The following is a 57,366-nucleotide window of genomic DNA, read 5'->3' on the forward strand; positions in this document are numbered from 1 at the left end:
TCCGCTGGATTCGGCTCAGGACATGCGCGGCGAAATGCTTGCGGCCATGAAGGCCATGGGCGTGACGGTCGAGAAGCACCACCACGAGGTGGCTTCCGCCCAGCACGAACTCGGCACGAAGTTCAATACGCTGGTGAAGACCGCCGACGAGATGCAGATCTACAAGTACTGCATCCACAACGTGGCTCAGTCCTACGGCAAGACGGCTACCTTCATGCCGAAGCCGGTCTATGGCGACAACGGCTCGGGCATGCACGTGCACCAGTCGCTCTGGAAGGGCGGCAAGCCCCTCTTCGCCGGCAACAAGTATGCAGATCTCAGCCAGGAATGCCTGTGGTATATCGGTGGCATCATCAAGCACGCCAAGGCGCTCAACGCCTTCACCAACCCGTCGACGAACTCCTACAAGCGTCTCGTCCCGGGCTACGAGGCTCCGGTTCTGCTGGCCTATTCGGCCCGTAACCGCTCCGCCTCCTGCCGTATTCCGTGGACGACCTCGCCGAAGGCCAAGCGCGTCGAGATCCGCTTCCCCGATCCGACCGCCAATCCTTATCTGGCTTTCACGGCGATCATGATGGCGGGCCTCGACGGCATCTTGAACAAGATCGATCCCGGCCAGGCCATGGACAAGGACCTCTACGATCTGCCTCCGCGCGAGCTGAAGAAGATCCCGACGGTCTGCGGCTCGCTTCGTGAAGCTCTCGCCAGCCTCGACAAGGACCGCGCGTTCCTCAAGGCCGGCGGCGTCTTCAGCGATGACTTCATCGACAGCTATATCGAGCTGAAGATGACCGAGGTCGCCCGCTTCGAGATGACCCCGCATCCGGTCGAGTTCCAGATGTACTATTCCTGCTAAGCGGGAAGAGGTTTTTCCTCCCGGCTGCTTTTCGCAGCCTGCCTGCCGGAGCCCTCGTGGCTCCGGCATTTTTATTGATACGCCCTTGGGATTAGGGGCTACCCATTTCGGGGCATACTCCTCCGCAAATCAGGAACGCTTTCTTGTTTTTCTGAGTTAGCCAGCCTGTTCGGCCGATCAAAAATGGCCGCGGGCTCGGGCCTTAAGCTCGAGCTAAGGAATGTTTCTCAGAGGAGTGAAATGATGAAAGTTCTCATGATCGCGACTGCGACCGCTATCGGCCTGCTGGCTGCTGCTCCGGCCGGCGCCCAGACCTCGGTGACCACCACGACGGAAACCACGGGTTCGATCACCATCGCTCCGGAACAGCGCACCGTCATCCATCAGCGCCTGGGCACGGCAAAGCCCGTGACCGTGAAGGAGAAGGTGACCGTTGGTATGGCAGTGCCGAGCACGGTCGAACTGCAGACGGTTCCCGACACCATCGTCACCGACATCCCGTCGGTGAAGGGCTACAGCTACTTCGTCTATAATGACGATGTGGTTCTGGTCGACCCGAAGACCCGCAAGGTCGTGACCATCGTCGAGTAAAGTAGGCGCTCACTCTCGACATGCCGCTCCCTAACGGGGGCGGCATTTTCTTTTGAGCATACTAGAAAACGAAAAAAGGCCCGGGGAAACCCGGGCCTTTCCTATCGCCGAAGCGACAGATCTTAGTAGGTGCTGAACTTGTAGTTCAGGCCAGCGCGGACGACACCGAAATCGGTCTCGCCGGTGCTGAAGGTCGTGCCACCGAAGGTGAAGTCTTCGTCTTCGAGGTTCACGTAGAGACCTTCAACCTTCATGGTCAGGTTGTTGGTGAAGGCGTACTCGAGACCGCCACCGAGGGTCCAGCCGTTGCGGTCGTCAGCGAAAGCGAAGCCGCCGGTTGCGTAGATGAGGGCGCGATCGAAGGCCACACCAGCGCGAGCGCGGACGGTGCCGAACCAATCGTCGGAGTCAACCGTGACGGTGCCAGCCGGGAAGACGTAGGTGGTGCTGCCGAAGTCAGCCCACTGCAGGTCGCCTTCAACACCAACCACGAACGAGCCGATCTGGTAGTTGTAGCCGATCTGAGCGCCGCCGACGAAGCCAGCGTCATCATCGCTGTCGCCGGTGATGGTGGCGCCGCCGAACACGATGTCGTTGTCGCCGCCGTTGTTGAAGCCGATGCCGGCGTTCACACCAGCGTAGAAGCCGGTCCAGGTGAAGACCGGAACAGCAACGACCGGAGCCGGAGCGCGGCGCGACGGGAGGTCAGCAGCGGAAGCAGCAGCGGAGAGGCTGAGCAGGGCGACCGAAGCGAGGAGAATCTTTTTCATTTGCTTATCCATTTAGCTTGAAGGCTATGGTTTAGCTTCTAACCCAAGGTTGCCGTATCGTCTGTCACTTTTGCGCAACACAGAACAAATGACGCCGCATTCCGGCCCAACTTGTGGAAATTTTCGCCCCCGGCCCATGACGCAATGGCAGGCCTTCGCTGAAGCCCCCAGCGCCTCAGGATCAGCAAGCTACTGATAATAGTTGGCTTTTCTCCGATCATCGACCTTGAAGGGCGGCCAATCACTAGATCGCCTTCCAGTAAGAAAGCGTTGACCATGCCCTATAGGAAAATGTGAGTGGAAGTCATTTCATCCCCTCTTCCAGCCACATTTGGAGCGCCCGATTGACCCTTTCGGGCTGCTCCAGCGTCGATGAATGCCCCGAATCGGGAATCACGACGAGGGATGCCCACTCGATCATGTCGGCCATTTCGCGCGCGATCTCGGGCGGCGTGATCAGATCGCCGTCTCCGACGAGAATCAGGGTCGGGATTTCAATGCTGGGGAGAAGCGGTCGGGAATCGGCACGACCGATGATGGCACGCTGCTGCCTGACATAAGCTCCCGGGCCCGTCTCCCGCATCATGCCGAAAACCGTTTCCTGAAGCGCCGTATCCCCTTGGCGTTCCGGATGCACCAGCTTGGGCCAGATCTGAGGAAAGATCTGCTCGTATCGACCGGCCTCGGCCAGTGCGATAAGCCTTTCACGGTCCCGGGTGGCCTCGGGCGTATCGGGACGCGGGCTCGTATCGAGAAGAGCAAGGCGCTGGACGCGTTCCGGGGCTTGGCGCATCACCTCCATGGCGATGTAGCCCCCCATCGAGAGCCCGGCGAGGGAGAACCGCTCCGGCGCGCTCTTGAGAAGCCGCGCCGCGATGGCAGGGATCGAATCGTCCTGCGTGTGATCGGCGACGATGATGTCCCGCCCTTCCGACAAGGCGGAAATCTGCGGCTCGAACAGGCGCGCCGTGCAGGCCAACCCCGGAACCAGAACGACCGTCTCGGCCATGGTGTCTTTCCCTCAAAAGTTCGCTTGTATTGACAAGCCGATAGCTTGTCCTATGGTCCCGCCACACCTTAACTTGAGCAAGAGCCTCAGGTGAAACCAGTCTCGCGCCCGTTAGTTGCCGTAGAGCGCGGCCGGCACTCAAGCGCACCCCGCCCTCAACGGTATAGATAGAGATTCATGTCGTTCGCCGAACTCGGACTTAGCGATAAAGTTCAACAGGCTGTTGCCTCTGCCGGTTACACGGAGCCGACACCGATCCAGGCCCAGGCCATCCCCCATGTCCTTGCGCGCAAGGACGTGCTCGGCATCGCCCAGACGGGCACGGGCAAGACGGCGGCCTTCACCCTGCCGATGCTGACCCTGCTGGAGCACGGGCGCGCCCGTGCCCGCATGCCGCGCACGCTCATCCTCGAGCCCACCCGCGAGCTGGCGGCCCAGGTCGAGGACAATTTCGACAAGTACGGCATCAACCATAAGCTTTCGGTGGCCCTGCTGATCGGCGGCGTGTCCTTCGGCGACCAGGACGCCAAGATCACCCGCGGTGTGGACGTGCTGATCGCGACCCCTGGCCGCCTGCTCGACCATTTTGAGCGCGGCAAGCTGCTGCTCACCGGCGTCGAGCTTCTCGTGATCGACGAAGCCGACCGCATGCTCGACATGGGCTTCATCCCCGATATCGAGCGCATCGTGAAGCTCGTTCCCTTCACACGCCAGACGCTCTTCTTCTCCGCGACCATGCCGCCGGAGATCCAGCGTCTCGCCGATGCCTTCCTGCACAACCCGGTGAAGGTCGAGGTCGCCCGCGCCGCTTCGACCGCAGCCACGATCACCCAGCGCCTCGTCGCAACGGGTCGTCAGGATTTCGAGAAGCGCGAGACGCTGCGCGGCCTGATCCGCAACGCGACGGACCTGCAGAACGCCGTGGTTTTCTGCAACCGCAAGCGCGATGTTGCGGTGCTGCATCGCTCGCTGCAGAAGCATGGTTTTGGCGCCGTCGCCCTTCACGGCGACATGGACCAGCATGCCCGCATGGCGGCCCTCGACAGCTTCCGCAGCGGCGAGATGCCGATTCTCGTGGCCAGCGACGTCGCCGCCCGAGGCCTCGACATTCCGACCGTGAGCCACGTTTTCAATTACGACATTCCGCACCACGCGGAAGACTATGTCCACCGCATCGGCCGCACAGGCCGCGCGGGCCGCGCGGGTCAGGCGTTCACGCTTGTCGGCCCAGGTGATGAGAAGTCGCTCAGCGCTATCGAGAAGCTGATCACCACCCCCATCGAGTGGGAAGGACCGACACTCGCGGAGCTGCCGCCCTCCGAAGGCTCTTCGCGCCGTGGTGGCCGTGGCGAGGAGCGTTCCTCGCGCAGCCGCAAGGTGAAGGTTCGCTCCGGTGGAGATCGCCAGCGCTCCAAGTCCGATGATGCAGCCGAGGAAGCCGCTCCCAGACGCGAGGCCGCGCCTGCACCTCAGCAGGAGGAGACCCGCAGGCCGCGTCCGGAGCGTGAGCGTGAGCGCGATCGCCAATCCTCACGCGGCAATCAGAACCGCTCGCGCCGCGATGACGACGACGCGCCGGTGAAGGGCATGGGCGATCATATGCCTGCCTTCCTGATGCGTCCGGTGACGATCAAGAAGTCCTAAGCCGTTTCCGCAGTGGATTTTCGTGCCTTTCGAAGGGGCGCCGACTTCTTTGTCTTGGCGCCCTTCGAGGCTTTGGCGCGCAACGCGGCCCTGAGAGCCATGCGCGCCAGCTCGGCAGCTTCATCCGGGTCGTCGAGGGCCGATTCCGGCATCAGCCAGAAGCTCGTGATCGTCATCCGGCCGTCCTTCGTCTGAAAGCTGAAGGGGCGCGAGCCAAGCTGCCTGAAGTGGCCGACACTGTCATCGTCCACCTTAAGAAAAAGCTCGCCCTCGTCAGCCAGGGCGAACATCACCCCTTCCCGATAGATCCCCTGCCCGCCGAACATCCTGCGGATCTGAACCGGACCGAAGGTCTGGAAGATATCGCTGATGGCTTCGGCATCCATGGGATCAGTCCAGGGTCAGCCGGCGGTATGAAGTGCGGGAGGTGTAGCGGGTGTGATGGCGACGGATTCGCCACAGCCGCAGGCCGAGGTCTGGTTGGGATTGTTGAACACGAACTGAGACGACATCTTCGTGGTCTGGAAGTCCATTTCCGTGCCCAGCAGGAACAGCACCGCCTTGGGGTCGATGAGCACTGTCACGCCCTTGTCCTCGACCACTTCGTCGAGGGGGTTGATGCTCTCTGCGTATTCCATGGTGTAGGACATGCCAGCGCAGCCGCCGTTCTTCACGCCCACGCGGACGCCGACGATGGGCTTGTCCGCCTTACCGATGATGTCCTTGACGCGGTTTGCCGCCGCGTCGGTCAAGGTCACGACCTTGAAGCCTGGTAGAGCCATTAGCCTTCTCTCCTGACGGCCGGGTTCAAGGCCCGGGCAGAACGAGTACGATTATTTCATAGATAAGAGATGAAAGCGCAAACGTCGAGGCCATCCGGGGTTGTGCCTACGGCCTAGGTAGCCCATATCGAAAAAATCACCCTCAAGGACAGCTCACCCCTAAAGGAGAACAGATGCCGCATCACATGCCGCTGATCTCAACCATCGTCGTCGGCCTTGTTCTGGCATTTGTTTTTGGCGCTCTCGCGCAACGTCTCCGTGTTTCTCCCCTTGTCGGCTATCTCCTCGCCGGTGTCTTCGTCGGCCCCTTCACTCCGGGCTATGTGGCCGATCAGGGCCTCGCCAATCAGCTCGCCGAGATCGGCGTGATCCTGCTGATGTTCGGTGTGGGTCTTCACTTTTCCTTGAAGGACCTTCTCTCGGTCAAAGCCATCGCCATCCCTGGCGCCATCGTGCAGATCGCCAGCGCCACGCTGCTCGGCATGGGCCTTGCCTGGATCATGGGCTGGAACGTGGTCGCGGGCCTCGTCTTCGGTCTCGCGCTCTCGGTCGCCAGTACCGTCGTGCTGCTGCGTGCCCTGCAGGAGCGCCGCCTCGTGGAAACAGAGCGCGGCCATATCGCCGTCGGATGGTTGATCGTCGAAGACCTCGCCATGGTGCTGACCCTGGTGCTCCTGCCGGCCTTCGCCAATGCGACCGCCAGTGCGTCGGCGGATGTGGAGAGCATCGTGCTCTCGCTGGGGCTTACCCTCGGCAAAGTGGTCGCCTTCATGGCGATCATGCTGATCGTCGGTCGTCGGGTCATCCCCTGGATCCTGCATTATGTCGCCCATACGGGTTCGCGCGAGCTGTTCCGGCTCTCGGTCCTCGCGATTGCGCTGGGCACTGCCTTCGCGGCTGCGGAGCTGTTCGGGGTTTCCTTCGCCCTCGGTGCCTTCTTCGCAGGCATGGTGCTTAGCGAGTCCGAGCTGAGCCATCAGGCCGCCTCCGAAACGCTGCCTCTTCGCGACGCCTTCGCGGTTCTGTTCTTCGTCTCGGTCGGCATGCTGTTCGACCCGATGATCCTGATCAATTCGTTCTGGCCGGTGCTGGCGACCTTCCTGATCATCGTGTTCGGCAAGTCCGTGGCCGCTTACGCCATCGTGCGCCTCTTTCGCCATCCGGACTCCACCGCGCTGACCATCGCGGCGAGCCTTGCGCAGATCGGCGAGTTCTCGTTCATCCTCGCGGGCCTCGGCGTCGATCTTCAGCTCCTGCCCGAACAGGGGCGCGATCTGATTCTGGCTGGCGCCATTCTCTCGATCCTCGTGAACCCGTTCCTGTTCACGCTGCTCGACCGCTGGTTCTCCAAGCGCGAAACCATTCGCGCGCAGGCGAAAGCCGAGGCCGTGGCGGCGGAAGAGAAGGCCATCGCCGACGAGAAAGCAGCCGCCGCGGCCGCGCGGGAGCCGCTGCCGGTCACGTCTCTTACCGATCACGTCGTTCTCGTGGGGCATGGCCGGGTCGGCAAGTTCATCAGCCGGAAGCTCGCCTCCTCCGGCACACCCTTCCTGGTGGTCGAGACCAACAAGAGCCAGGTGGCCGATCTGCAGGGGGACGGAAGCGAACTTCTCGTCGGCAATGCCGCCGATCCGGAGATTGCGGCCGCCGCCAATCTGAAGGAAGCACGCTGCCTGCTCGTGGCAATCCCCGACGCTTTCGAGAGCGGGCAGATCGTCGAGCAGGCGCGCCGGCAGAATGCAGATCTGCCGATCATCGTGCGAGTCCATTCCGCCGCCCAGGAAGAGCATGTCGAGAAATACGGCGCGACCCGGGTCGTCATGGCCGAACAGGAAATCGCCCGCGCCATGGTCTCCGCGGTTCCCGATGCGCCCCGCGCGCCGATCCTCTCCTCCGTCGAGGAGGCTGACGACATCGTTAAGCACGATCATGAGGAGCGAGCGCCAGAAGAACGGGTGCCTGAGAAACCATCCTACACGACGCCATAAGCGAATGGCCGGGCTAGCCCGGCCATTTTTCTATTCAGCGATGAGCCGTGAGGCTTACCACATATCGAGCCCAACGCGGGCCTCGTCGGACATGCGGCTCTGATCCCACGGCGGATCGAAGACGATGGTGGCTTTTACGCTTTGGACACCGGGAACGGCCGCAACAGCGTTTTCCACCCAACCCGGCATCTCACCGGCCACCGGGCAGCCCGGAGCGGTCAGTGTCATGTCGATGGCCACGTTCCGGTCATCGTCGATATCGACGCGGTAGATCAGGCCGAGCTCGTAGATATCGACCGGGATTTCCGGGTCATAAACGGTCTTGAGGGCCGCGATGATGTCGTCCGTCATGCGGTCCAGCTCTTCCGGCGGAATGCTTGAGCCGGGGGACACCTGCGGCGCATTGGGTGCGTCTTGGATGGGGGTCTGGTCGTTCACAGGTCTATCCTTCAGGCAAACAGGGTTTCCGCCTTCTGCAAGGCGTCCACCAGCTTATCGACTTCTTCCATGGTGTTGTAGAGGCCGAATGATGCACGGCAGGTGGAGGTTGCCCCGAAGCGGTTCAAGAGGGGCATGGCGCAGTGGGTGCCTGCCCGAACAGCCACGCCCTGCCGGTCGATGATGGTGGCCACGTCATGGGCGTGGGCGTTCTTCATCTCGAAGGCGATGATCGCCCCTTTGCCCCTGGCCTGGCCGATGATGCGGATGGAGTTCATGGCCCGCAGGCGCTCATGGGCATAGGCCGAGAGGGCCTCCTCATGGGCGCGGATATTCTCGCGGCCAAGCTCCATCATGAAGCGAAGCGCCGCATCGAGGCCGATGGCCTCCAGGATCGCGGGCGTGCCAGCCTCGAAACGGTGCGGCGGATCGTTGTAGGTGATCGCGTCCTCGCGCACCTCGCGGATCATCTCGCCGCCGCCCTGATAAGGCGGCATCTTCTCGAGGAATTCGCGCTTGCCATAGAGAACGCCGATGCCGGTCGGCCCGTAGACCTTATGGCCCGTGAACACATAGAAATCCGCATCGAGATCGCGCACATCCACGTCGAGATGCACCGCGCCCTGCGCGCCGTCCACCAGCACCGGCACGCCATGCGCGTGAGCAATGCGGATGATCTCCTTCATCGGCGTCACGGTGCCGAGCACGTTCGACATATGCGTCATGGCGACGATCTTCGTGCGGGGAGAGAAGAGTTTCTCGAACTCCTCGACGAGGAAGTTGCCGTCGTCGTCCACCGGCGCCCACTTGATCACCGCGCCCTTGCGCTCGCGCAGGAAGTGCCAGGGCACGATGTTGGAATGGTGCTCCATGATGGAGAGGATGATCTCGTCCCCCTCCCCGATATTCATGCGACCGAAGGAATCCGCTACGAGGTTGTAGGCTTCGGTCGCCGACTTGGTGAAGATGATCTCTTCGATCGAGCCCGCATTGATGAACGCGCGCGCCGTCTCGCGTGCCCGCTCGAAGCCCTCGGTCGCCACATTGGCCATGTAGTGCAGGCCGCGATGCACGTTCGCGTAGCCCGTCTCCATGGCGTTCACCATGGCGTCGATCACGGCCTTCGGCTTCTGCGCCGAGGCGGCGTTGTCGAGATAGACGAGCGGCTTGCCATAGACCTGTTGTTGCAGGATCGGGAACTGCGTCCGAACCGCTTCGATATCATATGGCTTCACAGGAGCGTTCATTGCCTTACCTGTCTCTGTCCTCATCCTGAGGAGCAGACGTCGTCTGCGTCTCGAAGGATGATCCAGCGCCCTCTGGAAGCTCCTTCGAGACGCCTGCTACGCAGGCTCCTCAGGATGAGGGCAGTGAACTTGAAATGTCATGGCCGGGACGAGCCCGGCCATGACGCCATGTTTTACGAACGGGCCTTCAACCAGCCCTCGACGGTGCCGACCAGGGCCTCGCGAACGTCCTCGTTCTCCACGAACTCGATGGACTCGCCGAGGAAGGCCTGAACCAGCAGGCTCTCGGCTTCCTTCTGCGGCAGGCCGCGAGCTTTGAGGTAGAACAGGAGGTCTTCATCGAGCTGGCCGCAGGTGGCGCCGTGAGCGCACTGCACGTCATCCGCGAAGATTTCGAGCTCCGGCTTGTTGTTCATCGAGCCGCCCTCCGCCAGGAGGAGCGCTGCCGACATCATGCGGCCGTCGGTCTTCTGGGCGTGATGCGGAACGATGATCTTGCCCTGGAAGACGCCCGTGGCTTCATCGTCGATGACCGTCTTGAACAGCTCGCGGCTCTCGCAGTGAAGAGCATTGTGCTCGACGACAAGCGTGGAATCCCCGTGCTGCGTGCCTTTCAGCATCGTTGCGCCATTGACGCGCAGGTTCGTGTTCTCGCCATTGAGAATGGCATAGACCTGATGGCGCGAGGTGGCGGAGCCCGCCACGACGTTGATGCTGTTGAAGTTGGCCTCGGCACCGACCTTCAGGGCAAGTGTCGACAAGGCGAGAGCCTTATCACCCTCGGCGTTCAGGCGAACATGCTGCACGTTGGTGCGGTCGCCCGCGATCATCTCGATCACGTCGTTCGGCTGATGGTTCGCGCCGCTCGTGCTCTCGTGGGATTCGAGAAGCGTGAAGGAGGCATCATCCTCCACTACCACGAGCACGCGGGTAGCGGTAGCAATCGCAGAGCCAGTAGCGGTGACGAAGCGCAGGTGAACCGGCGTCTCGACGGAGCCTGCAACGCGGATCATCACGCCGTCGGCCATGAAGGACGTGTTGAGCTGATAGACCGGATTGCCGCTCGCCCACGGAACCGGGCTGAGCTTTGCCAGCCACTCATGGCCATTGGCCAGAGCCTCGCGCAGGGGCACGATCTCGACGCCTTCCGGCAGCTTGGCGAAATCGACAGCCTCGCGCACGAAATGGCCGTTCACGAACGGCACCTGCAGCGCAGCCACATCGGCGAATGCCTTGGAGCCGCCAAGCGCAGCCTTCGCCTCGTCAGCGGTGGGAACGCCCGCGAAGGGCGCAACCTCACGCAGCAGCGCGCGAAGATCCGTGTACTTGAACTCTTCCACGCGGCGGTGCGGAAGACCGCGCGCGCTGAACTGCTCGAAAGCCTGGGCACGGGATTCCGTGCTTCCGGGAAGCGTCGTCTTGGCGCTTTCGAACGCCTGCACCAGCGCGGTTTCCGCCGGTGTTTTCATGAGGGTGACGTCGGCCATGATTAAGCGGCCTCGCTTTCCCGGTAATCGGCATAGCCGTTGGCCTCGAGTTCGAGCGCCAGTTCCTTGCCGCCCGAGCGCACGATGCGGCCGCCATGCATCACGTGCACGGTGTCGGGCACGATGTGGTTCAGGAGGCGCTGATAGTGCGTGATGACGAGGAAGGCGCGATCCGGAGAGCGGAGCGCGTTCACGCCCTCGGACACGATGCGCAGCGCGTCGATGTCGAGGCCGGAATCCGTCTCGTCAAGGATGCAGAAGGACGGTTGGAGCAGCGCCATCTGCAGGATCTCCATGCGCTTCTTCTCACCGCCGGAGAAGCCGACGTTCAGGGCGCGCTTGAGCATGTCCTTGTTCATCTCGAGCTTCGCCGCCGCCGCGTTCACCTGCTTGATGAAATCGGGGGTCGACAACTCGCCCTCGCCGCGCGACTTGCGCTGGGCGTTCATGGCGGCTTTCAGGAAGGTCATCGAACCGACGCCGGGGATTTCCAGCGGGTACTGGAAGGCCAGGAACACGCCCGCAGCCGCGCGCTGATCCGGCTCCATCTCCAGAAGGTTCTGGCCGTCGAGCAGGATCTCGCCGTCGAGAACTTCATAATCCTCCTTGCCGGCGATCACATACGACAGGGTCGACTTGCCCGAGCCGTTCGGGCCCATGATGGCGGCGACCTCGCCCTTGTTCACGGTGAGGTTGAGGCCGTTGAGAATGCGTTTGTCCTCGATCTGGACAACAAGGTTCTTGATTTCGAGCATTTTACATTTCCATCCGCGTCATCCCGGGCGAGCCTATCGAGACCCGGGATCGCTATCCGAATTGAACTGGGTTTGGACGATCCCGGCCCGCGTTTCGCGTGGCCGGGGACGCTTGTTCGTTAACCGACCGAGCCTTCCAGCGAGATCGAGATGAGCTTCTGGGCTTCCACCGCGAACTCCATGGGGAGCTGCTGCAGAACGTCCTTCACGAAGCCGTTCACGATGAGCGCCGTCGCCTCTTCTTCCGAGAGGCCGCGCTGCTGGCAGTAGAACATCTGATCTTCCGAGATCTTCGATGTCGTCGCCTCGTGCTCGAACACGGCGGTGGCGTTCTTCGACTCGATGTAGGGCACCGTATGCGCGCCGCACTGGTTGCCGATGAGCAGCGAGTCGCAGTTCGTGAAGTTACGCGCGCCGGTCGCCTTACGGTGAGCCGACACGAGGCCGCGATAGGTGTTCTCGGACTTGCCGGCCGCGATGCCCTTCGAGATGATCCGGCTCGTGGTGTTCTTGCCGAGATGGATCATCTTGGTGCCGGAATCGACCTGCTGCATGCCGTTCGACACGGCAATCGAATAGAACTCGCCGCGCGAGTTGTCGCCGCGCAGGATGCAGGACGGGTACTTCCACGTGATCGCAGAGCCTGTCTCCACCTGGGTCCAGGTGATGACCGAGTTCTTGCCACGGCAATCGCCGCGCTTCGTCACGAAGTTGTAGATGCCGCCCCGGCCCTCGGCGTCGCCCGGATACCAGTTCTGGACGGTCGAGTACTTGATCTCGGCATCGTCGAGCGCGATCAGCTCGACCACGGCAGCGTGGAGCTGGTTCTCGTCGCGCTTCGGGGCCGTGCAGCCTTCGAGATACGAGACGTAGGAGCCCTTGTCCGCGATGATCAGCGTGCGCTCGAACTGGCCGGTGTTCTTCTCGTTGATGCGGAAGTAAGTCGACAGCTCCATCGGGCAGCGGACGCCCGGCGGGATGTAGACGAACGAACCGTCGGTGAAGACAGCCGAGTTCAGCGTCGCGAAGAAGTTGTCCGTCACGGGCACGACGGTGCCGAGGTACTGCTTCACGAGGTCCGGGTATTCGCGGATAGCTTCCGAGATCGGCATGAAGATCACGCCGGCCTTCGCCAGTTCTTCCTTGAAGGTCGTGGCGACCGACACGCTGTCGAACACCGCGTCCACGGCCACACGACGCTCCGGCTCAACACCGGCCAGGATCTCCTGCTCGCGCAGCGGAATGCCGAGCTTCTCATAGGTCTTGAGAATCTCAGGGTCCACCTCGTCGAGGGACTTCGGCGCCGGGTTCTTCTTCGGAGCGGCGTAGTAATAAATGTCGTTGTAATCGATCTTGTCGTACGACACGCGCGCCCAGCTCGGCTCCGTCATGGTGAGCCAACGCTTGTAGGCGTCGAGGCGCCACTGGAGCATCCATTCCGGCTCGCCCTTCTTGGCCGAGATGAAGCGGATCACATCCTCGGAGAGGCCCTTGGGCGACTTCTCCATTTCGACTTCGGTCTCGAAGCCGTACTTGTACTGATCGACGTCAATCGACCGAACCTGATCGATCGTCTCCTGCACTGCAGGCATCTGTCTCTCCCACCGCTCACGGCTTCAAGGGCCGCGGGTTGATATGACATGGAAAACTGGCGGGGCTTTCTAAGCCGCGCTCGCCTTCCGCTTATATAAGGGGCCCACCACCTTTTCGCACGCCTCCGCAAAGCGAATGACGCATTCTTTTGTGGTCGACCACCCCAAACTCACACGCAAAACGCCCTCCGCGAGGGCGGGCTCGACGCCCATGGCATCGAGCACATGCGAACGCTTGACCTTTCCGGACGAGCAGGCCGAACCGGAGGACAGGGCAATGCCCGCAAGATCGAACGCGATCAATGCCGTCTCGGCCTTGAGGCCGGGTATGGCAAAGGCCAGCGTATTAGGCAACCGCTCGGCACCAGCGCCCACAACAAGAGCGTCCGGCGCCACACGCAGGACATGGGCCTCCGCTTCGTCACGAAGGCTCTTCAGCCGCTCGGCCTCCTGCTCCAGCCCCTCAAGGGCGAGTTCGGCCGCAGCACCGAAGCCGGCAATGCCAGCGACATTCTCAGTGCCGGCGCGGTAGTTCTTCTCCTGCCCGCCACCGCGAACCAGCTTGTCGCCGATCTCGTACTGGTCGGAGGCGAGCACCAGAGCCCCCGCCCCCTTCGGGCCGCCGAGCTTGTGGGCGGACAGCGTGAGTGCATCGACGCCAAGCGCAACGATATCGACCGGAACCCGCCCCGCCGCCTGCACAGCATCCGTATGAACGAGCCCGCCATGCTCATGAACGAGCCGGGCAATCTCAGCGATGGGCTGGATCACGCCGGTCTCGTTGTTGGCGAGTTGCACGGAAACCAGAACCCGCTCGTCACCCGCCTTCTCCAGGTGGGCTTTGAGCCAAGCGAGATCAATGATTCCGCGCCCATCCACCGGGATGATGCCGACCTGCTCGGCCGGAAAGCGATGGCCGTTGAGGATACAGGGATGCTCGGTCGCACCGATGAGAAGCCTGACAGGCCCCGGCTGCCCGAGACGGCGGAAAGTCGGCGTGAGCACGAGATTCGCGGCTTCCGTGCCGCCGCTCGTGAAGACCAAGTTCTTGGCCTTGGAGCCGACCAGGCGGGCAATGGAGGCCCTGGCGGTTTCCATCTCAGAGCGCGCGGCGCGGCCTTCCGTATGAATGGAGGATGCATTACCCGGCAGCTGCAGCACGCGCAGAACCACCTCCGCCACGCCCGGCCGCAGGGGCGAGGTGGCATTGTGATCGAGGTATGTGCGCTGGACCATGGCCATGGCTTAAGGTCTGCCGCCTCACGAAAATCTTGCAATTGACCCTGGTTGCTGTGCTAAAGCACCGCAACCACATGTGTCCCATGTTTCTCCGAAGGCCGAAGCCTTTGGAATTTATCGAAACATTGTAACACTTTAGAAGAATTCTAATGGCTTCCCTCTTAAGGGAATCCGAGACCTGGAGTCAAGGTCGCACAGGGGTTTCCCTCTCATCACAGAGAGGCGATCAAGAGGTTCGCGTACATGCCTGAAGTCATCTTCACGGGGCCGGCCGGCCGTATCGAAGGCCGCTATCAGCCTGCCAAGGAAAAGGGCGCTCCAATCGCCATCATCCTGCATCCACACCCGCAATTCGGCGGGACGATGAACAACCAGATCGTCTACAATCTGTATTATGACTTCGTGAAGCGCGGCTTCTCGGTGCTCCGCTTCAACTTTCGCGGCGTCGGCCGCAGCCAGGGCGCGTTCGACCACGGCCAGGGCGAGCTGTCGGATGCAGCAGCGGCCCTCGACTGGGCCCAGGCCATGAACCCCGATGCCCGCGCCTGCTGGATCGCCGGGGTATCCTTCGGCGCCTGGATCGGCATGCAGCTTCTCATGCGCCGTCCGGAGATCGAGGGCTTCATCTCGATTGCCGCCATGGCGAACCGCTATGACTTCTCGTTCCTCGCCCCCTGCCCGTCCTCCGGCCTGTTCGTGCACGGCTCCGAGGATCGCGTCGCTCCGGTGAAGGACGTGGTCAGCGTCATCGAGAAGGTGAAGACCCAGAAGGGCGTGAAGCTCGAGCATGCGGTCGTCGACGGCGCCAACCACTTCTTCGACGGCAAGGTCGATGAGCTGATGGTGGCCGTGGACGAGTATCTCGACAAGCGCCTGGGCGCGACCGAAGCCACGGAAGCGGTCTGACTGCCCGCATCTTTTGAGAGTCCAAGCATTAAAACCGAAAAAAGGCCGGTCAGATTGACCGGCCTTTTCTTTATATACGCTTATGATGGCGCGTTAGATGAACGAGAAGTCATCTGCTGCCAGCCTTGAAAGCTGGAAGTTCTGCAAGGTCAGCTTCATGCCGGTGTTGCCGACATAGTTAAACTGAATCGTATCGATGACCACATCAGATCCGACCTGACGGGCAGCAGCCTTCACAGCATTGAAATCGGAGAAGAGGCTCTTCAGCATGACAATGCGATCGCCAGCACCGACGCCGCCCTGGAAGTCAGTGATCAGGGTGTTGTAGATGTCGCCAGCGTAACCCTTACCGACGACATAGAAGGTGTCGAAACCTGAACCGCCGATAAGAACATCGGGGGAGTAATAGGTCGAACCGGCCTCGATGAAGAGGTAGTCGTCGCCGTCACCGCCGATGAGGGTGTCGACACCGATGCCGCCGCCGATTGAATCGTTGCCCTCTCCGCCTTGGAGGATATCGTTGCCGCCCGTATCGGATAGATTATCGTTCCCGGCTCCTCCGATCAGCGTGTCATTGCCCAGGCCGCCGTCGAGGTAGTCATTACCGACGCCGCCATCGAGATAATCGTCGCCGGCATCACCCCTCAGGGAATCGATGCCAGTTCCACCCCGAAGCACGTCGTTACCGGCGCCGCCATACAGATAATCGTTACCCTCGCCACCATCGAGCGTATCGTTGCCTGCGTTTCCGGTGAGAGTGTTGTTGGCTTTGTTGCCGCCAAGCCAATCGTTTCCGCTGCCGCCAATCGCGTTCTCGATCAGCGAGCGCATGTCGCCGCGATACTGCAGGGCATTGTAGACGCTACCTTTAACGCCGGCTTCCTTCTGAGCGGACGAGAAGATGGAATAGCCGCCAGGGCTCAGATCGATGCGCAGATTATCCGTATACGCCGACAGGTCGTAGGTATCGATTCCGCCGCCATCCCAGATCGTCAGGAAGATCTTGTTGCTTCCGGGCCTTCCTTGGCTCGAGCCATTCAGGAAGGTTTCACCCGTCGTAGGATTCCATTTGTAGACGGTAGCACCACTATTCGTGCTGAAATCCGCCCCATACATCTCCTGCAGCGCAGCGATGTCATACATCATGAAGGTCTGCGGATGAGCGCCATGATTGTATGTCATGACCGTATATTCGGTCGAGTCGAGATGGGCAGAGATCTTTGGCGTGCCGGGGCCGAACTCGTGCGTATGCTTCAGGCCGAGTGCGTGACCCACTTCATGCAGCATGATGTAGTATTGGTAGGAGCCGGGCGTCGGCGCAGCCGTATGGCCGTCGATGATCCATGTGTCCCCGCCGAAAATTGGCGTACCCGGGAAATAAGCATGGCTCCGATCAATGATGCTGTTCGGCTGGAAGGCAGCAATCTTGACGTTTGCGTCGTTACGGCCCGCATATGAGAAGGAGACGTTTGTGAAGGATTCCAGGGAAGTCAGAGAGAGCCCCCCATATGCGCCCCTGAAGATGCTGTGGAAAGCTGTCTGGGCGAGCATAGAAATCGGCTTGAAGCCTTCGGCGCTCGGATTGATCCATTCGTAGTCGCTACGGGAATCCGGGAAACTATAAGTAATTGTTTCACCAGCCCACTGAGAACCTGAGAAAAGGGCCAGCACGTCCGGATCAATATCGAACGGTATATAGTATTTTGCGTCGCCTATTACAGCACCATCGAAAGCCATCGATGGCGCACTATTGAAATCTTTCAACCAGGGGTATGAGAAATTCACGAAATCCGAAAAATCGACGGGGGTATACTCGTAATTTTCCGATTCCACCGAAGCCGCATACTCACTTGAAGCAAAGGGAACTGCCGAATTGCTTCCAACCTTGCGGGCATAGGTCATGTGATCCGCGAAATTGGTCCAGGAAACCCCTTTGAGGTCCTTAGTACAAGCAAAACACATGATAGCCCCTCCATAAGGAAACGTTAGAACATATTATTAAATTCCTTAAGCTTAGCAATAGACCATACGCTCTAGTCAGGATGGAATCCCGCTCACAACCTGCTAGAAGAGCCCCTGAAATTTCCCTATAGAGCCAGACGAGAGCCGCGATGAACGCGCCAAGATCCGAATTCCTGAAGGTGCTCACCGAGCGGGGCTTCATTCACCAGACCTCCGATTTCGAGGGTGTGGATGCCGCCGCCCTGGAAAATCGCCTGACAACCTATGTGGGCTATGACTGCACGGGCCCGTCCCTGCACGTGGGCCATCTGCTCTCGATCATGATGCTGCACTGGCTTCAGAAGACCGGCGCCGGCAAGCCGATCACGCTCATGGGCGGCGGCACGACCCGGGTGGGCGATCCTTCCGGCAAGGACGAGAGCCGCAAGCTCCTCACCGTCGAGCAGATCGAAGACAACAAGAACAGCATCAAGACGGTGTTCTCGCGCTTCATCTCCTTCGGCGATGGTAAGACCGACGCCACAATGGTGGACAATGCCGAGTGGCTGACCAAGCTCAACTACATCGAGTTCCTGCGCGATGTGGGCCGCCACTTCTCTGTCAACCGCATGCTGTCCTTCGACAGCGTGAAGCTGCGCCTCGACCGCGAGCATGAGCTGTCGTTCCTGGAATTCAACTACATGATCCTCCAGGCCTACGACTTCGTGGAGCTGAACAAGCGCTACGGCTGCGTGCTGCAGATGGGCGGTTCGGACCAGTGGGGCAACATCGTCAACGGCATCGATCTCGGTCGCCGCCTCGGCACGCCGCAGCTCTACGCCGTCACCTGCCCGCTGCTCACCACGGCTTCCGGCGCAAAAATGGGCAAGACCGCCTCCGGCGCGGTGTGGCTCAACGCCGACATGCTGAGCCCCTACGATTACTGGCAGTTCTGGCGCAACACGGAAGACGCAGATGTGGGCCGCTTCCTGAAGCTGTTCACTCTGCTGCCGATGGACGAGATCGCCAAGCTCGGCTCGCTCCAAGGCGCCGAGATCAACGAAGCGAAGAAGGTGCTGGCGACGGAAGCCACCGCCCTCCTCCATGGCCGCGAAGCAGCCGAACTCGCAGCGGAGACCGCGCAAAAGACCTTCGAGCAGGGCGAGCTCGCCGAAAGCCTGCCCACCATCGAAGTGCCATCCAACATTCTCAAGGAAGGCCTTGGCGTTCTCACCGCTTTCGGCCCCGATTACGCGAAGCTCGTGCCGTCATCGAGCGAGGCGCGGCGTCAGGTGAAGAGCGGCGGCCTGAAGGTGAATGATCAGACGGTGTCCGACGAGCGCGCGTCTCTCGGCATGTCCGATCTGACGAGCGAAGGAGTGATCAAGCTGTCCTTCGGCAAGAAGAAGCACGTGCTTCTGCGGGCTGTCTAAGGCTTATCGATCTGGAGTCGCAGGCAGCGCGTCCGTCTGCTGCGGCTCCATTCCTACGCCGAAGAGCTTGCGCAGGAAGCCCGGCGCCACCGCCGAGAGCGGATTGACCGTCAGCGTGGGCGCAGAGGCAGAGCCCGAAGCGCGGAAATTGACCGCGAACAAACCCTCATATTGGCTGCCGCCCAGCAGAGGCCCGAACAGGGGCACCTGGGCGAAGGCATTGTTCAGCCCATAGGCCGGAACGAAGGTGCCGGAAATATCCATGCGGTCGCGGCTGTGGTCGATGAAGCCGCCGAGTGTGAAACCGATCTGGCCGCCATAGATCGCGGCGTCCTTGAAATCGATACGGCCTGCCGTGCGCGTGAACTCGGCGCGGGCTCGCGCGAAAGCGACCTCGTTCAAATCCACCCGCACGGATTGCGGATTGCCGGCCCTGTCCTGCCCGGTAACCATCTGCGTCTGCGTGGGAATGATCCGGCGCAGGGCCGGCTCATTGACGATGCTGAAGGAGCGCAGCAGCATGACTCCCGGCTGAGCCCCCTCGCCCGTCGACATATTGATGATGAGATCGCCGCCGGCCATGCGCTTGTAGATATCCGTGAAGCGCAGAAGCGCTCCTGCATCCTCGGCCTGGATGATGATGACCGCTCCGTTGCGCCCCTGCGCATCGGTCCGCGCGAGAACGTTCGTCGCGCCAAGGCGGCCTTTCATGTCGAGCTGACGCACGACATCCTTGCGCATCGAGGTCTTGATCACCGCATTGGTGATCGCCTCGTTGTTGTAGCCGGTCAGGATGTTGAGCGAGAGATCGAGATCGAAATCCTTCGAGTCCTTTGCATTCCCGTTGCGGGATGCAGATTGCGCGCCGGAGTTTTTCAAGAAGGGACGCGCATCACCCACATTGCCACGCACCGTCACCTTGTAGGCGCCGCCGGACTGCTCGATCTGCGCGCGCATGTCGTCGCCCGGCGAGAGCTTGAAGGTGGACAGGTCCGCCTTCTCCAGGTTGCCCTCCTTCGACAAGGTTGCCGTGCCGCGCAGGCTGACGCTGCCGCTGTCGAGTTGCAGATCCTTGATCTCGGTCGAAGGGCCTTCGAGCATTGTCAGCGTGAGCTTGCCGGGTCGGCCAGCGGGCTTCACCCAGCCGGGAATGAGCTGATCCACGCCCGCTTTTGCGAGATCGGCTTCGACGATCATGCCGGGCGCATCGGGTTTTCCGAGAGGCACGCCGACCTTCAGGGCGATGGGGCCCGTCAGTTGCGAGCCGAAGGAGAGCCCGCGCCTGTTGCGTGCGGCGTCGTCGAGCACGAAAGCCACATTCGCCTGGCCACCCTGACGATTCTTCTGCACATCGATATTGGCAGGCCCGCCACCGAGCTTGCCCTCGCCCTTGATCGACAGATCGCCCTGGTTATAGGCGATAGCGAGATTGCCGCCCTCCAGCTTCTCCTTGCCGAAAAGTTTGTCGAGAGTAACCTCGCTCAGCGTTCCCGTGATCTTCAGCGGAAGATCGGCGACAGGCGGAATGTCCTTCACCGGAAGGCCGATGCCGACCTTCAGGTCCGCCTTGCCCTTCATGGTGGCGGGATCGACCTCGATCCCCGCGATCTGCTTCACGAGAGGCTGCTGGAGCATGGCGCCGACACCGTCCGCTCCGCCCATGAGGCGGAAATCGATGCGCGCGACCGCCTTGTCGTCCCAGTAATTATTCAGAGTGAAGGTGCCGTCCGAAGCATTGAGGCTGAAATTGCCCGGCATATCCACGCGGCCAGCCGGTGCGCGCAGGGCAACCTTCGTCCCGCTCACCTGCCCGCTCACGTCCATGTTCGACACGGGAGGCAAACCTTCTGCAGCCTGCAGCGTGCCCTGCGAAATCTGGAAGTCGATCTTCACGGAATCGTCGGAAATAGGCCCGCCGGACAACGATTTCTCGACATCGGTTCCTGTCATCGCGACTTTGAGCTTGAAGTCTTCGAGCGTCCCGCTCTTGAGGTTCGCGACAAGGAAGCGCCGCACCGGCGGGGCCACGGCCTCTGGCCAGATGCGCAGAGCCGAGCGGATATTCGTCTTCGTGGCCGTGACGTCGAACTTGAGCCCCTTCGGATCGGCGGAAGCGGCCAGGGCGCCGCCGACATCCACGGAAAGATCGGGACCTCTCAGCTTGAGGCTGTTGATGGCGACGCCGTCCGGGCCCGAGAGGTCGGCATCCACCTGCGAGACCTGAAGCGGCGCATCGCCGGGCGCGGCTCCGGACCAGACGATATCCTTGCCGCTGAGCAGGAGGCGCCAGGGATTGTCCGCTGTCGGCGCCGCCAACGTTCCCTGGAGCTTGACGCGGGTATCGCCGCCCTTGAGTTCGAGGACCGGCAGATTGAGTGTCTTCTTTCCCTCGTTCCACTCGGCCACGATGGTCGCGCGCTCAACCGGGAGTGCCGAGGTGTCCTTGTCCTCGATCTGAATCATGCCCGCATTGCTGTCGAGGCGCGTCTTCAGCTCCGTGACGCGGCCATCCGCATATGCCACGTCGAAGCGGCCGGAGAATTCAAGATCGGTGGCGGCGGGAAGGCTCGACAGGCCACTGAGCAGGAGGATGTCCTGAATCGGCGCAGCATCGGCAACGACGGATGCGCGGTAGGCTGTCCCGCTTTCGGCTTTGACGTCGCCGCTCAGTTGCCAGGGGCCTTGCTTGCCTTCGACGGTCGATGCGAAGTGACGACCGCCATTCTCCGACCAATCGAATACGGCATCGACGCGATCGAACCGCGCCCGCTCCTTGAGGTCGGCATCGATGAAGACAAGCCGAGCATTGGTGAGCTGCGCTCGATCGAGAGAGTTGAGAACACTGCGCGGCCCGACAATCAGATCGAACAGCGATCCGACCGCGCCTGACACCTGCGACGGACCGTTCGCGCTGATGGCCAGGGAGGCGGCAGCGGCCTTCGAGGGTGACGGCTCGACCGCCCCTTCGCTGGAGGCATGCGCGTCCTCGGTGGTCTGCACGGGCGAGAAGGTCAGGGAGCCGTCGCGATTGACCAGGACGCGCAGCTGCAGATCACGCACCTGAATGGCTTTCGGCTGCAGATTGGCCGTGAGCAGGGATACGAAATCCACGCTGACGAGCGCATGAGGAGCACGCACCACCAGTTCGCCGCCGGGCGCGCGGATGTCGAGCCCGTTTGCCCTCAAGGCCGGCATCCCCTCATGGAGCTCAATGGCGGTGTTGCGCAGAGCGACCGACCAGCCGGGCCCGATCCGGGCGGCCAGGGCGTCCGCGACGCGCTCGGGCAGGCGTCCGAAACTCATGGGGCCTGCGGAAAGGCGCAGATAAAACAGGCCGGCGATGACGACGAGGAAGACGACGAGACCGAGCTTAGCGTAGAGCGTACCGCGGACCACCCGGCGCCAAAGGCTCTTTTTGGCCGGTTCTTGCCGGGGCAACGTGGTACGGAACGGTAACTTCATTCTTGTGATGTCAGGCAACCCGGTTCTTGCGCTTCTGCGGCAGCGAGGGAATCACTTGAGGGACCTTAACCGTCCTGGCAGCCTCCCGCGACCACCTCTTTCCCACCATGCACACAAGAGGTTTCCAACCAATACATTCCGCCAAAAGGAAGGCGAATAATGTCTCTAAACCCTGGAAATAAAGCCCCTGCCTTCACCCTGCCCGCCACCGGCGGCACGGATATTTCGCTTGAGAGCCTCAAGGGCCGGAAAGCCGTGCTGTATTTCTACCCGAAGGACGACACCAGCGGCTGCACCCTGGAGGCCAAGGATTTCCAGGCCTTAGGCAAGGAATTCGAGGCCGCCGACACGGTGATCATCGGCGTCTCGCCCGACCCGATGACGAGCCACGACAAGTTCCGCGCCAAATACGGGCTCGAATTCCCCCTCGCCTCAGACGAGGAAAAGGCCATGCTGGAGGCTTATGGGGTCTGGGTCGAGAAGAGCATGTACGGCCGCAAATACATGGGCGTCGAGCGCACGACCGTTCTCATCGACCGCGACGGCACCATCGCCAAGGTCTGGAACAAGGTGAAGGTCCAGGGTCATGCGCAGGAAGTGCTGGCGGCGGCGAAGGCTCTCAAGTAACCGGTTGCTGCGCCTGATCGAGCCAGGCAGCCAGGCGTTTCATGACTTCGGCCATCGCTTCCACCGAGCCGATCACATCTCCCGGTGTCTCGAGCCCATGATCGAGACCGGGGAGCAGAGCTACCTCCGCTCCCCTCGCGCGGGCCGCCTCCACATATTCCGCCTCGTAATGTGGATCAGCCGTGCCGAGCACGATGATCGAACGCTGCGGGCAACGGGCCATGCCATCGAGGACGCCATGTGTCTTGAATCCGGGCGTCAGCCAGACGAGATCGGCCGAGGCAAGGCTCGGCTCATCGGGTGCCAAAGCCGCCATGGCGGCCGTGCCCAGTGACTTGCCGACCAGGGTGAAGTGCTCGTAACCGCCGAGCAAGGAAACGACATCCATGACGGCGCGAGCATCATCCCCGATCCAGGTGACCTTCTCATCCTCGGGCAAGTCGGCGAAGTCAGGGATCTGATCGTAGCTGTAATCGACCGTCAGCACCTCGTAGCCGCGCTCAAGCAGAAGCTGGCGCGGGTAGTAGAGCACTGGCATGGAATTGCGGTAGGTCAGGCCGGGAAAAAGAATGGCAAGGCGTCGGCTTGGACGATCCTGACGGATCAAAGTGCCGGAAATGGCGACGCCTTGGCGCCCCGCGATCGTAAGCTTTTCCTGCTTCATGATGCGAACCGGTGAACATGCCTTTCCAGGGTAACTGGATCACGTTCACCGGTCGGCAAGCTTAATCAATATCCTCGACGTCTTCGCCGCCACCGTAAACACGCTGCGCGAGCGAGGCTTCCATGAAGGGGTCGAGATCGCCGTCGAGCACGTCCTGCGGGCTCTGGGACTGGGTGCCCGTGCGCAGGTCCTTCACGAGCTGGTAGGGCTGCAGCACGTAGGAGCGGATCTGGTGACCCCAGCCGATATCGGTCTTGGCGGCAGCTTCCGCATTCGCCTTTTCCTCGCGCTTCTTCAGCTCCGCCTCATAGAGACGGGCGCGCAGCATGTTCCAGGCGGTCGCGCGGTTCTTGTGCTGCGAACGCTCCTGCTGGCAGGCCACGACGATGCCGCTCGGAATGTGCGTGATACGCACCGCCGAGTCCGTGGTGTTCACGTGCTGACCGCCTGCGCCGGACGAACGGAACGTATCGATGCGGCAATCGGATTCCTTGATCTCGATGTTGATGCGGTCATCCACCACCGGATAGACCCACACCGAAGCGAAGCTCGTGTGGCGGCGCGCATTGGAATCGTAAGGCGAGATGCGCACGAGGCGGTGCACACCTGACTCGGTCTTCAGCCAGCCATAGGCGTTGTGGCCCTTGATCAGGAGTGTAGCGCTCTTGATGCCGGCCTCTTCACCGTCGGTGATTTCGAGAAGCTCGACCTTGTACTTCCGGCGCTCGGCCCAACGGGCATACATGCGCTGGAGCATGGAGGCCCAATCCTGGCTCTCCGTGCCGCCGGCGCCCGAATGGACTTCCACATAGGTGTCGTTGGCATCGGCCTCACCGGAGAGCAGCGTTTCCACCTGACGGCGCGCGGCTTCTTCCTGAAGGGCGCGGATCGTCTCCTCGCCTTCCTTGATGGTGTCTTCGTCCTCTTCCATCTCGCCGAGCTCGATCAGCGTGATCGCGTCATCGAGCTCCTGCTCCATGCGCTTGATGGAGGAGATCTGGTCTTCGAGCGAGGTTCGCTCGCGCATGATCTTCTGCGCGGCTTCCGCATCGTTCCAGAGGTTCGGGTCTTCGGCGTTGGCGTTCAGTTCGGCGAGGCGGCGCTGGGCATTATCCCAGTCAAAGATGCCTCCTCAGCAGCCCGACTGACTGCTTGGTCTCTTCTACGAGGTGTTCGATTTCGGCGCGCATGGCGTCTTGATATCCGTGCCTTGAGTCTGGGGCGTCTTAAGATGAGCGTCCCTGCGTGTAAAGAAAACTTCCTCAAAACCGGCAACGCTGCAGACCTTGGAGGCCTGCAGCGATCACCGATATCGGCTTGTCAGGAAGCGCGATGGATATGGGTTCCGTGCCGGATCAATACAATCCGCCCGGGCTAGCGCCTACGGCCCGCTGCTGCGGCGGAGGTGCGGGCGAGTACTCGGCCTGCGGCACGCCTTCTTCCTCGGGCGGGGCATAATATTCCGGCGGAGATTGGCCGGGCTTGAAGGCTTCCAGGATGCCGCCGCCCTCGCCGCCGGCACGGGTGCCGGTGGAGGCGTTGACGCGGATCAGCTTGATGCCCGGGGGCACGCGGAACGGCGTCGCGGGCTTGTCCTTGAGCGCCATCTGCATGAAGTCGCGGAAGACCGGAGCAGCGTACTGACCGGCGGTGGCCGCGTTGCCGAGCGACTTCGGCTGGTCGTAGCCCAGGAACACGCCGACCGCGAGGTCGGGCGAGAAGCCCACGAACCACACGTCCTTCGCGTCGTTAGTCGTGCCGGTCTTGCCAGCGAGCGGCTTGCCGACAGCCTTGACCGTCTGCGCCGTGCCGCGCTGGACCACGCCTTCGAGGATCGAAGTGATCTGATAGGCGGTCAGCGGATCGAGCACCTGCTCGCGGCTGTCCACGAGCTTGGGCGCGGCGCCGCTATCCCATTTCTCGGAATCGCAGGTCGCGCATTTGCGATCGTCATGCCGATAGATCGTGCGGCCGCTCCGGTCCTGGATCTGGTCGATCAGCGTCGGCCTGATGCGGCGTCCGCCATTCGCGAACATGGAATAGGCGGCGGTCATGCGCATGACCGTCGTCTCGCCCGCGCCGAGCGACATGGAGAGCAGCGGAAGCATGTCGTCATAGACGCCAAAGCGGCGGGCATATTCCGAAATGACGGGCATGCCGATCTCGTTGGAGAGACGAACCGTCATCAGGTTCTTCGAATGCTCGATGCCGTAGCGAAGCGTGCGCAGGCCCGCAGCCTTGCCGTCATAGTTCGACGGCGCCCAGGCCGCCTGCCCCGGGCCCATATCGAGCACGAAGGGCGAGTCCATGATCTGCGACGAGGGCGTGTAGCCGTTGTCGAGAGCGGTCGCGTAAACCAGCGGTTTGAACGAGGAGCCGGGCTGGCGCATGGCCTGCGTGGCGCGGTTGAACTCGCTCTGGTCGAAGGAGAAGCCGCCGACCATCGCATGCACGCGGCCCGTCTGCGGGTCCATGGCGACGATGGCGCCGGAAATCTCGGGCACCTGACGGATACGGTACTGGCCCTGCTTGCCCTCGAGGGGCTCCACATAGACCACGTCTCCGACCGCCACGGCCTTCTCGACCGCGCGGCGGGTCCACTTCACGCCATCGGCGGTGATGAAGCCCGTCTCGCGTTCACGGGAGAGCTGGCCAGAGGATTCCTTCTTCGGCTGCAGGCCGATGCGGGCGCGTCCACCTGACACTTCCAGCACCACGGCAAGACGCCAGGGCTGCACGTCGCCCATGGAGGGCACCTCGGCAAGCGCAAGGCCCCATTCGCGACCGGCGAGCTCGAGCTTGCTCTGGGCGCCGCGCCAGCCGCGGGCCTCGTCGAAGCGCACGAGACCATCGACCAGTGCCTTGCGGGCCATGGCCTGCATCTTGGGGTCGAGAGTGGCGCGGATCAGCAGGCCGCCCTCATAAAGCTTTTCTTCGCCATAGCGCTCGGCGATGTCGCGGCGAACGCCCTCGGCGAAGTAGCCCGAGGCGATGCTGTTGGGCGAAACCACGCGCGGCGTGACGTTGAGCGGCTGCTTCCTGGCCTCAGCGGCCTGTTCGGCCGTGATGTAGCCGTTCTCGACCATGCGGCCGATGACCCAGTTGCGGCGGTCGATGGCGGCCTGACGCTGACGGAACGGGTGATAGTTGTTCGGCGCCTTCGGCAGAGCCGCGAGATAGGCGGCCTCCTCGATGGTCAGCTCATGGAGCGACTTGCCGAAATAGTTCAGGGCCGAGGCGGCCACGCCGTAATTACTCAGGCCGAGATAGATCTCGTTGAGGTAGAGCTCGAGGATCTTGTCCTTGGAGAAGGTCGTTTCCATGCGCAGAGCGATCAGCGCCTCGCGGATCTTGCGCTCGTAGCTCTTCTCGTTGCCGACAAGGAAGTTCTTGGCCACCTGCTGAGTGATGGTGGATGCGCCCTGCTCCCGCTTGCCGCCTGATTTGACGTTGATCAGGATGGCGCGGATCACGCCCTCCGGGTCGACGCCCGGGTGCTTGTAGAAGTTCTTGTCCTCGGCAGAGAGGAACGCCGCCTTCACCAGGTTCGGAATCGACTGGATCGGGACATAGAGGCGCCGCTCGCGGGCATATTCCGCGATCAGGCTGCCGTCCGAGGCGTGGACGCGGGTCATCACCGGCGGCTCGTAATTGGCGAGCTGCGCGTGATCCGGCAGGTCCTTGGAGAAGAACCAGAATCCATAGGCCAGACCGACGGCGCCGATCAGGAAAAAGATCGCCCCGACGCTGAACAGGAAGCCGAAAAATCGTAGGACAAAACGCATCCGAAGGTATTCCGTTGTCGGCGCACGAAGACGCCTGTTTATGCAGATCCCGAACGCCGTGCCCCATCGGAACAAGACCGAAGCTTAAAATCCGCCCCGTTCTGTTATCCGAGGAATCGCGCCCCCGCTACGGGTATCCACACCCTATCTATGGTAAAACTGCGGCAGCGCCCTGTCGGGCGAAGCGTGTTGCAAAAAAGCGATCCACCGCCACGCTCATGGCGGACACCATTTTACCCCGCCATTCCTCTGACATGAGCAGATCCAGGTCCTGCTTGCTGGAGAGGTAGCCAAGCTCCACCAGGACCGAGGGCACGTCATGCGCCCGCAGCACCTGGAAGCGGGCTTGGCGGTGGGGATTCTTGTTCATGCGAGCCACCGAATCGAACTCGCCCACGAGCCGGGTCGCGAAACCGTGGGAAAAGCTTCGTGTCTCGCGCAGGGTCAGGTCCACCAGAATATCCGAGACATCGTCCGGCATGTCGGCGCTCTCGACGCCAGCGACCGCATCGGCCTTGTTTTCGCGCTCGGCAAGGCGGGCAGAATCGGCGTCGGAGGCGCGCTCGGCGCCGGTATAGACGGTCAGGCCCCGGACCTCCTGCCCGCCGGAAATCGAATCCGCATGGATAGAGATGAAGAGATCGGCCTGGACATTGCGCGCAGAGCGGACCCGGTCCCCCAAGGAAATGAACACGTCCTTGTCGCGGGTCATCACGACCTTGTAGCGCCCGCTCGCCTCAAGGGCTTTGTGGAGCTTGTGGGCGAAGGACAGGACCAGATCCTTCTCGAACAAGCCATTCGCCGCATTGGCGCCGGGGTCGATGCCTCCGTGGCCGGGATCGATCACGATGACCGGGCGGGCATCCTTCGAGACCGGGGCCGTATCGGCGATGGCGGACTGGGCCGCCTTGGCCGCGTTGGCCACAGCCGCGCGGTGGAAATCGTCCCGCTCGGTGCGGGTCAGCTCGATGGTCAGCAGCGCCGTGCCGTTTGCAGCATTGGGCTCGACCGTCATGGCGGAAACCGTCGCGGGCTGGGTCAAATCCATGACCACCCGGGAGCGGCCCGGCGCAAACAGACCGTAGCGATAGGAGGCAATCAGCCCCGCCTGCTGGCGCCCGGCATTGGGCGGCAGGTGAAATGCCACCTCGGGCAGATCGACGATCAGCCGATCCGGCTTCTCCATGAGGGAGACCTGGGCCGTCACGCTTTTAGACAGCGTGACCCGGAACCGGGTCTTGGGCCCCTCGACCTCGACGGAGACGTCAGCGGCGATCACGGGACCGGCTGTACCCACAGCCCAAGCGGGACCGCCCCTCGCGACGGTAAATGTCGCCAGGATCGCCAGGAGGCCCACCCAGGCCAAGCGTATCAAGGGGTTGATTCTCATGCCGTTGCTGGAAGTTGCGTGCTTCCTTCCTACCTCATTAGGCGGGTTTTGGTTAACGAAGCTTCTCCTGAAAAGGCTCAATCTCGCGACTCTGTTGCATTAACGACACAGAGTTCAGCATCTTGCCAAATGCCCCTTTCGCTCTGTAATGATCAATGACCCCGCCCGGCATGGCCGAATCTGACGGCGGACCCGAGGAGACGGTTGTGTTGACCGATCCTCTGGGGACCCCGTCACCCTCGACAGGCGCCAGGAAGGGTTCATGGCGATGCAGATCGCCGCACTTTTCCGGTGGCAGGATCCTGTCCGGCTCACCGTTTCCTAGAAAGGGCCGTCTTGAATGGTTGCACACGCGAAGTCAGCACTGACTCTCGTTCCGGCACCGTTCGAAGCGCGCGTTTCTTTTCGCGCACGCCCTTGCTCCACCTCATCCGGCTTCAAGCCGTTTCGTTTCAACCCAGAATGCGCCCCTCTGAGGCGCATGATGGCGATCGACAGCAATCCGAACGCAATTCCAGCCCGCCGCCTTCTCTTGCGGCGCGGAAACCCGCCTTCACTGCGGCTACTGCCTCAGGTCCTGCCCTCGATCGCCATGTCGAGAGTTCAACATGGCAAACAAGATGCTCATCGATGCCTCACACCCGGAAGAGACCCGGGTTGTGGTGGTACGCGGCCAGAAGGTCGAAGAGTTTGATTTCGAATCCGCCAACCGCAAGCAGCTGCGCGGAAACATCTACCTCGCGAAGGTCACCCGCGTAGAGCCGTCGCTCCAGGCGGCCTTCGTCGAGTACGGCGGAAACCGCCACGGGTTCCTCGCCTTCAGCGAAATCCACCCTGATTACTACCAGATCCCGGTCGCCGACCGTCAGGCTCTGCTCGAAGCCGAAGCCGAGGCCCAGGCCGAGGAAGAGCGCGAGGAAGAGCGCCGCCGCAACCGCGGACGCCGTGGCCGCTCCTCGCAGCGCCGTGGACAGAAAGACGAGACCGTCACCTCCACCGAGGCCGAAGCCGGCACGGAGGAAGGTGCCGAGGCTCAGGCTCCTGCCGAAGGCACGGAAGAGACCATCGACCTGATCGCCGCCGGCGGTGATTTCGAGGCCGCCTCCGGCGATGCCGCCGAGACATCCGAGAACTCCGAGCCTGTTGAGACTGTTGCCGCTCCCGCTGAGGAGACCGCCGAAACCGCTGAGGGTGACGAGGCCGACAGCGACGAGGACGAAGAAGGCGACGACGAGGAAGGCGAGAACGAGGACGAGGACCACGTCGAGCAACTCGGCGGTGGCGACGCCCTTGAGGATCTCCCCCCGCGCCGCACTCCGCGCAAGCAGTACAAGATCCAGGAAGTCATCAAGCGCCGCCAGATCCTGCTGGTGCAGGTCGTGAAGGAAGAGCGCGGCAACAAGGGCGCTGCTCTCACCACGTATCTCTCGCTCGCAGGCCGCTATTCGGTGCTCATGCCCAACACGGGCCGTGGCGGCGGCATTTCGCGCAAGATCACCAACGCCGCCGACCGCAAGCGCCTGAAGGAAATCGCCCAGGAGCTGGAGGTGCCCGAGGGAATGGGCATCATCCTGCGCACGGCGGGCGCCTCGCGCACCAAGCCGGAAATCAAGCGCGATTACGAATATCTCATGCGCCTCTGGGAGAGCGTGCGCGAGCTGACCCTCAACTCGGCGGCCCCAGCGCTCGTCTATGAGGAAGGATCGCTCATCAAGCGCGCCATCCGCGATCTCTACAACAAGGAGATCGACGACATCATGGTCTCCGGCGACGAAGGCTATCGCGAGGCCAAGGACTTCATGCGCATGCTCATGCCGAGCCATAGCAAGATCGTCCAGCCTTACCGCGAGCCGCAGCCGCTCTTCGCGAAATACGGCGTCGAAGCCCAGCTCGACGCGATGTTCTCCAACGTCGTGACGCTCAAATCCGGCGGCTATCTCGTCATCAACCCGACGGAAGCGCTGGTTTCCATCGACGTGAACTCGGGACGTTCGACCCGCGAGCACAACATCGAGGACACGGCGGTTCGCACGAACCTCGAAGCGGCCGAGGAAGTCGCGCGCCAGCTGCGCCTGCGCGACCTTGCCGGCCTCGTGGTCATCGACTTCATCGACATGGAAGAGAAGCGCAACAACCGCGCCGTCGAGAAGAAACTGAACGAGTGCCTGAAGAACGACCGCGCCCGCATCCAGGTGGGCCGCATCTCGCCCTTCGGCCTTCTCGAAATGTCGCGCCAGCGCATCCGCACCGGCGTGCTCGAATCCTCCTCCGTCCCCTGTCCGCACTGCGCCGGCACGGGCGTCGTCCGCTCGACGCCGTCGGTTGCGCTGCACGTGCTGCGCTCGATCGAGGAAACCCTCATCAAGAATGCCGGCTACAACCTCATCGTCCGCACGCGGATGGAGGCGGCCTTCTACATTCTCAACCAGAAGCGTATTCACCTGCGCGAGCTGGAGAACCGCTTTGGCGTGATGATCTCCGTCGTCGCGGACGACTCGCTGACCGGCACCACCAACTACGCCATCGACCGCGGAGAGCCTGCTCTTCGCCTCGAGCACAAATCGGCCGCCACCGGCATCCAGATCGATGCCATCGCGCCGATCGATGTGGCCGAAGAGGAAGAGCCCGAGATTGAGGTTGAAGCCGAGGACGAGACCGAAGAGGAAGTCAGCGCTTCCGAGGAAGGTCGTGAGGAAGGCGAAGGCAATGGCCGCCGCCGCCGCCGCCGTCGTCGCCGTCGTGGACGCGACCGTGAGGCCTTCGCAGGCGCTCAGGGCGAGGAAGGCTCCGAGGACGAATCGTCCGAAGGCGACGATCAGGAAGGCGCTGAAGCTGAAGCCTCCGGCGAAGACAGCGAAGCGGGCGAAGGCTCCGAGTCCGAGGGCAATGGCCGCCGTCGCCGTCGCCGGGGCCGCCGTGGCGGTCGTGGCCGTGGCCGCGACGAGGCCGCCGAGACCTTCGCGACTGAGGAAGGTTTCGTGGCCGCCACCGAGGCTGTCGCCGAAGCCGTCGGAACGCTGGACGATGAGCCGGTGAGCAAGCCCGCTCCTGCGCCCGCAGCAGCGGAAGAGCGCATCGAGACGAAGCCTGCGCGTCAGCCTGACGAGGAACCCGTCGCGGAAGCCCCGCGTCCCGTGATCCCCGAGCCGGAGCCGGTCGCCGTGGTTCTCACCCCGCCGGACCCGGAGCGCCCGAAGCGCGCCGGCTGGTGGTCCAAGGCCAAGTCAGTCCTGGGCGGCTAACAAAGAATTTTATGTCCAATGAGAAAAGCCGGGGATTCGCTCCCCGGCTTTTTGCTTTTCCGGACGCGCTGGTGCATGCAACGACATAACGTTTCTTGAATGGACCCAGCCGTGATCCGCTATTTGTCAGTTATCGTGACCGCCTTGGGGCTATCGCTTGCGTCATCCCAAGCGGCAGAGCCCACCTCACACAAGCCACAAGCCCCTGAGGCACCAGCCGATGCAGTAAACTGGACGGGCCTTTATGCAGGCATCCATGGATCCGTTACTTCGGGTGAAACGGGGCTGAGCGAGTTGGCTCGCCTCAACTTTCCCTCATCCTGGGATATGAATGGCGGCACTCTCGGCGTGCAGGTCGGCTACAATCACCAGATCAACGATGTGGTGCTGGGTATCGAGGCGGATTACGCCTTGGCTGGCATCGAGGGCCGCGGCCGAGGAGGTGTCGTCTACTTTCCGGGCACTCCGCTCCAATCCGAGATCAGCGGCAATCTGAACATCGGTCTTCGGCAGATGATCACGCTCAGGCCGCGCATCGGCGTCGCCGCGGGGCGTTCCTTTGTTTACGCAACAGCAGGAGCTGTGGCCGCCGATCTGGAGGCTCACCTCGAGACTGTCGTAACCTCTCCGTTCTTCGGAACGCAGCGCTTTAGCGACACGACGAGAAACTTCGTCTTCGGGTGGACCCTGGGCGCCGGCTGGGAGCACGCTTTTACCGACAAGCTGTCTGTAAAAACCGAATACCTATTGGTCACTCTTGATCACGACCAATGGGGAAACACCATGGAAGAGGCCGTCTTTCGAGGGCATTTTCTCCGTGTCGGTCTGAACTATCGCTTCTGATTTGTTCCCTTATCGGCTGAGAAATCCCCTCAGCCGCTCCACTGTCTCACGGCAATCGTCCTCGGAGCCCGCGAAGGACAGGCGCATGTAGTGCGAGCCTTCGATAGGATCGAAATCGAGCCCCGGCGTCGCGGCAACGCCCGTCTCTTCCAGCATCCGCTTGCAGAAGCCGATGGAATCGTTCGTGTAGCGGGCGATGTCGGCGTAGATGTAGAATGCGCCGTCCACCGGATGCATTTCGGTGAGGCCGATCCTCGGCAGCTCTTCGAGCAGATAAGCGCGGTTGCGCGCATAGCCTGCCTTTACCGCCTCCAGTTCCTCTGCCGCGTCGAAGGCGGCAAGTGCCGCGACCTGAGAGAGATAAGGCGGCGAGATGTAGAGGTTCTGTGCCAGCCGCTCGACGGGCCGCACGAGCCGCTCGGGCACCACGATCCAGCCGATACGCCAGCCGGTCATGCAGTAGTACTTCGAGAATGAGTTGATGACGACCGCATCGTCGTCGGAAGCAAGCGCGGTGGAAGCAGCCTCGCTGTAGGTCAGGCCGTGATAGATCTCGTCCGATACGAACCACAGGCCGAGGCGACGGCAGGTTTCTCCGAGTTCGGCCAGGGCCTTCTGGCCGATCATCGTGCCAGAGGGGTTCGCTGGGCTCATGGCGAGAATGCCGTGGAGCGGCTTTTCCGCATGCGCCTTCTCGATGGCCTTCGCCGTCATGATCCATCCATCCGCCTTGGCGAGTGGGATCGTGACCGGCTCGATGCCGAGCGCCTCCAGGATGTTGCGATAGGCCGGATAGCCCGGAGCCGTGATGGCAACCCGTTGACCCGCATCGAAGAGGCTCAGGAAGGCCAGAACGAACCCCGCCGAGGAGCCGGTCGTCACCACCACGCGCTCGGGGGCGATGGAAACACCATAAGCCTCGCGGTAGTGCCGGGCGATGCGCTCCCTTAAGGAGGAGATGCCGAGCGCTTCCGTGTAGCCGATTCGACCCAGATCGAGGGCAGCCTTAGCGGCTTCGCGAGCGGCGCGAGGAGCCGGTGCCGAGGGCTGACCCACCTCCATATGGATCACACTGTCCCCTCGCCTTTCTTTCGCCGCAGCGGCGCTCAACACATCCATGGCCAGGAAGGACGAGACCCGGTCCATGCGGCGAGCGATAACGGGTAGGTTCTGATCGGCGATTGATTTTGTCATGGATAAGGTTCGTAGCTCTTTGGAAAGCTCGTCTCAAGACGCTTCATGCCGTTGGAACGAAGCCGTGATTTGACGCGGCACTCGCCAAGCAGCTAACTCACGCCAGATATTGTACAGAAAGCTCCGCAAAGGATCGGATATGCGCTTCCCGCTTCTCAAAACATTCCAGGCCGCAGCCCTTTTCGGCGCGCTGGCCCTCGCTCCCGCGGTGCAGGCGCAGAACGCCACCTTCACCGATCAGCAGAAACAGGCCATCGGCGATGTCGTGCGGGAATACCTCATCAAGAACCCCGAGGTTCTGGCCGAGGCGATCAGCGAGCTCGAAAAGCGCCAGGCCGAAGCTCAGCAGACGGCCCAAGCCGGTGCCGTGAAGGAGACGAAGCAAACGCTGCTGAACGCGCCGCATTCCTATGTCACCGGCAATCCGTCGGGCGACGTCACTCTGGTCGAGTTCTTCGATTACAATTGCGGTTACTGCAAGAAGGCCCTCGCCGACGTGCAGACCCTCATGAAGGCCGATCCGAAGCTGCGCGTCGTGCTGAAGGACTTCCCCGTTCTCGGTCCCGATTCCGTCGAGGCAAGCCGCGTGGCTCTCGCGGTGAAGAACCAGCTCCAGGGCCAGAAGCTCTTCGACTACCACGTGAAGGTTCTCGAAACCCGTGGCCGCGTGGGTGGAGAGCGCGCGATGGCTGTGGCCAAGGAGATGGGCGTCGACATCGCCAAGCTCCAGAAGGACATGGAGAGCCCCGAGCAGCGCGCCGCCCTGCAGGAGAACATGGCGCTGGGCGACAAGCTGAACCTCACCGGCACCCCAGCCTTCATCATCGGCGAAGTGGTGATCCCCGGCGCGGTCGGCGTCGAGCCCCTGAAGCAGGTGGTCGACAACGTCCGCACCTGCGGCAAGGCCACCTGCGGTTAAGGCACGTCATTCCGGCATCCCCGGAGGCTCTCCGGGGATAGCCATGACGAGAGCAAGGCGCTTTTACGCCTACTCCCCCTAGGGAACCCTAGCCAAGCCTTGGGAAAGTCCCGCTTTTCCCCTTCCCCCATGCCCTCCTTTTGGCTAAGAGGGCGTTTCGGCTCCGCCTGGCGGGGCTTTAGGAACGCTCCTTCGCAATGATCAACGTCCACGTCCTCAATGGACCCAACCTCAACCTGCTCGGCCGCAGAGAGCCTCAGATTTACGGCAGCACCACGCTGTCGGATGTCGAGAAGCTCGTGCGCGGGAAGGCCGAGGCCCTGGGGGTGGCGATCACGTTCCGCCAGTCCAACCACGAAGGACAGCTGGTCGACTGGATCCAGGAAGCGGGAGCACAGGGTGCAGGCATCGTCATCAATGCCGGCGCTTATACCCACACCTCGATCGCTCTGCGCGATGCCATCTCCGGCAGCGGCGCCCCGACGGTCGAGATCCATCTTTCCAACGTTCATGCTCGCGAAGGCTTTCGCCATCGCTCGTTCATCGCGCCCGTCTGCGTCGGCGTGATCTGCGGTTTCGGCCCCATGAGCTATCTGCTCGGGCTCGAGGCGGTTCACCAGGTTCTGGTGGAACGAGCACGGCTTCAAAAGCCCTCCCAGCACTAGTTCCTCACAATTCAAGAGGTGAGCCCCATGGCCAAGGATAACCCTTTCGATCCCGATCTCGTCCGGGAGCTGGCGAACCTGATCGCCGATACGAATCTCAGCGAGATCGAAGTGGAGAAGGGCGACCTTCGCATCCGCGTGGCGCGCACGCTCCAGGCGGCCCCCATGACGTTTGCCGCTCCTGCTGCTGCCGCTCCGGCTCCCGTCGTGGCTCCGCCCCCGGCGGCTGCGGCTGAAGCTGCCGCGAAGCCCGGCGCCCCTCATCCTGGCGCGGTTCTCTCCCCGATGGTCGGCACCGCCTACCGGAAGCCCTCGCCCGATGCGAAGTCCTTCGTGGAAATCGGTTCCAAAGTTCAGGCAGGCGACAAGGTTCTGCTCGTCGAGGCCATGAAGACCTTCAACGAGATCGTCGCCCCGCGCGCCGGCACCGTGACCGCCATCTACGTCGAAGACGGAACCCCTGTTGAATACGGTGAACCCCTCCTCGTCATCGAGTAAGGCGCGACATGTTCGATAAGATCCTCATTGCCAACCGAGGCGAGATCGCCCTGCGCATCCTTCGCGCGGCGAAGGAGCTCGGCATCGCCACCGTCGCGGTGCATTCCACCGCCGACGCGGACGCCATGCATGTGCGCCTCGCCGACGAGAGCGTGTGTATCGGCCCGCCCGCGGCCCGCGACAGCTATCTCAACATTCCTGCCCTGATCGCGGCCTGCGAGATCACCGGCGCGGACGCCATCCATCCCGGCTACGGCTTCCTCTCCGAGAACGCCCGCTTCGCCGAGGTGCTGGAAGAGCATCACATCGCCTTCATCGGTCCCAAGGCGGAGCATATCCGCATTATGGGCGACAAGATCGAGGCGAAGCGCACCGCCAAGCGTCTCGGCATCCCTTGCGTGCCGGGCTCGGAAGGCGGCATTTCCGATGAGGGCGAGGCCAAGAAGGTCGCGAAAAGCATCGGTTATCCCGTCATCATCAAGGCCGCTGCCGGCGGCGGCGGACGCGGCATGAAGGTCGCGCGCAACGAGGAAGACCTCGTCCACGCGCTTCACACTGCCAAGACCGAAGCCAAGGCCGCGTTCGGCGACGATGCCGTGTACATCGAGAAATATCTCGAGAAGCCGCGCCACATCGAGATCCAGGTTCTCGGCGACGGCAAGGGCAACGCCATCCATCTCGGCGAGCGCGACTGCTCGCTCCAGCGCCGTCACCAGAAGGTGTGGGAGGAAGGTCCCTCGCCTGCTCTGAACGTCGAGATGCGCGAGCGTATCGGCGGTATCGTGGCGAAGGCCATGCAGGAGCTGAAATACGCGGGTGCCGGCACCATCGAGTTCCTCTACGAGGACGGCGAGTTCTACTTCATCGAGATGAACACGCGTATTCAGGTGGAGCACCCGGTCACGGAAATGATCACCGGCATCGACCTGGTGAACGAGCAGATCCGCGTTGCCGCCGGTCATCCGCTTTCCGTGAAGCAGGAAGACATCAAGATCGAAGGCCATGCCATCGAGTGCCGCGTGAATGCCGAGCATCCCTCGACCTTCCGCCCCTCGCCCGGCACGATCAGCTACTTCCACCCGCCGGGCGGTCTCGGCGTGCGCGTCGACTCGGCAGCCTATCAGGGCTACCGCATCCCGCCGCATTACGACTCCCTCGTGGGCAAGCTCATCGTGCATGGCCGCACCCGCAACGAGTGCCTCATGCGCCTGCGCCGCGCTCTTGACGAGTTCGTGGTGGACGGCGTGGACACGACGCTGCCGCTCTTCCGCACCCTCGTGCGCAACCCCGAAATTCAGAACGGCCAGTACGACATTCACTGGCTCGAGAACTTCCTGAAGACGGGCGGGTTGTCGGAGACGGAATAAGGTTTCGAAAAAATGCCTCGCTTCCTCCATGTCGGGTGCGGACCCAAGCGCAAAGATCAAACGCTGAAGGTCTTCAACACGCCCGATTGGGAAGAAGTCACCCTCGACATCGATGAGGGTGTGAAGCCCGACATCGTCGACAAGCTGCCGGAACTCGCCAAAGTAGAGCCCGGCAGCTTCGACGCCGTCTATTCCTGCCACAGCATCGAGCACCTCTATCCTCATGAGGTGCCGGTTGCCTTCTCGGCCTTTCACAGAGTGCTGAAGGACGATGGCGTGGTTGTCATCCGGTGCCCGGACCTGCAATCCATCGCTGAACAATTGGCGTCGGGCGATATTGATACGCCCATCTATGACAGCCCTCGAGGACCTGTGACGCCTCTCGACATGCTCTATGGCTTCAGGCCGGCCATGAAAGCCGGCAATCTCTACATGGCCCACCATACCGGCTTCACGCACAAGTCGCTCTTGAAAGCCTGCACCGATGCAGGTTTTGCGGGCGCGCTCTGTGCTTCGACCAAATCCCGTGAGCTTTGGGCCGTCGCGACAAAAACGAGCAAAACCCAAGCTGAGCTGGAGCAGCTCGTGAAAATCTACATCACGCCGCTCTGACTTCCTGGCCGGCTCTTCTATTTACAGCTGGACCGTCGATCGCATGCGCAAGTGAATGACCCGGTCTCCCGACGATACCATCACCATCACGCCCGAGATCCTGCTCAAGGCTTATGCGGCGGGCATTTTTCCCATGGCGGAAGATGCCGACGACCCTTCGCTCTTCTGGGTCGAGCCGCGTGAACGCGGCATCATTCCCCTCGAGACCTTCCATGTGCCCAAGCGGCTTGCCCGCACGGTGCGCTCGGATGAGTTCGAGGTGCGCGTGGACCAGGATTTCGACGCGGTCATCACCGGCTGCGCGGCGCCTGCCACCGACCGCGAGAAAACCTGGATCAACCGGCGGATCAGGGATCTTTATGGACAATTGTTCGATTCAGGCTTCTGCCACACGGTCGAGGTCTATCGGGACAAGAAGCTGGTCGGCGGGCTCTATGGCGTGCGCCTGAAGGGTGCGTTCTTCGGCGAGAGCATGTTCCATACCGAGCGCGATGCCTCGAAGGTGGCCCTTGTCCATCTGGTGGCGCGGCTCAAGCGCGGCGGCTTCACCCTGCTCGATACCCAGTTCGTCACGTCGCATCTGGCCCAGTTCGGCGCGATCGAGGTGCCCCGGCGCAATTACAAACAGATGCTGCGCGCCGCCATGGAGCACGAGGGCGATTGGCACGTCTGGCCCAAAGACGGGACGGTCAGCGGCGAGGATATCCTCGCCGCGCTATAACTGCTTTTAGCGATCCGTATTGATCAGAGGCGCGTTCCGGTTGAAATCCCGGTTCGAACGCGGCGTCGGCTGGCGCGGCTGGGCCGGTGCGAAGCCCGACGGCGCAGGAGCCGGCGGCAGGGCCTGGGCCGGAGCCATGATGCTGCCGGGCCGTGCGGGATCCGCAGGCTGCGTGCGCTGCGCGGTGGGCTCGATCGGCGGCAGCTCCTCGGGAACTTCCTTCGGCTCGGCGATCACCTCGGTGCCGCCTTTGCAGTCCACCAGCCAGATATCGTAGACCGGGTGCTCGATGCCGTGCAGGCCGGGGCTTGCGGCGAACATCCAGCCGGAGAAGACCTTGCGGGTCTTTCCGTCGGTGCCCGTCTCCTCCACCTCGACGAAGGAGGTGGTGTTCGGGGTCTCGGTCGGCGGCTTGGTGAAGCAGACGCGCGCCGTCATCTGAAGGGCGCCGAACTGCACCGTTTCATCGGTCTTCACCTCGAACGACACGATGCGCCCGGTGATCTTGTCGAGGCCGGAGAAAACCGCCGTCGGGTTCTTGATTCTGTCCGCCTGGGCTGCGCCCGCCGAACCCATGATCGCTACGAGCACCCATGCCGCCCGCGTCCACCCGAATGTCATGATACCTGATCCACGCCTTCACGCTTCGGCCGGCCCGGCCGTTGTTTTGGTCGGACACGCGTTAACATGCCAACCGTGTTGGAAAAAGGGCGATGAGCAGGAAAGCTTGGCGGCTGACCCTACGATAGGATAAAATTACATCCTCTCTTGAGGATTCTTCCATGACGATGCTCCGCCGCTCGCTTCTCGCAACCCTTTTGCTTGCCCTGCCCTTGCAGGCCAACGGCGCCGAGCTGGCACGGCGGGCCTTCGTTGGAATCAGCATGGCAGCCGTCCCGGAAGCCATGCGCACGGGCGGCCTCATTCCTGCGGGAGAGGGCCTGCTCATCGAGCGCGTGATTCCCGGCTCCACCGCCGAGAAGGCCGGATTGCAGGCCAAGGATGTCCTCCTGAAGTTCGATCAGGCCCCTGTCCGCTCATCCGCGGATGTGATCAATGCCGTTCGCAAGAAGCGCGCCGGCGACAGCGTGAGCCTTGCTCTCGTGCGCGACGGCAAGGTGTTCGAGCAGCAGGTTTCCCTTATCGGCTTTCCGCCGGAAGCATCCCCGGATTACGAGACAATCTACGAGGCGGTCGAATCCGAGGGAGCCCTGCGCCGCACCATCATCACCAAACCGAAGGGTGCGGAGCGTCGTCCCGCCGTTCTCTTCGTGGGCGGCATCGGCTGCTACAGCATCGACTATCCCTTCGACGCGAAGACGCCCTACCGCCAGATCCTCGCCGACCTGACGCGCCAGGGCTTTGCCACCATGCGCGTGGAAAAGACCGGCATGGGCGACAGCATGGGCGAGGCCTGCGCGACCTCCAATCTCGACACGGAAGTGGCGGGCTATGTGGCGGGTCTCAAGGATCTGAAGGCCAAGTCCTATGTGGATCCGGACAAGGTGTTCATCGTCGGCCACAGCATGGGCGGCATCATCGGCCCGCTGGTGGCGGAGAAGATCCCCGTGCGCGGGCTTGCCGTGGCCGAGACCGTCGGCAGCACCTGGTTCGAATACGAACTCATCAACCGCCGCCGTCAGTTGAAAATGGAAGGCATGCCGCTCGCCAAGATCGGCGCGCAGATGCTCCTCAAGCAATGGTGCATGAATCAGCTTCTCATCGAGAAGACACCGCGCGCGCAGATTCTGGAGAAACGTCCGGCCTGCGCCGAGGAAATGAAGATCCCCTCTTCCGACGCGTATCTGCAGCAAGTCGCCGCTATCGATTACGCCGATCTCTGGACGCGCCTGAAGCCTGAGACGCTCGTGATCTACGGACGCTCCGATTTCATCACGAGCGCCGAGGAGCATCATGAGATCGTAAACGCCATCAACGCAGTCCGTCCGGGCGCCGCAACTTACGTGGAAATTCCCGACATGGATCACTCCTTCTATCGCATGAAGGATCAGGCCGAGAGCTTCCGCATGCGCAGGGACGATCAGGAGGGCGAGACTCACCCGGATGTGGCGCGCATCATCGGGGAATGGTTGAAAGCGAAAGCCAGTTAGAAGCGCGCTGCAACGTTGTGAGTCTAGCGCCGATTACCTCTCCCGGGCGGGAGAGGTCGGAGCGCAGCTCCGGGTGAGGGTTGTGCTCTCTCTGGAAAGGGCGGTCCCTCACCCCTACCCCTCTCCCACCCGGGAGAGGGAAGATGTTGTAGCGCGCGCAATGCTTTCTGGATGACAGGCCGCGCTCGACTGTGCGCTCACGATGCTCAATTCGTACAAGCCTCGCCTTGCGAGGCAGATTTCAAGAAAAACTCAGCCGCGCTCGAACGGATTGGGCGCGGGCTCCTTCATCGCATCGCCCTTCTCCGCGCGCTTCTCATAATGTGCGGTTGAGCAGGCGACGGAGCACAATAGGCCGCGATCCGACCAATAGGACGGGCCGCTCTCGATCTTCCCGGCGTGATACGTGAAATCGGTGTGGCCGTAAGGCAGGCCACATTCGACGCAGGCGCGGGGCTTGAGACTCTTCAGCATGAAATCGACCGGGGCGAGATGTTACTCGCCCGGGGTCCACGGAACGTAATCGCCCGTCGCTGCGGGACGCTGGCCCGTGGAGAGCTGGGAGCCCCGCGGACGATACGCCAAGGTCGTGCCGGTCATGTTGGGGAGGTGCGGCTTCTCCCAGGAGTGCGACTGGTAGTTCTCCTCGCTCGGAGCCACGTCGCCGTTGTGGCAGAGCCAGGCACGCCAGCCCGGAGGCACCTTCGAGGCATCGGCATCGCCGTTATAGATGACCCAGCGGCGCTCGGCGCCCACATTCGAGTCGATCGCCTGAGCCTGCGTGTAGCGGTAATAGCGGTTGCCCAACTCGTCCTGGCCCACGAACTGCCCCTTGCGCCACGTGAAGAATCGGGTGCCGAGGGTCTGGCCGTTCCACCAGGTAAAGAACTGAATCAGAAACTGTTTCATCGCTACTGCCCGAAGGCTCCAGAAGGGGTTCTTGAGGTCGCGCGGAATATGGCTTTAGCGCGCCGGGAAGTCCAGCCTTACCGCCCCAAAACCTGCAACTGATTCTGCACTGATTCCATTGGGGCGATTCTGTGGCGCTTTTTCCCGGATTCACGCCGTTTCTTGCGTTCGCGCAAGCTTTTTGCCCACTCTTCTTCCCTATGGGAAACAGCTTTGCCGACACATCATCCGGGGTCTCTTGTGCATGGCAAAAACGCAAATCCAAAGGGGTCAAGTTTGGCCATTTGAAAACTCGAAATGAGCCCCCGCGAGAGGCCCTGATCGGATTCTGAAAGGAGTCTCTGAGGCTTAGCCACTTTTCCACATTGTTAACACTTGCCCACTACATATAGTTGGAACAGAAACGTTCGGCACAAGTTCTTGACGTAGGGCTCGCATCACGACTAGCTTGCCGGGGTTCCGATCTGAGACCGGCGACCGACCCGAAAGGGGGGTCGAAAACTCCCCAGAGTGAGCGTTCCAGAGCCCGTGGCAAGTTGCTTGCCGCGTGAGCTGTGGCGTCTGGAGGAGACCGTAACTCGGGCGTGGTGCGTGTGGCGGTCCGCAAAACGGATCGTTGGGGTATCGAAAAATTTTTGGGGCTGAAAGCCACAGGCACAGCTTGTGGCGTCGGGGACGTTTGTCTCCAAACTTGAGGATATGAAAGATGCGGATCGAGCGGCGTTATACAAAGTCTGGGCAGTCGCCTTATTCCTCCCTCGCCTTCCGGCTCGCCACGAGCGAGATCCGCAATCCGGACGGTTCGATCGTCTTTAAGCTTGAGAACATCGAAGTGCCGGAGACCTGGAGCCAGGTTGCCTCCGACGTTCTCGCGCAGAAGTACTTCCGCAAGGCCGGCGTTCCGGCTCACCTGAAGAAGGTCGAGGAGAACGACGTTCCCAGCTGGCTGTGGCGCTCCGTGCCCGACGAGGCCAAGCTCGCCAAGCTGCCGGAAGACAAGCGCTTCGGCTCCGAGATTTCCTCCAAGCAGGTCTTCGACCGCCTTGCGGGCTGCTGGACATATTGGGGTTGGAAGGGCGGCTACTTCTCCTCCGAGGAAGACGCCCAGGCCTTCTATGACGAGCTGCGCTTCATGCTCGCCAACCAGATGGTGGCGCCGAACTCGCCGCAATGGTTCAACACCGGCCTGCACTGGGCCTACGGCATCGACGGCCCCGGCCAGGGCCACTATTACGTGGACTACAAGACCGGCAAGCTGACGAAGTCGAAGTCGTCCTACGAGCATCCGCAGCCCCATGCCTGCTTCATTCAGGGCGTCGAGGACGACCTGGTGAACGAAGGCGGCATCATGGACCTGTGGGTCCGCGAGGCGCGCCTCTTCAAGTACGGCTCGGGCACCGGCTCGAACTTCTCGAACCTGCGTGGCGAGGGCGAGAAGCTCTCCGGCGGCGGACGTTCCTCGGGCCTCATGTCCTTCCTCAAGATCGGCGACCGCGCTGCTGGCGCGATCAAGTCGGGCGGCACCACCCGCCGCGCGGCCAAGATGGTCGTGGTCGACGTCGACCACCCGGATATCGAGAGCTATATCGACTGGAAGGTGAAGGAAGAGCAGAAGGTGGCCGCGCTCGTCGCCGGCTCCAAGCTCGCCTCCAAGCACCTCAAGGCCATCATGAAGGCCTGCGTGAACTGCGAGGCTCCTGGCGACGCCTGCTTCGATCCGGAGAAGAACCCGGCTCTGAAGAAGGAAATCAAGATGGCGCGCCGGGTCATGATCCCGGACAACTACATCAAGCGCGTCATCCAGTTCGCGAAGCAGGGCTACACGGATATCGACTTCCCCGTCTACGACACCGATTGGGACTCGGAAGCCTATCTCACGGTCTCGGGCCAGAACTCCAACAACTCCGTCTCAGTGACGGACGATTTCCTGCGCGCTGTCGAGAACGACGGCGACTGGAAGCTTACCGCCCGCAAGGACGGCAAGGTCATCAAGACCATCAAGGCGCGCGACCTGTGGGAGCAGATCGGCCACGCCGCCTGGGCGTCGGCTGATCCCGGCCTGCACTTCAACACCACCATGAACGACTGGCACACCAGCCCCGCCGGTGGCCGCATCCGGGCGTCGAACCCCTGCTCGGAATACATGTTCCTGGACGACACGGCGTGCAATCTCGCCTCCGCCAACCTGCTGCAGTTCTTCGACCGCGCCGCGCACAAGTTCGACGCCGAGTCGTTCGAGCATGCCTGCCGCCTCTGGACAGTGGTTCTCGAAATCTCGGTGATGATGGCGCAGTTCCCGTCGAAGGAAATCGCGCAGCTCTCCTATGAGTACCGCACGCTGGGCCTCGGCTACGCGAACATCGGCGGCCTGCTCATGACCATGGGCCTGCCCTACGATAGCGACGCGGGCCGTGCTCTCGGCGGTGCCCTCACCGCGATCATGACCGGCGTGTCCTATGCCACCTCCGCCGAGATGGCGGGCGAGCTGGGCGCGTTCCCGAACTACAAGGCCAATGCCAAGTCGATGCTGCGCGTGATCCGCAATCACCGCCGCGCGGCGCACGGCGAGGCCACCGGCTACGAGGGCCTCTCGGTCAACCCGGTTCCGCTCGATCACGCCTCCTGCCCCGATCAGGATCTCGTGGCTCACGCCAAGTCCGCCTGGGACAAGGCCCTCGAGCTCGGCGAGAAGAACGGCTACCGCAACGCGCAGGCCACCGTCATCGCGCCCACCGGCACGATCGGCCTCGTGATGGATTGCGACACCACCGGCATCGAGCCCGACTTCGCTCTCGTGAAGTTCAAGAAGCTCGCCGGCGGCGGCTACTTCAAGATCATCAACCGGGCTGTGCCGGATGCGCTGCGCGCCCTCGGCTACCGTGAATCCGAGATCGCCGAGATCGAGGCCTATGCGGTCGGCCACGGCTCCATGAAGCAGGCTCCCGCCATCAACCCGGGCTCGCTAGGCGCGAAGGGCTTCACGCAGGAGAAGATCGACGCCGTCGAGAAGGGCCTCAAGTCCGCCTTCGACATCAAGTTCGTCTTCAACCGCTGGACGCTCGGCGAGGACTTCCTCACCGGCACGCTCAAGGTGCCTGCCGAAAAGCTCAACGATCCGTCCTTCGATCTGCTCTCGTTCCTGGGCTACTCGAAGGCCGATATCGAAGCTGCGAACATCCACATCTGCGGTGCGATGACTCTCGAAGGCGCTCCGCACCTGAAGGTGGAGCATTACGCGGTGTTCGATTGCGCCAATCCCTGCGGCAAGATCGGCAAGCGTTATCTCTCGGTGGAAAGCCACATCCGCATGATGGCGGCGGCGCAGCCCTTCATCTCGGGCGCGATCTCCAAGACCATCAACATGCCCAACGACGCCACCGTCGAGGATTGCAAGAACGCCTACATGCTCTCCTGGCAGCTGGCGCTGAAGGCCAACGCCCTCTACCGCGACGGCTCCAAGCTCTCGCAGCCGCTGAACTCCGCCCTCATCTCCGATGAGGACGAGGATGCGGAAGACGCAGCCGAAGCCGTCGCCGCCATGCCCGCCGCCGCCAAGGCAGCCCACGTGTCCGAAAAGATCGTGGAGAAGGTTGTCGAGCGCATCGTTGCTCTGCGCGAGCGCGAGAAGATGCCCGACCGCCGCAAGGGCTACACCCAGAAGGCCGTCGTCGGTGGCCATAAAGTGTATCTGCGTACTGGCGAATACGACGACGGCCGCCTCGGCGAGATCTTCATCGACATGCACAAGGAAGGCGCCGCCTTCCGTGCGATGATGAACAACTTCGCCATCGCGATCTCGCTCGGCCTGCAATACGGCGTGCCGCTGGAAGAATACGTGGAGGCCTTCACCTTCACCCGCTTCGAGCCGGCAGGATTCGTGCAGGGCAACGAGCGCATCAAGTCCGCGACCTCGATCCTCGACTACGTGTTCCGCGAGCTGGCTGTGTCCTATCTCAGCCGCAACGACCTCGCCCACGTGGACCCGTCGGAAGCAGGCCCCACCACCATCGGCTCGGGCGAAGCCCAGTCGAAGGCCCCGGAAGCCGCCCCCGCCACGGCCATCGTCTCCCGCGGCTTCACCCGCGGTAACGTGGACCGCCTCATGCTCATCCCCGGCGGCGGCGCCGGCAGCGCCGGAGGCATCGCTCAGCGTCCGGCTACCGTTGGCGCGAACGCTCTCAAGAGCGAACTCGCCTCCCCCGCCCCGCAGGAGCAGGTCGTCGGCGAAGCCGAAATGTCCAAGCTCGCCTTCGCGGCTCCCGCCGCCGCGTCCATCGCCGACAAGCGCGCCGAGGCCAAGATGAAGGGCTATGTGGGCGAATCCTGCCCCGAATGCGCGAACTTCACGCTGGTGCGGAACGGGACCTGCTTGAAGTGCGATACGTGCGGCAGCACGACTGGGTGCTCGTAGCGAGAAAAACAAAAGAAGAGGGCGGCTTTGGCCGCCCTCTTCTTTAAAATAGGAATGACAACTTTGCTCTCAGCGGAGTCGAACAGCTTATGCTTGGCTCCTGCTTACATGCAGAGGCCCAGCATTGACAGCTTCAAACATTGATAGAGCCGAGAAGAACCTACAACGCCTACTTGAATGGGTAGGAAGACATGACGCGCGAAGCGCAACAGTGTTTGGTGTTGTAGCTGCGATGATAGGAGCTGCGGCTGCTTTATTGCCTCCGCCATCAGATTGGGTCTGGCAACTTTGGGCGAGCGCGATAGCGACTGCCGGGGGCTTCAGCTTTGTCCTAGTTAAACTGTTCCAAGCCCAATTTCCACGCCTTAGTTCACCAAATAAATCGCTGATATATTTTGGAACAATTTCTCGGCTCACTCTCAAGGATTATCACAATCAATTTCTGCAAATGTCAGAGGAAGACTATTTGCGAGACCTGATCGCGCAATGCCACATCAATTCCGCTATTCTCGAGACTAAATTCAACTGCTTGAAAGCCGCACTTATGTGCCTGCTATTAACTTTAGCTCCATGGACTACGACAATCTATTTGGCAAAAGAAATGGCATCGTGAATGGCACTTGAAGACGATCTAAAAAGCGAATTCGCTGAGATCTTACTCAATAAGTTTGATGTGCGCGATGGGAGAGTCGTCCCGAACTCAGAGGACCTTGCCCTAAGAAGCGAGGCCGTCAAAATTGAAGCAACATTTTTATACGCAGATCTAGCAGGCAGTAGCAAACTGTCTCGAAACTGCGCTTGGGATGTAACCGCAAAAATTATCAGAGCATACCTGCATTTAGCGAGTAAGCTCATTCGCTTACATGGCGGGGAAATTAGGAGCTTCGATGGCGATAGAGTGATGGGTGTATTTATTGGTGCCAATCAAGCCAATGACGCCGTAGCTTGCGCGCAGAAAATTGATTGGATGATCTATAATTGGCTGAGCCCTGTAGCATTAAACCTTTTCAATCTCCAGGAGCTTGGTTTTACCAGCATTAATCATTGCATCGGAATAGACAGCGGAATTGCTCACGCTGTTCGTGCTGGAATTAGAAACAACAACGACCTAATCTGGGTAGGTCAGCCTCCAAGTTTCGCAGCCAAACTCTCTGATATCAGAACAGCTCCATATGAAGTTTACACTTCTGAGACTGTTATGCTGAAGCTATCAAATCAGATGAAATTTCCGACGGGAGCCAATGCTTTTGTCTGGCTGCCCGTAGAGTTTGAGTTTGCAGGAGGGAAGCACACGGTCTACTGCACGCACTGGATGCTTCGACCCTAGTATCTGCTTGAAGATATGGTCAAATTGCAAAAGCATAATCTTCTCCACCTCCTCGCCCTCTCCGGCAGCCTACGCGCGGGCTCGTTCAACACCGCCGCCCTCCGCATGCTACAACAGTTCGCGCCAGAGGGTGTCGCGGTTGAGCTGTATGAGGGTGTCGGTGCTCTGCCCCATTTCAATCCCGATGTGGAGATGAGCGCGCTGCCGGACAGCGTCGCGGATTTGCGGCGGCAGGTGGCGGCGGCGGATGGATTGGTGATCGCCTGTCCCGAATACGCCCACGGGATTCCAGGCTCCTTCAAGAACGCGCTCGATTGGCTCGTGGGCTGCGAGAGTTTTCCGGGAAAGCCGGTGATGCTCGTCAACACCGCGCCTCGCGCCTCTCATGCGCAGGCGCAGCTCGTGGAAGTGCTCACCACCATGTCGGCGCGGATCGTGCACGAGGCCGGTTTGACGGTCGATCTACGCGAGGCTAATGCGCACCACATGATGAGGAGCGGGCTTACCGCATTCGTGGAACGCATCGATGAATGCAGCGTCCCTCCTGTAACTCTCATCTCATGACCGCACTTCGTCTCAGAGCCCGAAGCTTACTTTTGCTCCCAACCTACAACGAAACCATCCTCGATTTTGACGCGGCTTCTGAAGCGGTTCTTCCCGGCTGGATTATATTTGTAAGTCTCTGAAGTCTTGGTCTTATAGATTTTATGGTCTTTGGCTGCTGGAGTGCCCCAAGAGTCAATAAGTTGCTCCAGAGACATTCCCTGCCAAATTTTTCCTTGCATGATCCTGTCTACGATTGTGGCATCGCCATATTTCTCAAGAAGTGCCTTGCGCCGCAGGGCATTCAAGGCACCCTTGATCAAAGCAATAGCGACGCCAATCAGGATAATGATCGCTACTATCTCCATAACTTCCCCCTTTAGCCCTTTTCTTACCGCTACATCAAAGCCTTGAAGTTGCAAAGATACCAACTCTACAACCATTGTAGCTGTCTGCTATTGCCGCGTTCATTGCTTCGCGATCTATTGGCTCAAGCGAATAACTATGATGAGAGCGACAGCAGCCATGCAGAAGGCACAGAGCACTTCTACGGCAGACAGCGCAGAGCCCTCCCAACAGATCGACGCGAAAATCGCGGAGCTGAAGGATTGGCGGGGCGCGACGCTGGCGCGGGTTCGGGCGCTCATCAGGCAGGCCGATGCGGAGGTGGTCGAGGAGGTGAAATGGCGCGGCGTTCCCGTGTGGGAGCATGCGGGGATCATCTGCACCGGCGAGACGTATAAGAACGCCGTGAAGCTCACCTTCATGCATGGCGCTTCGCTGGAGGACCCGGCGCGCCTCTTCAATGCCAGCCTCGAGGGCAACACGCGCCGCGCCATCGATCTTCATGAGGGCGCAGCGCTCGATGAGGAGGCGTTCAAGGCGCTCATCCGCGCCGCCGTGGCGCTCAATATGTCGAAAGCGGCGAAGAAGCCGAAACGGGAAACGGCGCGGCCCGGCGCGTGAGCGTTATCCCTCAGCGAAAGCGGCCCCACAACACCGTGGCGAGCGGCATCACGTGGTTGCGGCGCAGCGCGATGATCAGCACGCCGCACAAGGCGAGGCCCGTGCCCAGCGCCATGCGCATGTCGAAATGATCGCCCGTGATGACGATGCCCATCGCCACCGTGAACAGCGGGTTCATGATGGTGAGCGGCGCGATCAGGTTGGCGGGGTATTTGCCGATCAGGCCGTAATAGATCGTGTGCGCGATGAGCGACACGATCAGGGCGGAGAACAGCAACGCCGCCACGAAGGCCCAACCGGCCTGCGTCGCCTGAGTGAGCTGGCCCGTCTCGAAGCCCGACGTCAGCAGCACCATCGGCAGCACCGAGGTGAGGCCGATCCAGGCCTGGAACTGCAGGGGCCGCACGCCCTTGATCTGCTTCATCATCACGGCGGCGAGAGAGCCGGTGAAGGTGGAGGCCAGGATCAGGAGAAGACCGCCCGACACGGGAAACCCGCCGCTCGGGTCCCACATGACGAGCACGCCGCCGATGAAGGTGAGCGCGATGCCGAGGCCCCGGGGCCAGTGGATCCGCTCGCCCAGCATGACCACGGAGAGCAGCGTCGTGATCGGCAGGCCGAGCTGGCTCACCACGGCGGCGCTCGACGGGCTCGCGGTCCTGATGCCGAGGAAGAACAGGGCGAAGCCGCCGCCGCCCATGAGAAAGCCCACCACCACCATGCGCCAGGTGGGACGCGGCGCGGGCAGAAGCCACGGCAGCGCGACGAGGCCGACGATGCCGAAGCGGATCGCGGCGTAGAACAGCGGCGGGATTTCCATGCCCGACACGACGAGCTTGCTGACGACCGTATGCCCTGCCCACACGAAGCAGACGAAGACCATCAGGAGGAAATCACGTAAAGCCATGACCTGAGATAACTGAAGCTTGTGCCGCGCCGCAAATGCCGGGAGCGAGGGGCTGGTATGCCGCTCCTCCAGGGAACAGCGTAGTACCGGACGCAAGCTCTGAGCGGAAGTAGGCTTTCCGCTCTAGAGCGAAGGCGTGAAAGACAGGCATTTTCCTTAGCTTTCCTTGACTTGCGCCCCGGAGAGGCAGAGCCTTCCCGTTGCGGCGAATGGCTTTCCCGCCGCCAGCGTTTGCGTCCGCCTGATTAACCCTTTTTCCGGGAGGTCGGAATGCAGTCGTTCATCTTTAAGGCCGCTCTGTGCGGCTCAGCCCTTCTTCTTTCTCTCACCCCCGCCCTCGCCCAGCAGCAACAACATGTCATGGCCAACGCCGCCGACATGACCTGGAAGGACGGTCCTCCTTCCCTGCCCAAGGGAGCGCAGATGTCCGTGCTCTACGGCGATCCGGCGAAGGACGGCATCTTCGTGATGCGCCTGAAGCTGCCGGCGAATTACAAGATCCCGCCGCACACCCATCCGGTCGATGAGGTGGTCACCATCATCGATGGCGAGTTCAATATCGGCATGGGTCCGCAATTCGACGCGGCGAAGACCACGGCCCTCAAGGCGGGCGGCATCATCGCCATGGCGCCGGGCACGCAGCACTTCGTGCAGATCAACCAGGAGACCGTCGTGCAGCTGAGCACGCGAGGCCCCTGGGGCATCTCTTACGTGAATCCGGCCGACGATCCGCGCAAGTCGCAATAGACGAAGCGGCTTCTCGGTCGCGCTCTCTGACGAGAATGTGTCCGGGCTTATGAGAGCGAGGCAGCGGGTTTCCGCCCGCTGCCCTTGTACACCGTAACGCGGCATGCCATCTCCCGTCCGCGCACGGACCGCCGCGTTCGTGCCTCTCACCTTCCCTTTTCAGACGATCTTTCGCGATTCCATGGACCAGACCCGAGAAAAGCCCTCAGCCGCACAACGCGCTGTCCTTCGCCCCCTGCCCGCCTTCATCTTCAGCTCGCGCTGGCTGCAGCTCCCGCTCTATCTCGGCCTCATCGTCGCGCAATGCGTTTATGTCTTCCTGTTCCTGAAGGAGCTGGTGCATCTCGTCTCGCATGCCGCCGATTTCACCGAGCAGCAGATCATGCTTGTGGTGCTGGGGCTCATCGATGTGGTGATGATCTCGAACCTGCTCGTCATGGTGATCGTGGGCGGCTACGAGACTTTTGTGTCGCGCCTCAATCTCCAGGGCCACCCGGACCAGCCCGAATGGCTCGGCCACGTGAATGCCGGCATTCTCAAGGTGAAGCTGGCGATGGCGATCATCGGCATCTCCTCGGTCCACCTGCTGCGCACCTTCATCGAGGCGGGCAATGTGGGCAAAGGCACCAGCACCTATACCGAGACCGGCATCATCCTGCAGACCGTGATCCACTCGGTCTTCATCCTCTCGGCCATCGGCATCGCCTATGTGGACCGGATGTCCCAGACGAACGATCACTGACGGAGCATTTAAGGCGTGGATGCCCGCGGCAGGCGCGGGCATGGCGGCAACAGGTGTGATAGAATATCGTTCAATCACATCTGCCCAGCCTGGAGCCCAAGCTCATGTCCCTCCCCGCCGGAATCGTCAGCCTCCCTGCCCTGGCCTACACCACGGATGACCTCGCCGCGATCATGACCGCGTGCTTCGAGGGCTACGTCGTGCCCATGACCATGTCGGGCGAGGCCTTCAACGGGCGCTTCCGACGGGAAAATCTCGACCTTCAGGCCAGCCGCGTCTTCGTGGAAGGCGAGCGTCCCGTGGCGATCGTGCTCGTGGTGCGCCGGGGCTGGACGGCCCGCATCGGAGCCATGGGCATCGTGACGGATTTCCGTTCGAAAGGCCTCGGGCGCTCGGCGCTGCAATCGGTCATGGACGATCTGCGCAAGCTCGGCGACCGCCGCCTGATGCTCGAAGTCATCGACACCAACGAGCCTGCCGTGCGCCTCTACAAGAGCCTTGGCTTCAAGATCCGCCGCAGCCTCGTCGGCTATCGCCGCCCCGCCGGTCCGGGTGAGGGCGCCGAGAGTGCAAGTCTCGTGGAGGTCGATCCTCTCACGGTCGCCCGCGCGGTGGCGTCGGAAGGCGCGCCCGATCTGCCTTGGTTCATGGCACCGGAGACGCTCGCCGCCTGCACCGCGCCGGCACGCGGGCTGGCGCTCGGCAACGAGGCCTTCGCCATCGTCGAGCCTGCGCCCCAGCCCAACCTCTTGAGCCTGCGCACCCTCGTCGTTGCCCGCCATGCGCGCGGTCGCGGGATGGGCCGCCGGATGATCGCATCCATCGCAGCGGCCCATCCCGAACAGGACCTCGTCATCTCCGCTAATTTCCCGGAGGAACTGGCGACCGGCTTCATCGCCCGCATGGGCTTTACGAAGACGCCGATCAGCCAGTTCGAGATGGACCTCAATCTTTCCGCTTAGAGCTGATCGATCCAGGCCTTGGTGAGACTCACGTCGCCCTGCGACAGACCATGTCCCACCGGCAGGATCTGATGCTGAACATCGGCACCGGCCTCCTTCAGCAGGAAGGCCAGTCTGTTGGCATTGCCCGCAGGGATGATCGGATCCGATGCGCCCGAAAGGATCAGGACAGGCTTACCGGTGAGGTCGACAGCCGGCGGCTGCGCCAATGGCACCATGGCTCGGATCAGAGCAGCGCCGGACAGAGCCTCCGGCCTGAGCTGAAGCACAGCCGCAGCGATGTTCGCGCCGTTGGAAAAGCCCACCGCAACTGGTGCAGGCAAGCCGTAGGCATCGCGCGCCTCGACGATGAAATCGGCGAGCTCGTGAGCACGACGGCGCACGTCCTCCTCGTCGAAAACGCCTTCCGCAAGACGCCGGAAGAAGCGCGGCATGCCGCCCTCCAGCACCTTGCCGCGCGGCGACAGTTGCGCGGAGCCCGGCGAGAGCATGCGCCCGAGCGGAAGAAGATCGTCCTCGTTACCGCCCGTGCCATGCAGAAGCAGCAACGGCGGGCGACCCGGCTCGGAAGCCGGGATGAAACGGTGGATGAAGCTGAGTTCAGTCGTGGTCGTCATGGCGGATCTCCTGGAGGACAATCACACCTCCGGATCGGATCGGGAAAAGGCCCGCCCCGAGGACAGAGTCCGTTCGGGGCGGGTGGAGGAAGTGCTCAGGCCACCTTCGGCAACACGGCCTCGATGGCGGGGCGGTTCGGCTCGAGGAAACGCGGCAGCTTCAGCGCCTGTCCCAGCGCGTCGGCAGGCTCGTCGACAGCGAAACCGGGCGCGTCGGTCGCGATCTCGAAAAGCAGGCCTCCCGGCTCGCGGAAGTAGACGGCCCGGAAGTAGTCGCGGTCCTTCTGCTCCGTGGCGCGGATGCCGTGATTGCGCAGGAGCTTTTCGACCATCTGCGCCTGAACCTCGTCGTTTTCGGCGCGGAAGGCGATGTGATGAACCGTGCCCGCACCGGGACGACCGGGCAGGAAGCCGCCCGCCTCACGCAGATCGACGATTCCACCAAGCGCCGTATCGCCGGCCTTGTAGCGGGTGACGGATTCCTCGCGGCCGATCTCGGTGAAACCGAAAACGTCCGTCAGGATCGCGCCCGTCGGAGCCGCTTTGTCCAGCAGCAGGCTGACACTGTGGAAGCCGCGGATCGCATGCTCGACCGGAACCTCGCCATCGCTCCAAGCAGGCTCGCCTTCGATGCCGGGCACCGCCACCAAAGCCAGACGCATTCCGTCCGGGTCCTTGAAGGCCAGCACGGTTTCGCCGAACCGCTTCTGAGGAACCTCGTGCGATACGCCCTTCTCAACGAGACGATGCGTCCAGTAGCCGATGGACCCTTCCGGCACGCGGAAGACGGTTTCCTGCGTCTCGCCGATCCCGAGCCGCCCCGGAGCAGCATGCTCCCAGGGGAAGAAGGTCAGGATCGTTCCGGGCTGGCCTGCCTCATCTCCGAAATAGAAATGGAAGGTGCTGGGATCGTCGAAATTGACGGTCTTCTTGACCAGGCGCAGGCCCAGCGTGCGGGTGTAGAAATCCAGATTGCGCTGCGCGGGACCTGCGATTGCCGTCACATGGTGAATGCCGTTCTGACGCATTGTCTTGTCCTCGAGAAGGGGCGACCACCGCCCCGTGTTGCATCAGACATAAGCCGGAAGGCTCACAATTTCGATTGCAGCAATGCAATGCAAATGCTGCATGACGGCGAATTGCATTGCATATCGGAAATAGACAACGGCCGCGTCATCCGGACTTCTCGGTTCCTGCAGACCGACCATAATCGATGGCTGTCTAGCCCTTTATGGTGTCTTCACCCCGCCCTCCGCTCTCGACATCCTGCCCTTCCTCGGCGGCGTAGCGCTCGCAACCGAGCGCGAATGCCCTGCGTCCCTCAATTGTACCGAAGTGAACCTGCAATGACCGCGATCGCCCGCTCGGGTGTTCGTGGCTGCGCCCCTGACCTCAGCAAGAGGAGAAGACCCATGAGCACGATCACGACCAAGGACGGCACCAAGATCTTCTACAAGGATTGGGGATCGGGGCAGCCCATCCTGTTCTCGCATGGATGGCCGCTCACGGCGGATGCCTGGGACGCTCAGATGCTGTTCTTCGGCGACAAAGGCTATCGGGTCATCGCCCATGACCGGCGCAGCCATGGCCGCTCCGACCAGACCTGGGACGGCAACCACATGGACCAATATGCCGACGATCTCGCGGAGCTGATCGAGAAGCTCGATCTCAAGGATCTGATCATGATCGGCCATTCCACGGGCGGCGGCGAGGTGGCGCATTATCTCGGCCGCCACGGCACGGGCCGCGTCGCGAAGGTGGTGCTCGTCGGCGCGGTGCCGCCGCTCATGCTGAAGACCGACGCCAACCCGGAGGGAACGCCGAGGGACGTTTTCGACGGCATCCGCAAGAACACCGCCGGCGATCGCTCGCAATTCTTTCTCGATCTGCCCATGCCGTTCTACGGCTTCAATCGCGCCGGCGCGAAGATGAACGAAGGCCTGCGCATGTCCTTCTGGATTCAGGGCATGATGGGCGGCGCCAAGGGCGAGTACGACTGCATCCACGAATTCTCCGAGGTCGACTACACGGAAGACCTGAAGAAGATCGACAAGCCGACACTCTTCATCCACGGCGACGACGACCAGATCGTTCCCTTTAAGGCAGCAGCGGATAAAGCGGCCAAGATCGTCAGGAACGCGCAGCTCAAGGTCTATGCGGGAAGTCCGCACGGGCTGGCGCAGACGGAAGCGGACAGGTTCAATGCGGATGTGCTCGACTTCATCCGAAGCTGAAGCATCTTCGCCCCGGCGAAATTTCCGCTAGGTCTTCATCGTCACGGATTGCAGACGGTCCCGCCCGGAAGCGTGCGGGACCGCACCGCTCAGCGGCGCTTAACGCGGTATTAACCATCATGCGCGTGCCGAAGATGCACGCGCGATGAGGTGCCTCCCATGACCGCCAACATCATGTCCTTCCTGCTCGGCATCGTCGCTCCCCTCGCCGTGTCGACATGGCTCATTGTTTTGCACTGAATCTGCAATTCGCTGCTGATGATCAAGGGGGTGCGAACGATGAAGCAAGATAGCGATAAAGCCTCGCGCACAACGACCTACGCAGCCGTCGCCGCCCTGGGCTGCATCATCGGTTTTCTCTACCTGCCGCTTTTCCTGCAATAAGCGTCGTAGCCTGCGGCGACATGGTCGCCCTGTTGATCGCACGCAGGATCGTCGCAGCTACGGGCATACGCCGCGCGGCCTGATGATGCTCAACGCGCGCGACGTGTCGATGCAGCACGGTTGGAGATGTCGTCATCCCGGGGCTGCGCAGCAGAACCCGGGATCGCGTGACGAGAAGGGCACAGGCTCTCCCTCTCCCTGAGGGAGAGGGTTGGGGTGAGGGGTTACAGCCCTCTCCGGATAGCGCGTATCCCTCACCCGCCACGCTGACGCGCGTCGACCTCTCCCGCCCGGGAGAGGTATTCCAGCGCTTTATTCGGCTTGCGATCCCGGCTCGGCTTTCGCCGTCCGGGATGACGCTTTATGAGTCATGTTCCGCTTTTGTTCTTGACTTTGGTCCTAAGCTGGGCTATACCCTTCTTGTCCTGGCTCGATGAGGGGCGCGCTCGCGAGGCGTCGTGATCGATGGAGCCGGGAACGGTCCTGGTTCGGTCTCGCAAGCCGGTCTAGGAGGCCCATCGTTGCAAGACGCGGTGTCCGCCTAAAAGAACCGTGCGCGAGGAGCCGTTTGGTTCTTCACTCACTCTAGAACGAGCCGGACGCCTCCTCGCGCCTCCCTCGATTCATATCCTCGGAGCACAAAGCTCGCGAGGCCATTCCTGCATGCTCTTTGACAACCTGATCCTACTGATCGTTGCTCGGTTATCCATGTTTTAACCAAACCGTCGTTCAATCGGTGCGAGTAAAAGTGTTCTTTCGCGCCGGTTCATGATGTTGCGGGCCATGCGCGATCCGAGTTGTTGCGTAGAGTTCGCCATGGCGCATTATCGTTATTCCAATGTCCGCCGCGTGAAGCGGAAGAACCGAAAAGGTCTTTTCCTGACGGCAACCCTGGTGGCGATTTCGATGAGCCCGGTCGCCTTCTTCGCCAGGATGCAGCTTCCGGAAACGCCCTCGATGATCGAGGCTTCGGTTGAGACGCAAAAGCCGGTGCAGATGGCTCTCGCTCCTGTGCAGGAGCACAGCCGGGAAATTATCGAGCCTACGCTCGCCATGAATGCAGAAACTCTGAGCTTCGGCAGGAATGCGCCGCTCGCAACGAGCTTCAAGCCTTTCGCTCCCGCACGTCTCGCAATTGCCGCGCCGCAGGCCGAGCCGCTTGCTCCGCTGCCTGAGGCGAAGGTAGCGCAAGTCGTTCAGCCGATCCCCCTGCCCGTTCCGCGTCCCGCCGAATTCCGGTTCGCGAAAGCAGCAGAGACGCCGAAGCTCGCGCGCGCATCGGCAGCCCCGGTCCAGACCGCAAGCGTCGCGCAACCGGCAGCTCCAACGAACAATCCGAACTTCTTCGGGAAGCTCTTCGGCATCAAACCTGCGACGCCGCCTGAAAATGCGATGAGCTATGCCGCCATCACCCCTGCGAGCATCGCCCCAAGCTCCCGCTTCGATGCAACGCCTGCCTATGGCAGCCGGACGGCGGTCTACAATATCAGCGCTCAGGTGGTTATCATGCCCAACGGCGAGCGGCTGGAGGCGCATTCCGGCCTCGGCGACAAGCGCGACGATCCGCGCTTCGTGCATGTGCGCATGCAGGGGGCGACACCGCCGGGCACCTATCATCTCACAGAACGTGAAGCGCTGTTCCACGGCGTGCGGGCGCTGCGCATGAACCCGGTCGGCGGCAGCGCCGCCATCCATGGCCGCGACGGCATCCTGACCCATACCTACATGCTCGGGCCGGGAGGAGACTCGAACGGCTGCATCTCCTTCAAGGATTACAATCGCTTCCTCCAGGCCTATCTGAGAGGCGAAGTGAACCGCATCGTCGTGATTGCCGGAACC

At 61.9% G+C, this 57,366-nt stretch carries 50 protein-coding genes (2 of these 50 cut by a window edge); 26 read left to right on the top strand and 24 right to left on the bottom strand.

From position 1 onward, the window contains the following. Both glnA and MJ639_RS04170 read left to right on the top strand, forming a co-directional pair. Positions 1-856, top strand: partial view of a type I glutamate--ammonia ligase gene (gene glnA, locus MJ639_RS04165; RefSeq protein ID WP_243369033.1) — the 3' portion only. 554 nt of this gene lie to the left of the window's left edge; the window shows 856 of its 1,410 coding nt (coding positions 555-1,410); the start codon falls outside the window, past its left edge; the stop codon is at positions 854-856. Between the two features lie 240 nt (positions 857-1,096). Next, complete coding sequence (locus MJ639_RS04170; protein ID WP_243368917.1) at positions 1,097-1,447, top strand: DUF1236 domain-containing protein; 351 nt, start codon at positions 1,097-1,099, stop codon at positions 1,445-1,447. 122 nt (positions 1,448-1,569) lie between these two features. On the opposite strand, the gene MJ639_RS04175 is transcribed toward MJ639_RS04170, so the two are convergent. Both MJ639_RS04175 and MJ639_RS04180 read right to left on the bottom strand, forming a co-directional pair. After that, positions 1,570-2,217 (bottom strand): outer membrane protein, encoded by a 648-nt coding sequence (locus tag MJ639_RS04175; protein ID WP_243368918.1) that lies wholly within the window; start codon positions 2,215-2,217, stop codon positions 1,570-1,572. 304 nt (positions 2,218-2,521) lie between these two features. Beyond that, positions 2,522-3,226 (bottom strand): alpha/beta fold hydrolase, encoded by a 705-nt coding sequence (locus MJ639_RS04180; protein WP_243368919.1) that lies wholly within the window; start codon positions 3,224-3,226, stop codon positions 2,522-2,524. 177 nt (positions 3,227-3,403) lie between these two features. On the opposite strand from MJ639_RS04180, the gene MJ639_RS04185 reads away from it, so the two are divergent. Beyond that, entirely contained in the window at positions 3,404-4,870 is a 1,467-nt protein-coding gene (locus MJ639_RS04185) for a DEAD/DEAH box helicase (RefSeq protein ID WP_243368920.1), read from the top strand. Here MJ639_RS04185 and MJ639_RS04190 read toward each other — a convergent pair. Both MJ639_RS04190 and MJ639_RS04195 read right to left on the bottom strand, forming a co-directional pair. Further along, positions 4,867-5,256, bottom strand: a complete 390-nt coding sequence (locus MJ639_RS04190) for a TfoX/Sxy family protein (RefSeq protein WP_243368921.1) — start codon at positions 5,254-5,256, stop codon at positions 4,867-4,869. The genes MJ639_RS04185 and MJ639_RS04190 overlap by 4 nt on opposite strands. A 15-nt stretch (positions 5,257-5,271) precedes the next feature. Then, positions 5,272-5,652 (bottom strand): HesB/IscA family protein, encoded by a 381-nt coding sequence (locus MJ639_RS04195; RefSeq protein WP_243368922.1) that lies wholly within the window; start codon positions 5,650-5,652, stop codon positions 5,272-5,274. 173 nt (positions 5,653-5,825) lie between these two features. On the opposite strand from MJ639_RS04195, the gene ybaL reads away from it, so the two are divergent. Continuing rightward, entirely contained in the window at positions 5,826-7,640 is a 1,815-nt protein-coding gene (gene ybaL / locus MJ639_RS04200; RefSeq protein WP_243368923.1) for a YbaL family putative K(+) efflux transporter, read from the top strand. Positions 7,641-7,694: 54 nt separating this feature from the next. On the opposite strand, the gene MJ639_RS04205 is transcribed toward ybaL, so the two are convergent. The 6 genes from MJ639_RS04205 to MJ639_RS04230 form a co-directional block, all read right to left on the bottom strand. After that, positions 7,695-7,991 (bottom strand): SUF system Fe-S cluster assembly protein, encoded by a 297-nt coding sequence (locus MJ639_RS04205; RefSeq protein ID WP_423790753.1) that lies wholly within the window; start codon positions 7,989-7,991, stop codon positions 7,695-7,697. A 98-nt stretch (positions 7,992-8,089) separates the two neighbouring features. Next, complete coding sequence (locus MJ639_RS04210) at positions 8,090-9,325, bottom strand: cysteine desulfurase (RefSeq protein WP_243368925.1); 1,236 nt, start codon at positions 9,323-9,325, stop codon at positions 8,090-8,092. Between the two features lie 173 nt (positions 9,326-9,498). Further along, entirely contained in the window at positions 9,499-10,812 is a 1,314-nt protein-coding gene (sufD, locus tag MJ639_RS04215) for a Fe-S cluster assembly protein SufD (protein ID WP_243368926.1), read from the bottom strand. Positions 10,813-10,814: 2 nt separating this feature from the next. After that, complete coding sequence (gene sufC, locus MJ639_RS04220; RefSeq protein ID WP_243368927.1) at positions 10,815-11,567, bottom strand: Fe-S cluster assembly ATPase SufC; 753 nt, start codon at positions 11,565-11,567, stop codon at positions 10,815-10,817. A gap of 119 nt (positions 11,568-11,686) precedes the next feature. Then, positions 11,687-13,159 (bottom strand): Fe-S cluster assembly protein SufB, encoded by a 1,473-nt coding sequence (sufB, locus tag MJ639_RS04225; RefSeq protein ID WP_243368928.1) that lies wholly within the window; start codon positions 13,157-13,159, stop codon positions 11,687-11,689. 69 nt (positions 13,160-13,228) lie between these two features. Beyond that, the gene (locus tag MJ639_RS04230; RefSeq protein ID WP_423790748.1) at positions 13,229-14,401 is read right to left on the bottom strand and encodes a cysteine desulfurase family protein; all 1,173 of its coding nucleotides are present in this window, start codon (positions 14,399-14,401) and stop codon (positions 13,229-13,231) included. Between the two features lie 240 nt (positions 14,402-14,641). Here MJ639_RS04230 and MJ639_RS04235 point away from each other — a divergent pair, with 240 nt between their 5' ends. Further along, complete coding sequence (locus tag MJ639_RS04235) at positions 14,642-15,304, top strand: alpha/beta hydrolase (RefSeq protein ID WP_243368930.1); 663 nt, start codon at positions 14,642-14,644, stop codon at positions 15,302-15,304. Between the two features lie 93 nt (positions 15,305-15,397). Here the strand turns inward: MJ639_RS04235 and MJ639_RS04240 are convergent, their stop codons facing one another. Further along, on the bottom strand, positions 15,398-17,206 hold the full coding sequence (locus MJ639_RS04240) for a M10 family metallopeptidase C-terminal domain-containing protein (protein ID WP_243368931.1): 1,809 nt from the start codon (positions 17,204-17,206) through the stop codon (positions 15,398-15,400). A 209-nt stretch (positions 17,207-17,415) separates the two neighbouring features. On the opposite strand from MJ639_RS04240, the gene tyrS reads away from it, so the two are divergent. After that, positions 17,416-18,678: a tyrosine--tRNA ligase gene (gene tyrS / locus MJ639_RS04245; protein ID WP_243368932.1), complete on the top strand. Its 1,263-nt coding sequence runs from the start codon at positions 17,416-17,418 to the stop codon at positions 18,676-18,678. 3 nt (positions 18,679-18,681) lie between these two features. On the opposite strand, the gene MJ639_RS04250 is transcribed toward tyrS, so the two are convergent. Further along, entirely contained in the window at positions 18,682-22,074 is a 3,393-nt protein-coding gene (locus MJ639_RS04250; protein ID WP_243368933.1) for a DUF3971 domain-containing protein, read from the bottom strand. Between the two features lie 225 nt (positions 22,075-22,299). On the opposite strand from MJ639_RS04250, the gene MJ639_RS04255 reads away from it, so the two are divergent. Continuing rightward, entirely contained in the window at positions 22,300-22,767 is a 468-nt protein-coding gene (locus MJ639_RS04255) for a peroxiredoxin (protein ID WP_243368934.1), read from the top strand. On the opposite strand, the gene MJ639_RS04260 is transcribed toward MJ639_RS04255, so the two are convergent. From MJ639_RS04260 to MJ639_RS04275, 4 genes are all read right to left on the bottom strand, one after another. Next, positions 22,760-23,431: an alpha/beta hydrolase gene (locus tag MJ639_RS04260; RefSeq protein ID WP_243368935.1), complete on the bottom strand. Its 672-nt coding sequence runs from the start codon at positions 23,429-23,431 to the stop codon at positions 22,760-22,762. The two genes, MJ639_RS04255 and MJ639_RS04260, sit on opposite strands and share 8 nt — an antisense overlap. A gap of 61 nt (positions 23,432-23,492) precedes the next feature. Next, positions 23,493-24,621 (bottom strand): peptide chain release factor 2 gene (gene prfB, locus MJ639_RS04265; RefSeq protein ID WP_243368936.1). Its coding sequence is split into 2 segments (ribosomal slippage): positions 23,493-24,551 and positions 24,553-24,621, totalling 1,128 coding nucleotides; the frame shifts between segments, so codons are not numbered across the junction. Positions 24,622-24,786: 165 nt separating this feature from the next. After that, positions 24,787-27,216, bottom strand: coding sequence for a penicillin-binding protein 1A (locus MJ639_RS04270; protein WP_243368937.1), 2,430 nt, complete (start codon positions 27,214-27,216; stop codon positions 24,787-24,789). A 148-nt stretch (positions 27,217-27,364) separates the two neighbouring features. Then, positions 27,365-28,606: an N-acetylmuramoyl-L-alanine amidase gene (locus MJ639_RS04275; RefSeq protein ID WP_243368938.1), complete on the bottom strand. Its 1,242-nt coding sequence runs from the start codon at positions 28,604-28,606 to the stop codon at positions 27,365-27,367. A 608-nt stretch (positions 28,607-29,214) separates the two neighbouring features. Between MJ639_RS04275 and MJ639_RS04280 the strand changes: the two genes are divergently transcribed. Continuing rightward, positions 29,215-31,848 carry an Rne/Rng family ribonuclease gene (locus MJ639_RS04280; RefSeq protein WP_243368939.1) on the top strand — a complete coding sequence of 878 codons (2,634 nt, stop codon included), beginning with the start codon at positions 29,215-29,217 and terminating at the stop codon, positions 31,846-31,848. A gap of 111 nt (positions 31,849-31,959) precedes the next feature. Beyond that, entirely contained in the window at positions 31,960-32,691 is a 732-nt protein-coding gene (locus tag MJ639_RS04285; RefSeq protein WP_243368940.1) for an outer membrane protein, read from the top strand. Positions 32,692-32,700: 9 nt separating this feature from the next. On the opposite strand, the gene MJ639_RS04290 is transcribed toward MJ639_RS04285, so the two are convergent. After that, a complete protein-coding gene (locus tag MJ639_RS04290) occupies positions 32,701-33,885 on the bottom strand; it encodes a pyridoxal phosphate-dependent aminotransferase (protein ID WP_243368941.1) in 1,185 nt (394 codons plus the stop codon). 139 nt (positions 33,886-34,024) lie between these two features. Here MJ639_RS04290 and MJ639_RS04295 point away from each other — a divergent pair, with 139 nt between their 5' ends. The 6 genes from MJ639_RS04295 (at position 34,025) to aat (ending at position 38,667) form a co-directional block, all read left to right on the top strand. Next, positions 34,025-34,804 (top strand): DsbA family protein, encoded by a 780-nt coding sequence (locus tag MJ639_RS04295; protein ID WP_243368942.1) that lies wholly within the window; start codon positions 34,025-34,027, stop codon positions 34,802-34,804. 197 nt (positions 34,805-35,001) lie between these two features. Next, entirely contained in the window at positions 35,002-35,469 is a 468-nt protein-coding gene (gene aroQ / locus MJ639_RS04300) for a type II 3-dehydroquinate dehydratase (protein WP_243368943.1), read from the top strand. Positions 35,470-35,496: 27 nt separating this feature from the next. Next, positions 35,497-35,967, top strand: coding sequence for an acetyl-CoA carboxylase biotin carboxyl carrier protein (accB, locus tag MJ639_RS04305; protein ID WP_243368944.1), 471 nt, complete (start codon positions 35,497-35,499; stop codon positions 35,965-35,967). Between the two features lie 8 nt (positions 35,968-35,975). Continuing rightward, on the top strand, positions 35,976-37,334 hold the full coding sequence (gene accC, locus MJ639_RS04310) for an acetyl-CoA carboxylase biotin carboxylase subunit (RefSeq protein WP_243368945.1): 1,359 nt from the start codon (positions 35,976-35,978) through the stop codon (positions 37,332-37,334). Between the two features lie 12 nt (positions 37,335-37,346). After that, positions 37,347-37,946 carry a class I SAM-dependent methyltransferase gene (locus tag MJ639_RS04315; RefSeq protein ID WP_243368946.1) on the top strand — a complete coding sequence of 200 codons (600 nt, stop codon included), beginning with the start codon at positions 37,347-37,349 and terminating at the stop codon, positions 37,944-37,946. Between the two features lie 55 nt (positions 37,947-38,001). Further along, a complete protein-coding gene (aat, locus tag MJ639_RS04320; RefSeq protein WP_243368947.1) occupies positions 38,002-38,667 on the top strand; it encodes a leucyl/phenylalanyl-tRNA--protein transferase in 666 nt (221 codons plus the stop codon). A gap of 6 nt (positions 38,668-38,673) precedes the next feature. Here the strand turns inward: aat and MJ639_RS04325 are convergent, their stop codons facing one another. Next, positions 38,674-39,288, bottom strand: coding sequence for a DUF2155 domain-containing protein (locus MJ639_RS04325; RefSeq protein WP_423790749.1), 615 nt, complete (start codon positions 39,286-39,288; stop codon positions 38,674-38,676). Positions 39,289-39,449: 161 nt separating this feature from the next. Between MJ639_RS04325 and MJ639_RS04330 the strand changes: the two genes are divergently transcribed. Further along, positions 39,450-40,778, top strand: a complete 1,329-nt coding sequence (locus MJ639_RS04330) for an alpha/beta hydrolase family protein (protein WP_243368948.1) — start codon at positions 39,450-39,452, stop codon at positions 40,776-40,778. A 252-nt stretch (positions 40,779-41,030) separates the two neighbouring features. Here the strand turns inward: MJ639_RS04330 and MJ639_RS04335 are convergent, their stop codons facing one another. Together MJ639_RS04335 and MJ639_RS04340 are read right to left on the bottom strand one after the other, a co-directional pair. After that, positions 41,031-41,252, bottom strand: coding sequence for a hypothetical protein (locus tag MJ639_RS04335; RefSeq protein ID WP_243368949.1), 222 nt, complete (start codon positions 41,250-41,252; stop codon positions 41,031-41,033). Positions 41,253-41,273: 21 nt separating this feature from the next. Beyond that, complete coding sequence (locus tag MJ639_RS04340; RefSeq protein WP_243368950.1) at positions 41,274-41,687, bottom strand: NADH:ubiquinone oxidoreductase subunit NDUFA12; 414 nt, start codon at positions 41,685-41,687, stop codon at positions 41,274-41,276. A gap of 706 nt (positions 41,688-42,393) precedes the next feature. Between MJ639_RS04340 and MJ639_RS04345 the strand changes: the two genes are divergently transcribed. The 4 genes from MJ639_RS04345 (at position 42,394) to MJ639_RS04360 (ending at position 47,989) form a co-directional block, all read left to right on the top strand. After that, on the top strand, positions 42,394-46,098 hold the full coding sequence (locus MJ639_RS04345) for a vitamin B12-dependent ribonucleotide reductase (RefSeq protein ID WP_243368951.1): 3,705 nt from the start codon (positions 42,394-42,396) through the stop codon (positions 46,096-46,098). A 124-nt stretch (positions 46,099-46,222) separates the two neighbouring features. Continuing rightward, positions 46,223-46,711, top strand: coding sequence for a Pycsar system effector family protein (locus MJ639_RS04350; RefSeq protein ID WP_243368952.1), 489 nt, complete (start codon positions 46,223-46,225; stop codon positions 46,709-46,711). After that, positions 46,712-47,425, top strand: coding sequence for an adenylate/guanylate cyclase domain-containing protein (locus MJ639_RS04355; protein ID WP_243368953.1), 714 nt, complete (start codon positions 46,712-46,714; stop codon positions 47,423-47,425). A 24-nt stretch (positions 47,426-47,449) separates the two neighbouring features. Then, positions 47,450-47,989: an NADPH-dependent FMN reductase gene (locus tag MJ639_RS04360; RefSeq protein ID WP_243368954.1), complete on the top strand. Its 540-nt coding sequence runs from the start codon at positions 47,450-47,452 to the stop codon at positions 47,987-47,989. Positions 47,990-48,015: 26 nt separating this feature from the next. Here the strand turns inward: MJ639_RS04360 and MJ639_RS04365 are convergent, their stop codons facing one another. Then, positions 48,016-48,411, bottom strand: coding sequence for a DUF2845 domain-containing protein (locus MJ639_RS04365; protein ID WP_243368955.1), 396 nt, complete (start codon positions 48,409-48,411; stop codon positions 48,016-48,018). Positions 48,412-48,472: 61 nt separating this feature from the next. On the opposite strand from MJ639_RS04365, the gene MJ639_RS04370 reads away from it, so the two are divergent. After that, positions 48,473-48,934, top strand: a complete 462-nt coding sequence (locus tag MJ639_RS04370) for a DUF1801 domain-containing protein (protein WP_243368956.1) — start codon at positions 48,473-48,475, stop codon at positions 48,932-48,934. A gap of 10 nt (positions 48,935-48,944) precedes the next feature. Here the strand turns inward: MJ639_RS04370 and MJ639_RS04375 are convergent, their stop codons facing one another. Further along, positions 48,945-49,841, bottom strand: coding sequence for a DMT family transporter (locus MJ639_RS04375; protein WP_243368957.1), 897 nt, complete (start codon positions 49,839-49,841; stop codon positions 48,945-48,947). A gap of 270 nt (positions 49,842-50,111) precedes the next feature. On the opposite strand from MJ639_RS04375, the gene MJ639_RS04380 reads away from it, so the two are divergent. The 3 genes from MJ639_RS04380 to MJ639_RS04390 all read left to right on the top strand — a co-directional run bounded on the left by MJ639_RS04380 (position 50,112) and on the right by MJ639_RS04390 (position 52,292). After that, positions 50,112-50,588 (top strand): cupin domain-containing protein, encoded by a 477-nt coding sequence (locus MJ639_RS04380; RefSeq protein ID WP_243368958.1) that lies wholly within the window; start codon positions 50,112-50,114, stop codon positions 50,586-50,588. A gap of 181 nt (positions 50,589-50,769) precedes the next feature. Beyond that, entirely contained in the window at positions 50,770-51,330 is a 561-nt protein-coding gene (locus MJ639_RS04385) for a TIGR00645 family protein (protein WP_243368959.1), read from the top strand. A 104-nt stretch (positions 51,331-51,434) separates the two neighbouring features. Beyond that, positions 51,435-52,292, top strand: a complete 858-nt coding sequence (locus MJ639_RS04390; RefSeq protein ID WP_243368960.1) for a GNAT family N-acetyltransferase — start codon at positions 51,435-51,437, stop codon at positions 52,290-52,292. Here the strand turns inward: MJ639_RS04390 and MJ639_RS04395 are convergent. Together MJ639_RS04395 and MJ639_RS04400 are read right to left on the bottom strand one after the other, a co-directional pair. Further along, positions 52,289-52,909 (bottom strand): alpha/beta hydrolase, encoded by a 621-nt coding sequence (locus MJ639_RS04395; protein WP_243368961.1) that lies wholly within the window; start codon positions 52,907-52,909, stop codon positions 52,289-52,291. The two genes, MJ639_RS04390 and MJ639_RS04395, sit on opposite strands and share 4 nt — an antisense overlap. A 95-nt stretch (positions 52,910-53,004) precedes the next feature. After that, positions 53,005-53,937 (bottom strand): ring-cleaving dioxygenase, encoded by a 933-nt coding sequence (locus tag MJ639_RS04400; protein ID WP_243368962.1) that lies wholly within the window; start codon positions 53,935-53,937, stop codon positions 53,005-53,007. 384 nt (positions 53,938-54,321) lie between these two features. On the opposite strand from MJ639_RS04400, the gene MJ639_RS04405 reads away from it, so the two are divergent. Then, entirely contained in the window at positions 54,322-55,143 is an 822-nt protein-coding gene (locus MJ639_RS04405; RefSeq protein ID WP_243368963.1) for an alpha/beta fold hydrolase, read from the top strand. Positions 55,144-56,343: 1,200 nt separating this feature from the next. Next, positions 56,344-57,366, top strand: partial view of a DUF2778 domain-containing protein gene (locus tag MJ639_RS04410; RefSeq protein WP_243368964.1) — the 5' portion only. 66 nt of this gene lie beyond the right edge of the window; the window shows 1,023 of its 1,089 coding nt (coding positions 1-1,023); its start codon is at positions 56,344-56,346; the stop codon falls past the right edge of the window.

The organism is Microvirga solisilvae (genome assembly GCF_022808595.1).
Taxonomy (GTDB): domain Bacteria; phylum Pseudomonadota; class Alphaproteobacteria; order Rhizobiales; family Beijerinckiaceae; genus Microvirga; species Microvirga solisilvae.

Coding starts and splice junctions, on each gene's coding strand:
- MJ639_RS04170 (WP_243368917.1), top strand. CDS start 1,097: ATGATGAAAGTTCTCATGATCGCGACTGCGACCGCTATCGGCCTGCTG.
- MJ639_RS04175 (WP_243368918.1), bottom strand. CDS start 2,217: ATGAAAAAGATTCTCCTCGCTTCGGTCGCCCTGCTCAGCCTCTCCGCT.
- MJ639_RS04180 (WP_243368919.1), bottom strand. CDS start 3,226: ATGGCCGAGACGGTCGTTCTGGTTCCGGGGTTGGCCTGCACGGCGCGC.
- MJ639_RS04185 (WP_243368920.1), top strand. CDS start 3,404: ATGTCGTTCGCCGAACTCGGACTTAGCGATAAAGTTCAACAGGCTGTT.
- MJ639_RS04190 (WP_243368921.1), bottom strand. CDS start 5,256: ATGGATGCCGAAGCCATCAGCGATATCTTCCAGACCTTCGGTCCGGTT.
- MJ639_RS04195 (WP_243368922.1), bottom strand. CDS start 5,652: ATGGCTCTACCAGGCTTCAAGGTCGTGACCTTGACCGACGCGGCGGCA.
- ybaL (WP_243368923.1), top strand. CDS start 5,826: ATGCCGCATCACATGCCGCTGATCTCAACCATCGTCGTCGGCCTTGTT.
- MJ639_RS04205 (WP_423790753.1), bottom strand. CDS start 7,991: ATGACGGACGACATCATCGCGGCCCTCAAGACCGTTTATGACCCGGAA.
- MJ639_RS04210 (WP_243368925.1), bottom strand. CDS start 9,325: ATGAACGCTCCTGTGAAGCCATATGATATCGAAGCGGTTCGGACGCAG.
- sufD (WP_243368926.1), bottom strand. CDS start 10,812: ATGGCCGACGTCACCCTCATGAAAACACCGGCGGAAACCGCGCTGGTG.
- sufC (WP_243368927.1), bottom strand. CDS start 11,567: ATGCTCGAAATCAAGAACCTTGTTGTCCAGATCGAGGACAAACGCATT.
- sufB (WP_243368928.1), bottom strand. CDS start 13,159: ATGCCTGCAGTGCAGGAGACGATCGATCAGGTTCGGTCGATTGACGTC.
- MJ639_RS04230 (WP_423790748.1), bottom strand. CDS start 14,401: ATGGCCATGGTCCAGCGCACATACCTCGATCACAATGCCACCTCGCCC.
- MJ639_RS04235 (WP_243368930.1), top strand. CDS start 14,642: ATGCCTGAAGTCATCTTCACGGGGCCGGCCGGCCGTATCGAAGGCCGC.
- MJ639_RS04240 (WP_243368931.1), bottom strand. CDS start 17,206: ATGACCTATGCCCGCAAGGTTGGAAGCAATTCGGCAGTTCCCTTTGCT.
- tyrS (WP_243368932.1), top strand. CDS start 17,416: ATGAACGCGCCAAGATCCGAATTCCTGAAGGTGCTCACCGAGCGGGGC.
- MJ639_RS04255 (WP_243368934.1), top strand. CDS start 22,300: ATGTCTCTAAACCCTGGAAATAAAGCCCCTGCCTTCACCCTGCCCGCC.
- MJ639_RS04260 (WP_243368935.1), bottom strand. CDS start 23,431: ATGAAGCAGGAAAAGCTTACGATCGCGGGGCGCCAAGGCGTCGCCATT.
- MJ639_RS04270 (WP_243368937.1), bottom strand. CDS start 27,216: ATGCGTTTTGTCCTACGATTTTTCGGCTTCCTGTTCAGCGTCGGGGCG.
- MJ639_RS04275 (WP_243368938.1), bottom strand. CDS start 28,606: ATGAGAATCAACCCCTTGATACGCTTGGCCTGGGTGGGCCTCCTGGCG.
- MJ639_RS04280 (WP_243368939.1), top strand. CDS start 29,215: ATGGCAAACAAGATGCTCATCGATGCCTCACACCCGGAAGAGACCCGG.
- MJ639_RS04290 (WP_243368941.1), bottom strand. CDS start 33,885: ATGACAAAATCAATCGCCGATCAGAACCTACCCGTTATCGCTCGCCGC.
- MJ639_RS04295 (WP_243368942.1), top strand. CDS start 34,025: ATGCGCTTCCCGCTTCTCAAAACATTCCAGGCCGCAGCCCTTTTCGGC.
- aroQ (WP_243368943.1), top strand. CDS start 35,002: ATGATCAACGTCCACGTCCTCAATGGACCCAACCTCAACCTGCTCGGC.
- accB (WP_243368944.1), top strand. CDS start 35,497: ATGGCCAAGGATAACCCTTTCGATCCCGATCTCGTCCGGGAGCTGGCG.
- accC (WP_243368945.1), top strand. CDS start 35,976: ATGTTCGATAAGATCCTCATTGCCAACCGAGGCGAGATCGCCCTGCGC.
- MJ639_RS04315 (WP_243368946.1), top strand. CDS start 37,347: ATGCCTCGCTTCCTCCATGTCGGGTGCGGACCCAAGCGCAAAGATCAA.
- aat (WP_243368947.1), top strand. CDS start 38,002: ATGACCCGGTCTCCCGACGATACCATCACCATCACGCCCGAGATCCTG.
- MJ639_RS04325 (WP_423790749.1), bottom strand. CDS start 39,288: ATGACATTCGGGTGGACGCGGGCGGCATGGGTGCTCGTAGCGATCATG.
- MJ639_RS04330 (WP_243368948.1), top strand. CDS start 39,450: ATGACGATGCTCCGCCGCTCGCTTCTCGCAACCCTTTTGCTTGCCCTG.
- MJ639_RS04335 (WP_243368949.1), bottom strand. CDS start 41,252: ATGCTGAAGAGTCTCAAGCCCCGCGCCTGCGTCGAATGTGGCCTGCCT.
- MJ639_RS04340 (WP_243368950.1), bottom strand. CDS start 41,687: ATGAAACAGTTTCTGATTCAGTTCTTTACCTGGTGGAACGGCCAGACC.
- MJ639_RS04345 (WP_243368951.1), top strand. CDS start 42,394: ATGCGGATCGAGCGGCGTTATACAAAGTCTGGGCAGTCGCCTTATTCC.
- MJ639_RS04355 (WP_243368953.1), top strand. CDS start 46,712: ATGGCACTTGAAGACGATCTAAAAAGCGAATTCGCTGAGATCTTACTC.
- MJ639_RS04365 (WP_243368955.1), bottom strand. CDS start 48,411: ATGGTTGTAGAGTTGGTATCTTTGCAACTTCAAGGCTTTGATGTAGCG.
- MJ639_RS04370 (WP_243368956.1), top strand. CDS start 48,473: ATGATGAGAGCGACAGCAGCCATGCAGAAGGCACAGAGCACTTCTACG.
- MJ639_RS04375 (WP_243368957.1), bottom strand. CDS start 49,841: ATGGCTTTACGTGATTTCCTCCTGATGGTCTTCGTCTGCTTCGTGTGG.
- MJ639_RS04380 (WP_243368958.1), top strand. CDS start 50,112: ATGCAGTCGTTCATCTTTAAGGCCGCTCTGTGCGGCTCAGCCCTTCTT.
- MJ639_RS04385 (WP_243368959.1), top strand. CDS start 50,770: ATGGACCAGACCCGAGAAAAGCCCTCAGCCGCACAACGCGCTGTCCTT.
- MJ639_RS04390 (WP_243368960.1), top strand. CDS start 51,435: ATGTCCCTCCCCGCCGGAATCGTCAGCCTCCCTGCCCTGGCCTACACC.
- MJ639_RS04395 (WP_243368961.1), bottom strand. CDS start 52,909: ATGACGACCACGACTGAACTCAGCTTCATCCACCGTTTCATCCCGGCT.
- MJ639_RS04400 (WP_243368962.1), bottom strand. CDS start 53,937: ATGCGTCAGAACGGCATTCACCATGTGACGGCAATCGCAGGTCCCGCG.
- MJ639_RS04405 (WP_243368963.1), top strand. CDS start 54,322: ATGAGCACGATCACGACCAAGGACGGCACCAAGATCTTCTACAAGGAT.